A 57,671-nucleotide genomic window follows, 5' to 3' on the forward strand; every position below is an offset into this window, starting at 1 on the left:
GATCATAAAGGATGAGACAAATGAATACACAAACATTATTATATTACATAGGTGCATTTATATTTGCCGGATTAAGTGTATTAACATTCCTGCAATTGCATGAAGCCAAATATCAAATTGAAGCCGGAACTTTCATAATCATTGCTGCACTCATTTACTATGGTATGGTCACCCTATTCTTTAAGGCGAACCGCAAAATTTTTTTCATGGCCAATGCTTTATTGGCTGTTTTAGCCCTTGGAGGCATATTCTTTAATTCATTGCTATTTGGTGGACATTAAAAAACGAGCTTTCCATTGTGGAAGCTCGTTTTTTTGTATTTGAGAAAATCCTGGTCAATACATTGGGACTTTTCTTCAAAACAGCATAGATTGAAGGCACGGGGTCACTTTGCTTTTTATTATTCAGGTAAGCCATTCACCATATGTGAAACCATTTCTTCTTCTGAATATCTGATCATACCGTTGTTATTAGCAAATTCAAGAGGGTATATCCTGTAATTATTGTAATGATTCTCTGACACAAAGGTTGGCTGAAATTCAATGGAAGGGTACGTGATCTTAGAACCGCCAGGGTTCATCGTTTTTTCTACTTGGACCGTAACCATTCCTCCAATGTCTTTGAAATCATCTTTCTGTCCTGAAAGAAAATTCCCTAATGAGTAAATGACAACGGCATCACGACCATCACTCGTTTTATACGTTTGGATCGGCTGCAGGACGTGTGGATGATGACCAAAAATGATATCAACCCCATTTTCGGTTAAGACATTTGCCAGTCTTTCCTGTTCCTCGGTAGGGAAGCGCTGATATTCATTCCCCCAATGCAAACTCAATACGACTAAATCAATGTTCATACCTTTTGCTTTCTTAATTTCTTGTATCATGTTTTGTTCGTCGATCAGGTTGACTAAATAATCTTTCCCCTTTGGAACCGGTATTCCATTTGTTCCATATGTATAGGAAAGCAGGGCAAACTTGATTCCATTCACCTTGAAGGTACGAATCCGTTCCTTATCTTCCTGACTTTTGAACGCACCCACATACGGCATGGATATCTTCTCATAATAGTCGATTGCACTTAGAAGCCCTTTTTCACCTTGATCCAATGAATGGTTATTGGCAGTCGTGACCGCATCAACCCCCACGTCCTGTAAAGATTTCACAATCTCTTTAGGACTGTTAAAAAGGGGATAACTGGAGACTCCAAGCTCCACACCGGCCGGAGTTGATTCCTGATTGGCAATCAGGAAATCAGGGGCTGCCAGCATGTCCTTAATCGGAGAGAACATAGGGGTAAAATTATATCCGTTTTCATCTTTCGCATCATTATACACTGTGTCATGGAGAAGGATATCACCAATGGCGGCAATTGAAGCACTGGACTTCATCGATTTCCCTGAGGCTTGAACTTCTCTCGTCGTATGCAGCAAAGAGTAAAGGTTCTCCTCCTGCAATCCTTCTGCAGAGGTTCTCCAGTCTGAGTATTGCTTATCTACAAGATACCCAATCACTAAGAGTAAAGGTATACAAAGGAATAACCCTGCCATTAATCGCTTTTTATTCATAATCATCATCCTTTATTTAAATCTACCTCTATTTTACAAAATAATAGAGGAAAGCGGGGCATATTTAAGAAAATATTGAAGAATATTATCATATTTTGTGAATTTTTTACTATTCCGTCAATCCTTGTCATTACTTGCTTTTTATATCCATCATCTTTCTCAAACGAATCAAAGGGTATACCTATTCCATTTAACAAGCCATAAAAAAAGCCACCTATACAGCCAGGAACTCCCACATAGGATAAAGAGAGCCTGGTGCTTTGGTCGCTTTTTTTCTACAGCCATTTAATTTTTGGTTCGGTTTTATTTCTTATCCTTACTATATTCGCCCGATGTCTGTAAACAACGAAAATGGTCAGAATCCCTACGACGATAATAAGTGGAATATCTCCGGTGAAGATCGAGTACGTAAAGGCAAGTACCGCTGCCAGCATAGAAGAGAGTGACACATACTTGGTTGCATACAAGCAAATAAAAAATACGGCCAGTAGGATTAAAAATAAGATGTAATTATAGCCTAGAAGAACACCAGCAGAGGTTGCTACTGCTTTTCCTCCTCTGAAGTTTGCAAAAACAGGGTACATATGGCCGATAACAGCAAATACCCCTGCTAATAACATGTGTACATCACTTTCAAATAGCAATGGCAGGAGAGTCGCTACCGTTCCTTTTAAAATGTCCATGATTGTAACAATCATACCGGCTTTTACACCCAGGGTTCTGAATGTGTTGGTTCCGCCCAGGTTTCCGCTTCCGTGCTCACGAATGTCTTTTCCATAGAACGTCTTCCCGATCAGTAATCCTGAGGGGATGGAGCCTAATAAATATGCTAATACGAGTATAAGGGCAAAAATCATCATCACTGCTCCTTTTAAATGAACTAATCCGTTCTTATTTTAACATGTTTTCCAAAGGTTGGGGAGAAAATAAGCAAAAAAATTAGTACCTGTTCATAAAAGTAGATAATATATTTAATTCCTCATAAACCTGATTCAGAAAGGAGTGATGTATGTTAAAATAGACACACTTTACATAGTTGAAATGAAGGTGTACACGTATGCAATTACTTTTATCGGCGTTCCAATGGGTTGCCTTTATGGTCGCAGGCTCAATTGCCGCTCCTATTGCCATAGCTGACCTGTTTCAATTGTCTCCCGCAGACACGGCAGGATTTATTCAGCGGACCATCTTTGTTTTAGGTGCCGCCAGTCTTATTCAAGCATTAGTTGGTCATAAACTACCCATCAATGAAGGACCCGCTGGACTATGGTGGGGGGTATTCGCCATCTATGCAGGGTTTTCAGGAACTCTTTACAGCAGTCATGAAGAAGTGCTGACCGTTTTACAGGGCGGTATGATTGTAAGTGGTGTGATTTTCTTTATTCTTTCTGCAACAGGACTATTAAAGAAGTTGTCATCTTTATTTACACCAACAATCACATTTATTTACTTAATGCTATTGATTCTCCAATTAAGCGGATCTTTTATCAAGGGAATGTTCGGCATACAGCATGAAGGACATTCTCTTCAGCCGCTGGTCTTACTCGGAAGTGTGCTGACAATACTTGTGGCATTATACTTCTCAGGCCATAAACGAAAGTGGGTTCAACAATACTCCATTATTCTTGCCCTGTTCTCGGGCTGGTTAATCTTTATCCTTATGGGATTAGGTGAAAGCACGACTGTATCTGACAGCTGGTTTTCGTTACCTGATGTGTTCGTCTTTGGACCTCCGGTGTTCGATACGGGTGTCATTGTGACATCGATCTTTATCACATTCCTGTTAACCACCAATATGATTGCTTCCATTCGAGTGATGGAAGAGGTTATGAAGGGAAAGGGGCAGCCAACGTATGAAAGATATACAAAGAGCGGCTTTGCTTCAGGATTGAATCAATTGTTCGGTGGAGTATTCTCAGCAATTGGATCTGTTCCCATTTCCGGTTCTGCCGGGTTTGTTGCCGCTACAGGAATGTACTCCATTATCCCCTTTATTCTTGGAAGTGTGATGATCATTATCATCAGTCTGATCCCAAAAGTAATGAATCTTTTCGCAAGCCTGCCAGCTCCTGTCGGCTATGCTGTGACCACGGTCATTTTCATCAAAATGGTCGGTCTTGCTCTAGGAGAATATCGAAAAGAAAAGGACCTCGATAAAATCCATTTTGTCGCAGGTATCTCTCTCATTGTGGGTGTAGGGGCCATGTTTGTTCCCCCATCCGCTTTTAGAGACATGCCTGTAGTTGTGGCGTCCATATTAAACAATGGATTGATACTCGGAACCATCACAGGAATCATCGTAGAACAATATATCCTGTTAAATCACAAACAACATCCTGAAACCAGTAAACATTAGTTTGCTGGTTTTTATTATCTGCTGCAGACTCTACACGATTCTTAAAAATAATATCTTGTATGCAGATTCCACATTATTCATAAACTAAAAGACAAACGCAATTTCTTGGACAACATGTTTACCTCTTGTATAATGAGGGTATCCCTTCTATGTTTAGAAAAATTTCTCAGTTCATAAAGCAGGTGGAAAAATGATTGAATTTAAGGACGTCACGAAAGTCTATGAAGATGGTACAGAAGCAATAAAGGGGATCAACCTGACGATACCAAAAGGAAAACTTGTCGCCTTGATTGGTCCAAGCGGATGCGGGAAAACGACCACGATGAAAATGATCAATAAGCTTATTTCACCTAGCAGTGGAACAATCCTGATTAATGGAAAGGATACTTCTGACACCGATGAAGTTGAGCTCAGGCGTAATATTGGCTATGTGATTCAGCGTATTGGGTTGCTTCCCCATATGACTATAGAAGAAAACATCAGCCTGATTCCACGATTAAAGGGATGGAAAAAGGAACAATACGAAGGTCGAGTGGACGAGCTCCTAAATCTTGTTGGACTGGATCCTAAAGTATACCGTAAGCGATATCCACTTGAATTAAGCGGAGGACAGCAGCAACGGGTGGGCGTTATTCGTGCCCTGGCAGCGGAACCGCCGATCATTCTCATGGATGAACCATTCAGTGCCCTGGATCCGATCAGCCGGGAGCAGCTTCAGGATGAATTGAAGAGCATTCAAAATACGATACATAAAACGATTGTGTTTGTCACACATGATATTGACGAAGCGTTGAAGATCGCTGATGAAATTGCCGTCATGCGTGACGGGAAAATTGAACAGATCGCTACCCCAGCAGAGCTCATTAAAGATCCTGCGAACGAATTCGTACGTGCATTTATCGGAGAGGACAGACTAAATGTTCAACAGCACCAAAAGTGCGTTTTTGACATCATGGATGAAAACACAACCTATTTGCTTTTGGAAGAATCAGAATACTCATCGATTCCATATGACGCGTCCATCCAGGAAGCTGCAAGAATACTTCTGAAGTCAGAAAAACATTATCTTATGGTTACAAAAGACGGCAGGAATGTCGGCAGCGTAACGGCCAACGGGATTCTTCGTGCAGTAGCCTCAGAAGGGAAAAAGGAGGAGCGTTCTGTATGAATTCATTCTCGTTTTTGTTCATAAACACGATATCAAACCGTTCTGATGCAATCTTAAATGGATTATTTGAGCATCTATATTTATCATTCGTATCCATTTTCATTGCGATTGCCATTTCTTTGCCACTGGGTATATACATATCACGGAAAAAACAAACGGCTGAATTTTTCATCGGAATAACTGCCATTTTCCAAACGATCCCTAGTCTGGCACTATTTGGATTTCTCATTCCCCTATTAGGTACAGGTAGTATTACAGCGATCATTGCCCTGACTGTGTATGCACTCTTACCGATACTCAGGAACACATACACAGGGATCATCGGGGTCGATGAGGGAGTCATAGAAGCAGGCAGAGGGATGGGGATGACAAGCTCACAGCTTCTGTTTAAAGTGGAGCTACCACTCGCCCTGCCTTTCATAATGGCCGGTATCCGTACTGCTACTGTCTTGACGGTTGGAGTCGCGACACTTGCAACCTTTGTTGGAGCAGGTGGACTTGGCGACCTCATCTATCGGGGACTTTCTACTTGGAATAATTCTTTAGTACTTGCAGGAGCCATTCCAGCTGCATTACTTGCATTATCTTTCGACTTTTTACTAAAGCTTCTCGAAAGGATGACAACACCTAAAGGACTAAAAGCACGGAAATAAACCACATTTCAAAGGAGAGTAAGAATGAAAAAGAAACTAAAACCCTTTATTTTATTTATAGCCCTAACTATTGTGATCGCCGGTTGCGGAAATGGCGGGGGGAAGGACACGATTACGGTTTCAGGTAAGATGTGGACCGAGCAGTTTATATTAACTCAAATGATGGCAGAGCTTCTTAAAGAGAAAACAGATCTCGATGTTAAAGTGGAAGAAGGATTGGGAGAAGTATCGATTCTGACACCCGCTCTTGAAAAAGGCGATATAGATGTATATATCGAGTACACAGGAACTGGACTGGAAGCGGTTCTAAAAGAGCAAGCGGCAGAAGGAGCTTCAGCTGATGAAATTCTGTCACAAGTCCGTAAAGGATACGAGGAAAAGTTTAATGTGACATGGTTGAAACCACTTGGATTCGAAAACACGTATACCCTTGCTTATACTCAAGATCAGGAATTCGATGCCAAAACCTTCTCTGACCTTGTACCCCTATCGAAAGATCTAAGTTTTGGTGCGCCACATCAATTTTATGAACGTGAAGGCGATGGGTACGATGCATTTGCTGAAGCTTACGGATACGAATTCAAAGCAAAAGAAAGCTTCGATCCTAACATTATGTATGAAGCGGTGAAGAACGGGGACGTCGATATTATTCCGGCCTTTACCACCGATGGAAGAATACAACGTTACAACCTGAAAACGACTACTGATGACAAAGGGTTCTTCCCACCATATGATGCCGCTCCAATCATCCGTCAGGAAGTCCTGGAAGAGCACCCTGAAGTAGAGGAAGTCCTGAATGAATTAGCAGGACAAATCTCTGAAGAAGAGATGAGTGAGATGAATGCCAAAGTGGATATGGATAAAAAAGATCCAAAAGAAGTCGCACGGGAATTTCTTATTTCCAAAGGATTAATTGAAGAGTAAGATGTTAAAAAAGTGTCAGGCAGGATATAGGAGGAGGAACACTTCCTTTTGTCCATCTGACACTTTGTTCTTATTAGAATAAATTTATAAAATTTTGAAAAGTTAGAGGGAAATATGGTATAAAAGAAGAATAGGACTTAAGGAACAGTCAAAGTATGTATGGATAAGGATCGATGAAGGAGTTGTAAGCACCCATGGAAAACCCATCCCGACAAGAAATCGGAAATATTCTTAAACAATCAAAACGAATTGCGGTTATTGGATTAAGCGATAATCCAACACGAACATCTTATATGGTATCAAAAGCCATGCAGGATCAAGGCTATGACATTATTCCTGTGAACCCAACCATTGAATCGGCATTAGGCGTTAAAGCCGTATCCAACCTGAAAGAGATTGAAGGACCGATTGATATTGTCAATGTATTTCGCCGCTCAGAATTTTTGCCTGAGATCGCGAAAGAATTTGATGAAATCGATTCTAACGTGTTTTGGGCACAACTTGGTGTAATGAACGAAGAGGCTTATCGCTTTTTGAAAGAACGTGGGTATACAGTCATTATGGATCGCTGTATAAAGGTTGAACATGCTTTAACCAAATAATCCTCACTCGTAACAAGCGGCTCTTACCGCTTGTTTTTTTTCGGATGGAAGGTTCTCCATTATCACTGAAAATAACATGCTACATAAATGAAATCCAGGCCTCATTTAGGCCAGTCACAGGAATTACATTTGCGAAAATCAAATAAAACGCTACAATAAGCAATAGTGGTTTACCTAAAGAATGATCAAAACAGGTAAACGAACAAACGTTCTTGTGTTATAGTAAACATATACATAACCAATAATACCGTACAAGTACTAGTTTACGGTTAGAGAAGTTTTGAAAGGGGAATGTTCGTGGCCAACCAGAATAAGACCATGGATTACAATGATGATGCCATTCAAGTATTAGAAGGTCTAGAAGCCGTCCGTAAGAGACCTGGAATGTATATAGGCTCTACAGATTCAAGAGGTTTGCATCATTTAGTATACGAAATTGTCGATAACTCGGTGGATGAAGCATTAGCCGGCTTCGGAAATGAGATAATTGTTACGATACATAAGGATAATAGCATCTCTGTGCAAGATAAAGGCCGGGGGATGCCGACTGGTATGCATAAACTAGGAAAGCCGACTCCTGAAGTTATTTTGACTGTGCTTCATGCCGGAGGGAAATTCGGACAAGGCGGGTACAAGACCAGTGGTGGATTGCATGGTGTAGGTGCCTCAGTCGTAAACGCCCTCTCTGAATGGCTTGTTGTGACGATTGAAAGAGATGGAACAAAATATGAGCAGCGTTTTACAAAAGGTGGAAAACCTGAAACCACTCTTGAGAAGATCGGGAAAACGAAAAAATCAGGAACTTGTATCCATTTCAAACCTGATCCGGAGATTTTCAGCAATACTACGTATAATTACGAAACGCTATGTGAGCGTCTAAGGGAATCTGCCTTCCTGCTAAAAGGATTAAAAATCGAAATCATTGATGAGCGTCATGATCAGAAGGAAGTCTTTCACTTTGAAAGCGGCATTCAGGCTTTTGTTCAATACCTTAACGAAGAAAAAGATGTACTTCATAACGTTGCTTTCTTTGAAGGGGAACACCATACGATTGAAGTGGAATTCTCTTTTCAGTTTAACGACGGTTTCTCGGAAAACATTCTGTCTTTCGTAAACAATGTTCGTACAAAAGACGGAGGTACACACGAAGCCGGAGCAAAGACAGCGATGACCCGTGTCTTTAATGAGTACGCCCGTAAAGTCGGGATTTTAAAAGATCGGGACAAAAATCTTGAAGGGACCGACATTCGTGAAGGGCTTGCCAGCATCGTCTCTGTGCGTATACCGGAGCATCTCCTACAGTTTGAGGGGCAGACGAAAGGAAAGCTTGGTACGAGTGAAGCGCGTTCAGCTGTGGATGCGGTTGTTTCTGAGCATCTTCTTTATTTCTTAGAAGAAAATCCAGATACAAGTTCCCTTCTTATCAAGAAATCCATTAAAGCCGCTCAAGCACGTGAAGCAGCACGTAAAGCAAGAGAAGATGCACGTAACGGAAAGAAACGAAAGCGTTCTGAAACCGTTCTATCTGGTAAATTAACACCGGCTCAATCGAGAAACCCTCAGCGTAACGAGCTTTACCTGGTGGAGGGTGATTCAGCAGGAGGTTCGGCTAAGCAAGGTCGTGACCGAAAATTCCAAGCCATTCTTCCACTTCGGGGGAAAGTCATCAATACGGAAAAAGCCAAGCTTCAGGATATTTTCAAAAATGAAGAAATCAATACGATCATCCATGCGATCGGTGGCGGGGTCGGCCCTGAATTCAATGTCGACGATATCAATTATGACAAAATTGTCATCATGACCGATGCCGATACGGATGGAGCCCACATCCAGGTTCTGCTATTAACCTTCTTCTATCGCTACATGAAACCATTATTAGAAGCAGGGAAAGTGTATATTGCCCTTCCTCCTCTCTACAAAGTGAGTAAAGGAGCAGGGAAGAAACAGAAACTTGAGTATGCTTGGACGGATGAAGAGCTTCAAGGAGCCATTTCTAAAGTCGGTAAAGGCTATATGATCCAGCGCTACAAAGGTCTTGGAGAAATGAACGCCGATCAACTGTGGGAAACGACGATGGATCCTGAAACACGTGCACTGATACGTGTCCGCATTGATGATGCGGCCAGAGCCGAGCGTCGCGTCACCACTCTCATGGGTGATAAAGTAGAGCCGCGCCGTAAATGGATAGAAAGCAATGTAGCATTCGGATTGGAAGAAGATGGTAGCATTCTTGAAAATGAAAACATAACGGTCGCAGAGGAGGGGTAATATATGACAACTGTAGAAAGATATCAAGACTTGCCTCTGGAGGAGGTACTTGGCGACCGATTTGGACGTTATAGTAAATACATCATCCAGGAACGTGCATTACCAGATGCACGCGACGGATTGAAACCTGTACAAAGACGTATTCTTTACGCCATGTATGTGGATGGAAACACCCAGGAAAAAGGATTCCGTAAATCAGCGAAAACCGTCGGTAACGTTATCGGTAACTATCACCCACATGGTGACACATCGGTGTATGATGCCATGGTGCGTATGAGTCAAACGTGGAAAGTGCGGAAATATTTAGTCGAAATGCATGGAAATAACGGAAGCATTGACGGAGATCCTCCTGCTGCCATGCGTTATACAGAGGCACGGCTTTCTGCGATCTCCATGGAGCTCTTGCGTGATATAGATAAGAAAACCGTGGACTTTGTACCGAACTTTGATGATACATCCAGTGAACCCACTGTTTTGCCGTCACGTTTTCCGAACCTTTTAGTCAACGGATCAACCGGTATCTCAGCAGGATATGCAACTGACATTCCACCTCATCACCTAGATGAAGTCATTGATGCGACAATCATGCGTATAGAAAAGCCACAAAGTACGGTGGATGATTTAATGACGGTCTTAAAAGGACCTGATTTTCCAACAGGTGGCATCATTCAAGGGGTAGACGGTATTAAAAAAGCCTACGAAACCGGAAAAGGAAAAGTGGTTGTGCGTGGTAAGGCTGACATAGAAAATATCCGTGGAAGCAAACAACAGATCGTCATAACGGAAATTCCCTATGAGGTAAACAAAGCGAACCTCGTTAAGAAAATGGATGAATTCCGTGTGGATCGCAAAGTGGAAGGAATTTCAGAAGTTCGTGACGAAACAGACCGCGATGGAATGCGCATCGTTATTGAGTTAAAGAAAGATGCAGATGCCACAGGCGTCTTAAACTATCTCTATAAGAACAGTGATCTTCAAATCGCCTATAACTTTAATATGGTTGCGATACATAACCGTCGTCCTAAACTGATGGGACTTCGTGAACTATTGGATGCTTATATTCAACATCAAAAAGAAGTTGTGACAAATCGTACCATACATGATCTAAACAAAGCGAAGGATCGCCAGCATATTGTCGAAGGCTTAATGAAGGCTCTGTCAATCTTAGATCAAGTGATTTCAACGATTCGTGCCTCGAAAGATAAACGAGATGCGAAGGATAATTTAATCCAGCAATTTCAATTTACAGAAGCACAGTCAGAAGCAATCGTCAGCTTACAGCTATACCGCTTAACGAATACAGACATAACAGCACTACAGGCAGAAGCGGAAGAATTATCGAATACGATTGCTGAGTTAACGGCTATCCTGGAAAGTGAAAGTAAGCTTTACAGTGTAATCAAAAAAGAATTGAAAGGCATTAAAAAGCAGTTCTCCGATGCTCGTCGCACTAAAATTGAAGATGAGATTGAGGAAATTAAAATCAACCTTGAAGTACTCATCGCAAGTGAGGATGTCATGGTTACCGTTACCCGTGATGGGTATATGAAACGGACAAGTCTCCGTTCCTATTCTGCTTCAAACGGGCAGGATCTCGCCATGAAAGAAACAGACAGGTTGCTTGGTCAATATGAGATGAATACGACGGATGTCCTTTTAGTATTCACGAACAAAGGAAATTACATCTATTGCCCTGTACATGAGCTCCCGGATATTCGCTGGAAAGATCTTGGTCAGCACGTGGGGAACATCGTACCGATTGATCGAGATGAACAGGTTCTAAAAGCCATACCGATCAAAGAATTTGATCCGGCCCATTATTTATTGTTTGTAACGAAGAATGGAATGATCAAGAGATCCGAGCTTCCTCAGTACAAAGCACAACGATACTCCCGTCCTCTTGTAGGAATCAATTTAAAAGGAGACGATGAGCTGATCGATGTACACTTGACCGATGGATCGCACGATGTATTCATTGCCACACACTTAAGTTATGGACTTTGGTTCTCGGAAGAAGATGTGAACATCGTCGGACCGCGTGCGGCTGGAGTGAAAGGGATTAACCTTAAGGATGACGATTATGTCGTATCGGGGAAAATCATAAAAGATCCAATGAAGGATTATATTTTCTTAGCTACCCAGCGTGGGGCAGTGAAGAAAATGAAATTAGCAGAATTCGAAAAAACATCCCGTGCCAAGCGTGGAGTCATCATGCTGAGGGAATTGAAATCAAATCCACATCGCGTGGTAAGTATAGAAGTAGTAAAAGACACAGATAAAGTAGGACTGATCACAAAAAAAGGAAAAGCAGAAGAGGTGCTCCTTACAGACCTTAGACCGAATGACCGATATTCAAATGGATCATTTGTGATTGATGAAGGGGATAGCGGATCAGTTTGTGAAACGTGGACAGAATCACTGCTTGATACAAAAGAATAGCATGCAATAAAACGACCAGGACTGCTTCTGGTCGTTTTTTATATCCGTATAGAATCATTAATGAATAATAATTGTATAATCATTCGGCATTGTTGTACAATACCCGTAAAAAATTGTACAACAATTAATATTATTTCAAAAAGATGAATTTATCAGTTGAATAGGCAATTTTTTTTTGATAGATTAAGAAAGTGTCTGAATGGGTAAACATACATAGGTTTAAACATTATTTGTCATAAATACAACATCTAGGGGGAACAATTATGGAGTTATTCACAAGTTTAGTAGGTACCTTGAATGATTATATGTGGTCATACATCCTTATTGTGGCGCTGATCGGATTGGGATTATATTTCTCATTCCGAACACAATTTGCACAGTTTCGTTACTTAGGAGAAATGGGAAGGTTATTAACAGATAAGACCACGATTTCAGCAGAAGGAAAACGAGGCATCTCTTCCTTCCAGGCTTTCACAATCAGTACCGCATCCCGTGTCGGTACTGGTAACCTGGCTGGGGTAGCAACAGCGATTGCCGGCGGTGGACCAGGAGCAGTATTCTGGATGTGGCTGATTGCCCTTTTGGGAGGAGCGACCAGCTTCGTGGAGAGTACACTTGCTCAAATTTACAAAGTGAAAGACGGAAAAGACGGCTACCGTGGTGGTCCCGCTTATTATATGGAAAAGGGATTGAATGCCCGCTGGATGGGGATCCTATTTGCTGTTATCATCACATTCTGTTTCGGTCTTGTATTTAACTCAGTACAATCCAATACGATTTCACTTGCAATGGAAGAAGCGTATGCATTTGATCGTATGACTGTCGGCATCATCCTCGCCGTATTAACGGCTCTTGTCATTTTCGGTGGAGTAAAACGAATCGCCAGTGTAACTCAAATTGTGGTACCGATCATGGCTGTTCTTTATCTGATTCTAGCTTTCTTTATTCTGATCACCAACATTACCATGCTGCCAAATATGTTTGTGATCATTTTTGAAAATGCATTTGGTATCCGGGAAGTAGCAAGTGGTGGGGTCGGTGCAGCCATCATGATGGGAATCAAACGTGGTTTATTCTCAAATGAAGCCGGAATGGGTAGTGCACCGAACGCAGCAGCATCTGCTGGTGTCACTCACCCTGTTAAACAAGGACTTATTCAAACTCTAGGTGTTTTCACTGATACATTACTAATTTGTACAGCAACAGCCTTCATGATCATCCTGTCTGACCAGTACACAACAGGAATCGACGGCATTCAGCTGACGCAAGCAGCCTTAAGTTTCCATGTAGGGGAATGGGCAGATACATTTGTCGCTGTCGCTATCTTCTTATTTGCCTTCAGTTCGATCATCGGAAACTATTACTACGGAGAAACAAATATCGAGTTTATTAAATACAGCCCTGTCACTCTATTCATCTACCGAATGGCCGTTCTTGGCATGGTGATTTTCGGAGCGGTTGTCAAACTTGATATTGTGTGGAGCCTGGCAGATTTATTCATGGGTCTAATGGCGATCATCAACTTAATCGCTATTACGCTATTAGCTAAGATCGCCATATCCGCACTAAAGGATTACCGTGAACAGAAGAAACAAGGGAAAGATCCTGTTTTCTACTCCAACTCTATTAAAGGCTTAAAAGGAATTGAGAGCTGGGAAGCAAAACCTGAAACGACAACAGAACAAAAATAGCATGAAAGGACCAACCTTAATCGTGGTTGGTCCTTTTTGAGTTTTTTTTGCTAAGAAAGATGAGGAAAGTAAGGAAATTGATTACATAGATTTTCCTTCTTTGGTGAAAATAAAAGGGAATCATTTTCTATCGAGGAGAGAGAATCATGAGAAAAGAATTACTATTTGCTTTCGGTGCTTTCTTTGTTATGTCCCTCCATGCCATAGCTGGGAACTTTTCCAGTGAACCTCTTGAGAAACAGCCTGTGAATGAAATGACCGTTAATGTTTATAAAAAAGATGTAACCGGAGATGGTAAAAAGGATACGATTACACTTAAGGCGATTCCGTTTTCTCCTGATGCCCTGTTCCTGAAACAAATCTGGGCGGATATTAAAACGTCTGAAGGCAGTGAGATTCGAATTGATTACGAGGGTGGCTATGAGCCGAAAATCCAATTCGTGGATCTAAATCATGATGGAGTAAAGGACATGCTCTATTCTTCAGCTACAGGGGGAAGCGGTGGACTCTATAATGTAGCGCTCCATACATTAGTTGATAATAAATTGGTCGATATCGGGTTACCTGAGCCATTAACGATTCAGGCTCAATTTGAAGATGATTACAAAGCTTCTATTACCTTTGTAGATACGAATCAATCCTACACTGTCGATTTACGTGACCGCAAAGAAGATTACGATCGATTGGGGATATACACGGACGGAACCTTAAATGAACCTATGGAATTAATGGTTCTACCTTATGCATTTTTTGAGCCGACGAAAATCATCGGCAAAACTGGTAAGGGATTAAAAGGTTATCAGCAAATAAGCGGTGCCTATAAGGCGGATGGTATCGGAACGGCCACATCTTATTGGTATTATGAAAATGATCAATGGAACCTGATGAAGATAAAATGGAAAGCAAATAAATAGCTGAACCAATTCTAGGCTTTTATCATACTCTGTTGTAAGCCCATTTTTGTAAAGGAGGCTTACACATGAGTGAATTCAAGCCTGAAAAGCTAGCTGTTACGTATTTGCCACCAGCTTCAATCTTCAATCCCATTGATAACCGAAAATACACATTGACTCATTCTGATACTACGGGTGAACTATTTTTGAGCGTCGGTTGTCACTTTGATCTGGAGAAGATCAATCCATCCATGCGGGACGAAGTGTTAGGAGAATGGAGAAGAGACCTTGGTCAATACACCCTTGCAGGAACCGTGTATGTGAGTGGGGGGGAATTTGATCAACAGCTTTCCAAAGTACGGTTTATGATTTTCAAAAAGGAGCTCCCATTGGCCCTGGCAGCAATGGTGAACGGGGATAAAGGGTTTTACACGTATTATCCATGGCTTCTGGATGCACCCATCATCATCTGCTTTGAATCCGTATTCACGGAATTTCAGCAAACGCTTTATTTCGGGACACCAAGACAATATTTATTGAAATAGTGCTCAAGCACTCAAGCATAAAGAGGTTCAGAATGTGAACTCTTTATGCTTTTTCTTTGGGTGGTTGTACATGAAGAGGAGGGAGGTAATTAGATTTATTTAGTAATGATCGTTATTAGTTCAGGTGGTAACAACCAAAAGATTGCTTAATATGATACAAAGTCGATAGCAATGAAATAGACAATCAACGTTTATATTATGTAAACTAATTCAAAAAAAATGGATTAACAAACAGCTGGATTGGAATGTTAGTTAGCAAATTGATATCTTAATACCAAAAATGAATTATCAGACAAATCAAGATAAAAATTGAAAATGGTTTTATAGCAATCAAATTGAAAATAATCTTACAGCAATCAAGTAATTCTTAATATAAATAATGAAATCGCTGATCAGACTAAATTCATCAGAAAACACAACGAATAGATATCATTAGAATCAAATTAATGATAATTAAAGAACAGATTAAATGGTCTTGTTTTTTTCTTTCGTCTCATTATTAACAGTATACTTTTGATACGAGACAGAAATATATTTTTTTATTTAGGTACCGATAATAGATATTATGTAAACTATAAACAAACCTTAAGCAAACGAAAGATACCTTTATTCTCTACTGACGAGCGACACAAAAGTACAGACAAATGTGACACAAAAGTTTAGACACTATCCTTTTTGACACAAAAGTCAGGAACCTTCCCCTATTGCTTTAATTTTGAATTACTGTTCGAATGATTTGTTGGATTCATTATAAAATTGAGAACTTCTTATAAAATTTAATCCTTAATTGTTATGACACAAATTTATAGACAAATTGACACAAAAGCACAGATTATACCTATGGTATCTCTTCGATTACATATACTTTCTGACGCTTTGGATGAATTACTACTCCTAAGAATATATCGTCATTAATAAAAGCCCAATCACCGTAAAGAATCTTTTCAAGAGTACTACTCTTAACTTTGGGTAATTGCCTTGATATCCGATTATATTCAAAAATTAACGATCTAGAAAGTATCATTAATAGAAAGTTCTCTATATCTTCTTCAGATGCTTCTTGGAGCTTAAGGATTACATAAAGGTCATATAAAATTACATCATACAATTTCGCAGTAAATTTTGGTTGTTCATATATTATTGGGTACCTTTCCTTGCCGTTTTCAATGGAACGAAGATCTCGGCTCATATTAATATACAATTTCCATATTAAGTATGTTGTTAATCCTCTTGTATACTTTATTTCACTAAGTGAATTCCTAGAAATTAGTTTAACACTTCTTAATTCCTCAATAGTCATTTTACTTTTTAGGTGTCGGTTAATAGAACTGACTATTTTCCTTGAAGAATGAAAAATGTTATCTAATCTTGCTTTACTAATCCCTTCGACTCTTCTATATTCATAAGTGGTGATTGTAAACTTTTCACCAGATTTATCGTTTTTAATTAATTCAAACAGCTCCAATGGTATGATGCCATTCAATCTGAAAATATTTACTGATTTTTTAATTCTCAAATCAGATTCAAGCCACGATCTAATTTGTTTCATTGGTAAATCATAAGTATGTGTAGATACTTGTCCATTCATTAGCTTAGATAGATCAGATGCAAATTCATACCCGCAGGGGCACAGATATAGTGAATAATTTGGGATTACTCTTTTGTAGGGATGCTGTTTGTGACATGATGGACAACCACTAATTAATTCGACTGAATGAAACGGACACTTTGATATAAGAGTAAATTGATGTAAGTAACTATGGTAACCAACTTTAATGCAAATTGGGCATACCCTTACTTTTGGATAACAAAAATTGTTTAGTATTCTTCTCCCCAATATAGGGATTGAAAGATCCTCTTTGGCTTTTTTGTTTTCAATTGAATCCCCTAATATTTCTTCCCAAAATGGTGCCATGCTCTTCTCGGTTATATTAGAAACTTGATTACAGAATTTGAATTTTTCAGAAATACTTAATATAGATTCATACGGCTGTACCCAAACATTTTTCCATGTGAACATAAAAGGATTACCTGCCCGTCGCTTTTTTATCATTATAGACAGGTTTACATATTGTCAATCGCCTCTTTAAACGGATTCCTCTTATAATATATACCCCTTGCTTTTTTTCTTTTGCGCCTCTCCCTTTCTGTGAACTGAGGGCAATTGCAATTTTTCTTTGCATTTTCTAATAGTGAAAATAACTCAGGAGTATCTTTTCTTATTTTTTTGAATATTTTACCTTCTTTCCTGATTATAAGTAAGGGGAAGTATTTTAAACTGTAGATTGAATTAACTGAAAACTTTTCTTTTGGAGGGTCTCTCCTTTGCAAAGCATATTCTAAACATCTATAGAACTCAGCAAGGATTAATTCTGAAACTAAGTGAAGCGTTATCCAGGAGTAACTTACCTTTGATATAGAATAATTTTCGGGGAAGATTTCTCCATACTCTAATTGAGATAGATAATTCGAAAAATTATACTGATCCACAGGAAATCCATAATTGTATATATATTCCCTGAAAAATGGCTGGGTTCCCTCATTATCCACATCTTTATAACTGTTAAAACGTTGCAGTCTTGCTCTCCATAGAGTATAAGCAATAGATAAAGGACATAACTCATTATTGGGAATTTCTTCTCTATATCTTGTTAACTCGACTATACAGCCCCTATGACATTTCAGCGTAGTATTTCTTAAATTTCGAGCAATACTTGAGCATACTTTTTCTGATTTCTCATGAAGATCTTCTAAATCTTCTTTTGAGAAAGTATGTTCATAAATCTGTACGCTTTTAATCCATTTAGCTTTTCTTCTTCTCTCTCTCACTAACCTTTTCTCTAGATAATCATAATTTTCACCAATCGTTGCAGTCATGTACTTCTGATCAAGTGAATGTAATAAAAAGCTTAGGTCGTATTTAAATGATTTCTTTTCATCGTTGTTAGATACTAAATTCTCATTAAAAATAATACTATTTCTAACTTTATTAATTTCACTCTTTTTTAATGAGAACCAACTGATTAAATCTTGCGCTCTAATAATTGGTCTAAATGTTTGCGATGGTAAGGGATTAATTTTATTTGAGGAAAATTCGAATCCACATATACATCTATAATCTAAAGAAAAGCTATTATCTTCAAGTATATATGGAAAGTTTTCGTTGCATTCAGGACAATTTTCAAATAAGCTTATTTGGTGAAATGGACATCTCTTAATAAAATTGAATTGATGGAGTGTGGAGTGATATTTCTTTTCAAGGCAGAGCGGACAGAAGCGTAAGATTGTACTAAAATATTGATATAAAGAAAAATCTTCATTATAGAGAGGACTTATAATATCATCAAGTAATTCTTCGTTCTTTTCTTTCAAAGGAAAACTTATTAATTGTTTCACTATATTATCGTCCAAACCATTTAAGTTGTAAATAGACTTATGATATTGTCCAATTTTCCCTTTCAATTTACGCACATTGTCATTTCCAGCCTCTAATAGGAATTGCCTAAAAGAAATTGAGTTATAGTGACAAAACTTTTGAATTATACTCCAGGGTGATTCGAAATCTAAAATCCAGCTAGATCTCCATGTAGTCTTTGTGTTTTTCACTTCTGCATAGGAAAAAACTAACTTCTCTGAGTTCATGACTGAAGCACCTCCGCGTGAATGAAACCAGATACTTTGATTGCTTCTTTCCATAGTGTTTTTGTGGGCCAGTCAATATTTTCATCGCTATTTACTCCATATTCTAGCAGTACATGGTTAACAATTGAAATTAAGTAATGCATGGGGACTTCCACTTTTTTATTTATTCCATTTTCGGCTCTTAACTCTAACAATGAACTCCAAATATATTCTGCCTCATTTTCTAATCTATGACCTTTATTAAATCCATTTGGGAAGAAGAAGTTTGTATAGCTGCAATTACTCCCAACTGGAAACTCTGTTACTTCGTCATAAGAAGATAACATATATGATAATTCGTCCAGCTCTCTAACTCCGTAAAATCTCTCTTCATGCACCATGAATCTTCCGACGATTTGCTTTGCAGTTGTTAAATAAGTGCTTCGACGATGGGTAAGTTCATTTTGACCAACTAAGATTGTCGTTAAAGTAATACCGTAAGAATCGAGTTCATTATATACGTCCATAAGCCACTCAAATTCAATGTCAGTTAGCCTTTGGGCATCGTCAATAAATAATACGATTTGCTTTCTAATCGTCTGATCCCCTTTATCCATTAAGAAATTTGATAACCGGTTCCTTTTGGCAACAGCTTTACCTTGTGAGTACAAATCGTGTCCTACATCCTTTAAGAAAAATTCGAAAAATGCATCTTCATTTGGTGTTTTTCTTTTCCTTGTCTTAATTTTCAAATTCAACCATTGGTTTGGGTATTTGTAGTCAAATATATTTTGAATATATTTGATCGCTCTTGTCTTTCCTAATCTAGGAGCACCATAAATAATACCACCCGGAACTCTCATTTGTATCCAGTGTCTCATTGGTTCTAATATTTCGTTAATTGCAATTGTGTCAATGATGTAGTCCCCAGTCTCAACTGGGTGTCCACCTATCGGGATAGATGGTCGGTTTTGGTTACTAATTATTTTCTCTTCCATAAACAGTTCCTCTTTTCAATCAAGAATTGAAAAAATATCTTTCTGCTGGTCTTTTTTTCTTTTTTCTTTGATTTGACTGTTCATCTTTTAAATTTAATTGGGAGTTAACAACAAAGCTAGTTTGTTCTTTGGGATTTTCTCTTTGATGACTTTGCATTTGGGCAATTTGGTTTCTTGAATTTTTATTTTTTGTGCCTTTTTCCCTTAAATAATCATGGTAAAAATCAAGAGGATCATCATCAAAAGCTAACCTTATTTCCCCATTCTTAATCAACTTATTTATTACTTTTCTTAGTTTAAGGGAATGTTTCCTAATACCCCACTTTCCATTAGCGGTCAAAATTCCAAGCTCGCTGCCATCAGGTAAGAAGGCCGTTATAAAACGTAAGTCTTCTGTGTCTATTTTAAGTGATAACATTGTGTTAACAAGATGGAAAGAGTCGGCAAGAATTTCATTCCTATAATCAACACCCAAGTAATGAATATAGGGTCTTCTACCGTCTGTTATTTTCCCTCTTACTGTTCTTGTGTCGTATTGAGAGGTCAATTCTTTACCATCCCTGTATTCTTCTTCTAACGTCTTGAAAGGCATCATTCTATTTATCCTTTGCCGCATCGCTTCTAATGGTGTTAATGAATTTAAACCTTTGGATGGTCTATTATTTTCTTGAGCAATCAAGATCTCGACAAGTTGTTCAATTTCACAAGGTGTAATTTCATACTTTTTTGCCTCGTTTTCAGAGTCTTTTCTTCTAGGATCAGACGGCTTACTTCCAGTTGTATTGGTTAATCGATGAAATCCATTTTCCTCTAATAAATCAAAAAATTTCTCTATAATTGGCCTTCTAGTAGGAGTTGCTACCGGACCTGCATTCACACCACAGCCTATAATATTTTTACAAATATCCTTTACAATTTTTGCAAGATTAGCTTTGGCATTATCCATTGAAATTTCTCCCCAAACTGCAAACTTTGTTTCAGGGATGGCTTGTGAATGATATCCTTTTACGGGTGTATTTAAGCCTGTTATAGTAAAGTTCGGGGACTTATGAGGAAGAATTGATTTCTTGATGCATAGTAGTACATCTAAAGCAGAATATTCTTTAGCTAAGCAAATATGGTATCCCAAAACAACTCTGGTTGCACAATCCCTAATCGCAAGCAACCATATTCTCTCAATTGATTCAACAACTTCATCGCCTTCTAGAGTTGTATACTTAATAGCTAATGATACATCAATCTTATGTCCATCAAACTCTACCCTTTCGAATGGTCTTTCGATGTTCTTAGGAGACTCTCCTATACCTGTATTGTTATATAACATTTTTGCATTAGAACCATATGAGCTTATAATTTTAGAAGGGTTATTGCTTTTTAAATTATCTATATAGCGATATAGTGATCTTTTGGCATAATCGTCAGTATTAAAGGGGTAATCTCCATTGTCTGGTGAAATATCTAATCTTTTACACTCCTGTATGAACTTTTTATGAATTTCTTTGACTCTCAAGACTGAAGATTGGGGTCCTCTCCTCTTATTTGGAAATACTAAGTCGAAAATAAATTCTTCTAGTTGTGGATAGATTTTTAAGAATTTATTAAAAGCTCCGGTTAAAGTTTGGTGGTCCTTAAAGCCGTTAATCGTATGCTTTCGTTCATATTCAATTGTTCTTTTATAGGGAATCAACGCCGTATATCCATAGGGAACCCCCTCTTCATTTGTATCCAAACACCTTCCAATCATCCTATAAAGTTCTGATCTTGCAATTCCACTGGTTTCGCATATTTCTTTTACACTTTTTTTATTATCTATATAAGCATCTACTGCATATTTTCTATTCAAAAAAATTTTTTTATCTTCTTCACTGAGGCATTCTGTATTTACAGAGGGCCATAAGTCACGTGATATATTCTCTTTTTTAATCACTTTCTATTACCACCTCTGTTTGGGAATTTAGCAGGGAATTTTTCATGTCAATCCATATCTGTTGGTCTATATATAAAGTGAAAACAGCATCATAAAATTCAGGAAGGGTCAATGTACTTAAATCGTCATATAATTGCTTAAAGCTAGATGGTTTTCTATTAGAAAGTGCCTCTAATATCATTTGTTGATTAATTGAGGTTTGATCTGAAGGATTTCTATGAAGTTTATAATAAGGAAGAAGGGTTTTGTAGTTATCTAAAAGTGGGTATTGTCTAATATGTTTCTCAGTTGCAATGCGATGAATATAATTGTTCTCTTTACACCACTTTTCTTGTACTTTAATTTGGGTAGCAACTCGACTCGTTACATCGTTTAGGTTTTTTACATCTTTTTCATACTTAACTTCTATGAATTCCTCAGTGCCGTCGTGCCACTCAATCCACATATCAACTATTGATTTTTTCACTTCATTATCTATGTAGGCACTCATTTCACGCGGCTGTTCACAGAATGATTTTATTTCTCTGGTACACTCTATCAAAATCCAATGATGATACTCCAACTCACTATAAAACATTACATCTCGATTGACCTTGTAACTATAACAGTCCCAAATGTTATTTCCATAATGACTAATGTTTTTTTGTTTTATTGGACTATACATAATAGTAGTTGCCACCTTTACATAAACGATTTTATTAAAACTTTCTTTATTATCGGCAACATAGACAAATATTAAACCGGTAATTGTTGAAATAATTAATTATTCTGTCAATTACCCCTTTTTAATTTTTTGAAACGTATATATGAGTTATTATTGAGAAAGAAAAAAACTCTCCAGGCAAAAGAAGCTTGGAGAGTTTACAATAACTGTCCGGTGGAAGACTCATAATTTAGAGTTATATTAAACCTAATAAAGATTGATTAAAATGGATTCTTCTTAATTACACTTAAGTACGACTTTTATAAAAAATCTTGCTTTAGAATAAAGTTTGAATTAAAAAAACCAACAGATATATGAGTTTACCTAAATTAGTTGAGAAATTAAACTTTATAATAAAGCTTGAATAAGTTCTATTTTATTTTCAATTATTCAGTTTTTGAAACGGCAACTAAATCTACTGCATTTTCTCCATTGAATAATAATAGGGATAAGAAGTCATTAATCATTTCAGTAAATTCGTATCTCACTTCACCATCTTCTTCATACGCTTCTACTTCACGTATTTCTTGAGCATTCATTTTTGTCCAGAACCTTTCCAGTATCTCTGTTTTTGATATCCTTGTCTCCCTATTTATTATTACTTTAGCATCATCTAGATCTGAGAAAGCAATCTGGTTTTCAATATCATTGAAACAGTTGCTATGTAAATAATTTTCCGGTTCTCTCTTCCTTGTAGCATACGCTTTTATTCCGTCAGCCCTCAATTGATTTATAGTTTCAAAATTTTTTGGTTCCTCTGGGGTTCCTTTATCAGAATCAAGTAGTACACACCAGGGGACATTAAATTGTTCAGCCAATTTCATTGTTTTCCAAAATTTTAAATTACCACACCCACCTACCGGTATTAACGCAAACCTTTTATCAATCAATGTAGAGTCAATAAACCCTCCCTCTTTTAACTGCTCTGCCATATGATTTATAAATACTACATCTCCTTTTCCTTCAACTAATAATAAAGCAGCTGCATTTCTGGGTATTGGATCTGGTAGTATCCCTAGTGTATCTACAACCTCTTCTAAAACACTATCATTACCCTCTCCTTCTTTTACCACCCTTCTTTCATATTCCGTTGTTACATACCTAACACTTTTTAAAGGAAGATAACTAGCAAGGGCTGGCGTGTGAGTGGTTATAAGAACCTGAGTAGAATTATTACTCGACAATTCTAATAGGGACTTTATTAGCATTTCTTGATGTTTAGGATGTTGAGATGTTTCAGGTTCTTCAAAAGCATAAATAACTTGGTTACTGCTATTTTCATTTCTCCGTCTCTCTGCTTCTGCTCTAAAAAAATTAAGAAGAATTAACCTTCTAACTCCACTACCTCTTTTATTAACAGGGATATCATTATCAGACTTAATAGATAACTTAAATTGCGAATCAAATTTTGGTTCTGTTTTAAATTCGGGAATTAAAGTTGAGGCTAGCTCTGAATCCATCTCATGTAGTTTCTCTAAGGTTCTATTCGCTGTTCCTAATGCCATTATTCTAACTTGATCCTTAATTGCTTCAATCTCATTGCTCAACTCACTTAATGCTTGTTGAACTGCTACCTTCATTGGGTCAGATACTTCTCTATCATCATCTTTACTGGCTCTATCCGATTGAAATAAAGCAAAGGTTGGGAAGTTTTTTTCTAAAGAATCAAATATTTTTTTGGAATCTTCCTTATCTATACGTAAGTTTACTAATTGAACTTTTAAGTCTTCAAAAGAGTTCCAAATAGCCTTTCTCATCGTATGGTTAATATTAGAATTAAATTCTTGTGGTGGAATTTCTAAAGAATTTACTTTATTTCTTAATTCTGTTCGTTTCATTCCTAGTAGGTTGTCCACACCCTCTGCTGTAGGGTGATTACAGACAATATATATTGCTGGTTTTGGTTTTGCAGCAGTAGTACTAAAAACTTTTTTTATTTCAATGTTTCCATCAGAATTAAGTAAATATTCTTCTTCTAAGGAAGTAGGCGCAGTTGAATCCACAATAATCTCATCGTTATCAAAATTAGAAAATACACAAGAAATCTCTATATCCCTACAATCCGCATCAATACTTAAATCTTCACGCTCGCATACAACCAATGAATTATTAAAGAATATTTCTAGTGCTTCTAAAATGGTAGACTTTCCAGCATCATTTTTACCTATAAATGCAGTGAAATCAGAGATTTTTATGTATGTCTCACTACTATATCCCCTGAAATTTCTTATCTTTACACCAATTAACTTCATCAAAATCCCCCTCTTATTTTAATCACTCTCTAACAATGACTGCCCCGTATTAGTTTTCAATTTCAAACTTAATAATTTTCAGGCGAAACATTCACATACAATTATAACCATTTAGGGTAAAAAAAACAGTTACCCATTCTAATACCCGTTCGGTTGATAAAGAGAAAAAACAATTCACAACTAAATTAGAATCCTTTTTAACATATCAAATAGCATAATTACTGGAAATTAACTTGTTGCATTAAATTGAAATGCAGCTATAAAAATCAAGACACCTGGCAATCAAAGTCCTGTTTTAAAGCAAATCCCAAATAGCCCAAATATACAGTTTAGTGAATAAAAATTTGTATATCTGGGCTCTCTGATATATTTGTGTTATTGAATTAACGCCACCTTATACTTGGAATTAACTTCCTAAAACTTTTACAACTATGATAATGAAAAGCAAAATGATATTTAGCATACAATAATTTTAATCATAAAGTGAGCACATTATTTTTTCGTAAACTAAAGTGAGGAATAACCCCATAACCCAATAGTTTTAAAATTACGTAAGCTAGAGATTTTTTTGTTCCTAATCCCAAGAAGTCTACAAATGTATTTAGTATCACCGCAATAACAAACAAATCATTCCTTTTACAATTGAGGTTGTAACAAATTGTGGGATCAATGAAGATAAATAATTTCTGCTTTACTTGGAATACTAATTTAAAGCTATTGGAGGTGCAAAATATGAAAAAGTTATTTTTTGCTTTAATGATTATCTTCGCATTAACTTCTTCACCGTACTTCAGTGAAGCTAAATCTCTGAAAAAACCTGTTGTACTTGACTCTGATGAATGGATCGTTACATTAGATGAGGCAAGGATTGAAGAGGGTGAACAATTGTATAAGGGAGATTCAAGAGCTGATGTTTACTTGTTGAAGATAGCTAACAAAAAAGGCAAAAAGCATAATGTGACAGTGCACACTTTCAGAAAAGAACAAGGAAAATCGTATAAATTTGGAATGTCCTTAAACGATACTGAAGGGAGAAATATAGAAATTGAAGATAAAGAAGTAATAAGCTTTAAAAACTTCCCGGTCGGTAAAGAAACAGAGGAATTTGAAGTATTTATAATGTGGCAAGAAGAAGGTTCGGGAAGGTTTTTTAAACAAGATTTTCTTGTTCCAGTAAGATAATATTTATATGGAGAGGAAGTCGAATTTACCTCGACTTCCTTTTTTTGTCCCCATTTTTCTCTGAACATATACTTTCCTTTGGATTTAAAGAACGGCAATTGTTGAATAAACTAGCAGTTTTCAGTTATTGCCCCCCGTTTAAGGAATAAGCCAAGACCTTCAACAAACAACAAATGCCACATATGATTTAATAACAATCTTTAATCATATGTTTTCTTTCTTCTGTATATTTTACTTCATACGCCCCTGTATCTTCACTGTAATAACTACATTCTTGCTGAATTTTTCCTGTCTCTCTCCATTTAACATACACATATTTTTCTTTAGGTTCATCTTTAAAAACAACATAAGCAAATGTACCTTTAATTCTATTCGTATTAAATTTCATATTGTATTCTGCTTCAACTGATAAAAGATCTTCTTCTGTATAGCCATTGCCCACCAAGTGTTCTTTTACTTGTTTTTCCATTAAATAATCCTTTATAAAGTTTCCGTGTAACGCGTCATAAATAAACATTGGGACACCAACAACAACTAAACTAATTACCACGATAATTATTACCTTTTTACTTTTCTTCACAATACCCCCCCTAAACTAACTCGCTTAGTGTAATTTTACACTAAAAGGGTGTATTGTCAATTAATTGTTTTGAAGATTTATTCGACAAACCTCCCCGATAATGGAATAACTTCAACATATAAAGCGTTAATCCTTCTTAGATCAACGCCCCTATAATGGAAGATTTAATTGTTAAAGAAAGAATGTGTTAAGACTAATTATGTGGAAACAATTTCAAGAATGCTTTCAATTTAAAGAGGTACAAAAAAAGGGGGAATATATAGTTCGGGCCAATAATTGAACTTATTTAGATTTATCATAGTACTTGCTAATAGCAGCGTTTGCTATACCTGTTATAAAATCAGCAATGACACGTAAAACCCCTATAAAATATTCCATTTAAAAATTCCTCCTTTTATTCTTAATTATATTCAAAGTAACAATTTTTTATATACAATATTTGGATATACCCATAAAAATATGAAGGTTTTCGTAAATAAGCTTTATAAAGATAATTTAATATAAAAGCTACAATCCTCAATTATTCAAAATAGAAATCCCTAAGAAAATTCTCTATTTATTGGTCGATATATATTTAGGCCATTATTTCATTAACAGAAAACTGGAACTTTCCGTTTTGATTTCATTTTCTTCGCTGTTAGCTATTGAATTAGAACATCCAATAATGGGTAATAAAACAATTATTGCTAATCCCTTAAATATTCTTGTCATATCATATTATTCCTCCATTCATATGCCATTAAATGAGAGGTTTTGCAAAAGAAAGGATAATCTGGAATCTCTAATTATCCTGATCCGATAAAGGAAAAAGAAAATAGCCGGAGATCTGCTGCTTGATCTTCAGCTAATGCCCCCTATAATTGAAGTTCTAAACAAAAATTCGCTTTGATAAGAAAATAATCAGACCACACAGTATCGCTACAATAACCATAGATAAAAAATAAAAAGCTGGTGAAATAGTAGGAGCACTAATTGTAATTTTGTTAGGTAGGTTGTCAACGTTGTTCCAAGCAGCTTCTATATCAGGAACATACCTTTTCGTCCTTATATAGCCTATTATCATCGTGCTAATAAAATAAACTATATGAATACCAATTGAACAAAAAAATGCCTCTATTATTACTTTCAATTCCAATCCCCCTCCAAATTTGTCTAATTTCATAACCTTCATTAGTTCAGTTATACTATGTGGTCTGTTACGCTACTTCCTGTGAGTAGCCGCATTCACTTATTACGTTATCCTGCCCAATCGAATAAGGGCAATAGCCTGATCAATTAGCTGATCTTCTGTTATTGCCCTCTATAATGGAATAAATGTCTTCACAAGAACCAGGCTAGAAAACTCGGTGAAAGAGCTTCGCAAAAATTTCAGGTAGTGGTTTGCCACGGTCAATGAAGAATATCTCACTAATAATAAGAATTAAAAACCCAATCAAGGCAGATATCCAAAAAACCACTGTCCATATCTTGCTATCATCTACTCTTCTTAATTTTTTATTATTCTTCTTTCTGTATAAGCTTTGCACAAATCTTTGTCTTTGATTTCCATCTTGTTTTTTGCTGTTCACAGTCTCAGTCCTTTCATAAGACGATTAACTTAGAGACTTCCAATAATCCTGCTCTTTATTAATTGAATTGAAGGTGGCTGGTACCATCAGTAGTTGACCACTTTAAGAGATAAACATTTATTTTTACTGAATTAAATGAATCAATCATCATTTTAAGGTCTTCATCAATAATTTCGGTTTCCCTAAACATCATTTTCAATTGTTGGGCAACTTCATCATTGTCAGTCCATTCTAAGACTTTTAATTCCTCTTGCCCATTATTTTCTTTTCACTAACCCTCAATATGATATATGTGATAGATGTAACAACAATAATGATTACACTACAATTAAAAAGATAATTATAGTCCCATTCTTTTACTACGCGTTTATCGATTCCGCCTTGATCAAAAATAATATAGCTCGATGGATTGTTCTAAAAAAAATATTAGTGTACCTCCAAATAGCACCCCACTTAATAATGACACAATTATTTTCTTCATTGTTAACCCTCCTCAATTGTATTCATAAGAAGACATATATTTCTTAACCGTACAAATAATCTTATTCCCATAAAACTCCTCGTCAGCCGAAGGCGGTAACTCTTCCTGACTAACTGGAGAGTGGCGGTTGCTTGTTCAGCAAACGCCCCCGTTTATAGTAGATTAAATATAATTTATTCTTCTTTATGGAATGCATTAATTAATTCTTCTATGCTTCCGTCATAAAATCTTAGGGTATTGATTTTACCTTCTTCATAAACATTAACTCTTCCTGACAGCTTAATTTCGCCCACTTTAATTTCGTCTATTTTATATTGAACAATAAAACTGAAGTTGTAAGCATCTTCGGCTTTTTCATCCTTTTTCACTTCTATCTCCTGTGCGTCCAGTTGATAGCCCTTTGAATATGCCAATTCAGTAAGGTTTAACTTATTGTTCATTACATGGTCTTGAAATCTATTTCCTTCAAAGTAAGGTTGAAAGACATCCTCATAGTATGAGAATAACTCATTTTGATACTCTTTTACCTTGTTATCGGCGATATAGGACTCTTTTTCATTTAGTATTTGCTTAAGCTCCTTATCTGGTCCAGTGAATGCTTGCTCTAGAACAGTTTCAATGGTTTCAATGTTTTTATTATCCTCGGGAGCTGCCTGCTCTAACAAAATTTTATCAGCTATAAAATATCCTCCTCCTATGAGGAAAATCGCAACGAGAGCGGCTGTTAAAATATGATTAGACCATTTGAAAATCCTGTTTTTCCTTTTCTTTTTTTCAAAACTATTCATGAGATTTGAATACACCTCTTCTTTTTCTGATTCATCCATGACAACGGAGTTAAATGATTTTAGAGTCTGGTCAAATTCATTTTTATCATCGTATTGTTTCATGTTCATATCCCTCCTTTTGCAATTGGGTTTTCAGTGCCTGTAAAGCCCTAAGAAGGGTAGTCTTAACTTTGCTTTCTTTCCATTCAAGCACTTCAGCTGTTTCCTTGATGGACAATTCTTTAATCTTTCTTAAAATGATGACTTCGCGATAGGGTCTCTTTAGCTTGCTTAAAGAGCGATACAACTGTACTTCTGCTTCACCTAATTGCACAATCTTTTCTGGGGAATCGTTATTAAGAGGGAATCCATTGAACGAATCCATAAAGTAACGAATGGGTTTCCTTTTTCTCATGAAATCAATGGTGACGTTCCTGGCAATATGATATAACCAATTCTTGTCGCTCGTTTTTCCCTTGAAATAATTCATATGAGAATAGGCTTTTAAAAAGGTATCATGTGTTAAATCCTTGGACTGTTCATGGTCCCCTATTATTATTAAAATAAATCGATAAATCTCATCGCTATATTCTTGGTACCAATCATGTATTTTTTGCTTTTTTAATTCATCTTCCACAACTTCCACCTCACTTTTTTCTAATTTTCATGAATTCGAATCTGCATACTAAAGACGGGTGAGTTATTAAAAAGGTTCACCTTAATTCTTTGGAGTAAAATCCAATAATTATATTAAGTTGAGGCAGGAAAGCCTTATGGAATTTGGAGGTAAATAAAGAAGGTCCAATTCAAAAAGAGTTGCACCTTCTTTAATCAACTTATTCGATTAACCTGCCCTTTAATTGAGCAAAGTGTGCCACTTGTTCAGTGACACTCAAAAAAGGAACAAACAAAAAAATTTATTCTTCATTCAAATCCAGCCATCCTTCAAAATCTTTATTATTCTCTAAGTTAAAATAATGCTTAGTAAACCTTACAAACTCGTTGGTGTTAATTTCTTTGAATTTGTACTCCTTAACGTATGTTTTGAGGAAGTTCTTAGCCGTTTGTTCTCCTCCATACTTCTTAAACAGCATTCCAAGTCCCAAAGATGCTTTTCCATAAATATAAGAACTTTGATTACCGTTTAGGTATTGGTTTATAGGAAGGTTAACGGGGAGACTAAGTTCTTCTCTAAATTGATCCCCAAAATCAAAAGTAACGTCTTCCTCTTCATCATCAACGTAAAACAAAAGCGTGGCAATCTCTGCTAGACCCTCATCTAGCCAAGCATCGTTATAGGGATCATTGCTAACCATCCCATAGAACCACTGATGTGCTACCTCGTGAACAACCATACGTCTTAATGCGGCTGAGTCTAGTGGTTTAGAGTTGTAAATAGAACCCACAGTTACTACATTTGGATATTCCATCCCAAGCCCACCAAGTATTACATCGAACTCCTTAGCAGTATAAGATCCGAATTCTTTTTGAAAATAGTCCAGAGCTTTTACCGCAGTTTCTAGTACTTCATTTGCTTGATCAACTCTTTCTTTATCACTGAATACACGTACATTCACATTATTTATAATCGTTGTCTTATCAAAAACCAAGGTATCTTTTAATAAAGCAAGGAAAATCTCTTTTTCATTTTTCACTTTGATTTTTGTCCCTTGGTTATTAAGCAAGTCATCTTCTTCACTTGATGAAACTATGGTATAAGAAGGTGGGACTTCTACATCCAATTGAAAATCACTAAAGGGAGTATGATAGGTTTCACCTCTTGATTGATACTCTTGTTTATTCCATCCGTTGCGATATGTTGGTACCATAGGATACCATTGGGCCAGTTGAAGGCTTTCTCCGACTTTTGTAAATCTTAATCCCTCTGATGGCAATGTAAACTCATAGTTTATTTGAACATTGATATTGTGATTCTGGGATAGTGATGATTTTAGGGGGAGGGTTAGGGTGTCTTTTTCTAAGGAGTAATTTGAAGTTGTTCCATTTAACTTGATATCTTTGATAATTACAGATGCCGGATGATCTAACGAAGGTGAATTCTCTTTTGTGAATATATTCGGAATAAAATATAAAACAAGCCTATCCCATTTTTCTTTAGATATATTAGTAATATCAATTTTTGCTTCCACACTAATCTTTTCATCTTTATCCATCTTCAATGAAAGATTATAGGAACTCTTACTTCCTGGTGATACCTCTTCAGCAACAAAAGGTTGTTCTTTATTATTGCTCAATATGGTTAAGTTTCTTTGGGAAATCAAACAATATGCGATCACACACACTAAAATAGAAAGTATTACAAGGAAAGACCTATTCTTCAAATCATAACCCCCATATGATATGCAGTCTATTCTTTCAACAAATAAATGAATTCAACTAAAAATTATTTATACTCTTACACACTGGAAATTTTATACTCAAGATAAGCTTCCTATTGTGTAATATAACTATAAGTTTTAATATTCTTCAATTTTGAAATATTTTACATTCCTCTTATGATTTATCCTTATTCAGACAAGGTAATATTTATGAAATGTCTATTTTATTTACTTTTTTCGTTAACCTGCTCGTTAGTCCAAACTAATTTTTCGGCTGAAATATCAAGAAGGGAAGCGATACCTAGAAATAACAATTGGTGAGATCAGATGTATTATTAGCTAATTAATTGACAAAATATGAAGAGACTGGAGGTGAAGAAAGTGAAAAGGTTTATAATTTTATTAGCGGTTTCCTTAAGTTTGTATGTTTTATCAATTCCAACTTCGGCTAGACAGTTTGAATATCCTGCAAACAATGAAAAATCGTTTGCTAATGAAAATGCGTTCTATCAACAAATGAACAAAAAGGATTATATGGAGTATAAGGATGCGGCATATAGTGTTAGAAAGAAAATGTCTTATAAAGAAATACCTGATGCATTATTGACATTTGAAAAGAAAACAGGAAATTATAGCGGCCAACCCAAACAAGAGCTCGCAACTTCTATACATCCTGATCGTCAAGTTTATTTCCTCGCTTCATTTGTACAAACCAAAAATAAAGAGTATTGGAAGCATACAATCATAGATGCAGAAACTCAAAGACCTCTTGAAGGTGGAAATTCATATCACAGTTATGACAATCCTTATAGATAATCCCTTTTAGTCGTCAAATTAAATTGGCGACTTTTACATTTTGTCCTCGGGTTACTTTTTCTGTTAATCCCCCTAATAACAAAAAAGGGTAATAACCGGATCATTAGCCGATCTTTAGTTATTGCCCCCAGATTAATGATAGAAAATAAGACATCACAACCAATATTTATTGCTTTTTCAGCTCAAAACTCTCTAGTTTGTTGTTCCATTCTACTTTGGCAACAATAGTAGTGGTTTTACTTACTAAATCAATATTGCCTCCAGCGCCACGACCAATTATTTTGCCAGCTCTCGAATTGTTAGAAGTAGCATCTAATTTAGAAGCACCTCCTAAGGAACCTGCAATTGAATCAAGTCGATATGTTACTCTTCCGATGGAATCAATGTTTTCCCCTTTGTATTTTACTGTATATTTATATTCAACATTATTTCCAACAATTTTAACGTTTGAAATTATTGACCAATTCTCGCTTTCACCTTTATAAACAATTATGGTCCCTCTTTCTGATGCAAATACAGTGCATCCAAATGACATTAGTAGAAGAAGACAAATGAAAACTCTAAATTGCCTCATTGGGTAACCTCCAATATTGAACATTACAATTTAGAATATGTATTTGTGCAATCACTATACATTTTCTCTTCTTTAATTGATCAAATGGATGTATTTTTAAGGATAAAGAATATCAGTTTCTATCTACCCTCATCTTCCATTAACCTGTCCTTCAACTCAATACCAATTATTTCAAAATCCAATAGCTTACTCAAGAAAAACTTTAAACACAAAAAAAACTCATCCTGCTTAGGATAAGCCCAACATCTATAATTGCACTATATATTTGTACTATGCAGCATGACATTGTATTTATTATAAAATTTATTGTTTCTTTATTTGATTACCTATTGCTTTTTGACCAATTATTAATAATCTCTTCATTTGTTTTCTCATCTTCGGGGTCTTTAGAATAACAAAAACTAATATTTTTCTCAGCCTTTAATTTATCATATAGCTCCGGTCGCAGAATTCTAGTTTTATTATCATTAAATGGACTTCGTTCTCCTAAAGAATTATCTTTTCTTTTAGGGTTTCTTTTAACTTTGTAGCAATAGAGTTTATTTGGATTCTCTGAATCACTTTGACTAAGTGAATACACCATAGCTGTTCGTTCAGAGGGAGATTTAACCTCAATAACTTCAGTAGGGATATGTTTTGATAGAAGTTGACTGAATTGTGCGAGTATATTCCCTAGATTATTGCTATATTCAATATTAAAATATTCTCTTAAAGTTTTAACATCAACCAAGAGTTGTGCAGAATTAGCATGAACTAGCAAATTTTTGTTAAAATCCTCTTTGTCTAAAAACTCAATTTTTAATAATCCGAATTGCGGTCTTTCTTCACCATCTTCATATAATTTTACCAAAACTATATAATTCTGCTGTTTATACTTAAATGTAAATGAGTCAATACACCACCCTTTTTCCTTCATGTCTACTTTTAAACTTCTTATGTTTTCAAAAATATTGGCCAATATAACACCTCTAAACATTACATTGAAATAGTTTTTAAAATTCTATTTAACTTCCAAATAGTGATATCAATATTATACTTCAATCTTCTTGCTGCGTTGAAGTAATTAATAGTTAAAATATTAAATATATTTTTGCAAATTCATTTGCTATATGTGGATTGTTTGATCTAAGGTCTTGACCAAAGCAAAAATAAAGTACTTGCATGATAAAGAAATCAACTCAATTACTGATCTTTTCTAAATGACGGTTAACTTTTTTATAACCCCTTATTTGTAAAATGCTGTAACATTTTAGAGAATAGTTCTATAATTATATATACAAATACACACGTTTGGGGGAAACACGGATGCTAGGGACAGGAATAAGTTTGGAATCTTTACTGGAAAAATGGTCGAAACCAGCTAGTGATACAGAAGAAACAAAATGTGACAATGCATTAAGAATGATAAAAAAATCAATTGGAAGCTCACAAGAATTATCTGGCTATACAATAAAGTTCATCCTACAGGGTTCTTATTATAACAATACAAATGTAAGGTTAAATAGTGATGTAGACATTGCAGTTAAATTAACCGATACATTCTACCCAAATTATCCAGAAGGTACAACCAGAAATGATTTTGGCAACTTGGAATCAAAGTATACCTTCGCTGAATACCGTGATTCGCTAGAAAGAGCGTTAATCGCAACATTTGGAGAAAACAGTGTGACGCGAGGTGATAAATCTCTTAAAATTCGTTCCAATTCTTATCGTGTAGATGCGGATGTGGTCCCATGTTTCGAGCACAGAAGGTATAGAAGGGATGGTTCTTACATTAAAGGGACGGAGTTCAGGACAAGGTATGGAAACAATCAGGTTATCAATTTCCCTGAACAGCATTATGCTAACGGCGTGGAGAAAAACAAAGCTACAGGGCGAAAATACAAAAGAATGGTTCGTATTATAAAGCGATTGAGATATAAAATGAAAGACGATGGCTTTGATGTAGAGAACATTCCTTCATTTCTAATTGAGTGCCTAGTATGGAATGTGCCAAACCGATATCTTAACACAGGAAGCTATACGGAGGACTTGAGGGGAAGTCTTAGATATCTGATTCAAAATACAGATTCCTATGGCACCTGCGAGGAATGGGGAGAGGTTTCTGAACTCTTGTATCTGTTTAGAAGCAAATATAATTATAGAGAAATTAATCAATTTGTACGAGCAGCGTATGAATTTGTCTTTTAAAAGAACTCCCTACACATGGGAGTTCTTTTTTGTCGTTCTTCTGAACTCCATCTTTCCAGTCGTCTCTCTACCAGTAAAGTAGTGACCTTCCAGTAACAAATCTCCATCGTGTTTGATTCTGAGTTTAACAGCACCGTCATGCTTGGGGTTGTTTACCCTATCGGTATCCGCATCATTCGTATACAGATAGCACAGAAACTTTTGTTTTCCTTCATTTTCAATAATACCGCTAATATAGCTGTTGCTATAAGATTGTACAGTTTCCATTCTTAAGGAAATCCCATCAAAATCATGAATAATTTCAATTTTCGCTGGGATAGGTTCTCCTTTTTCTCCTGTTTCCGGGTAAATATAGTTAGACTGCAGGATTCCTTCCCATTGTCCTCCTATATACGGACAGTTTGTTAACCATTTATAAAATAAGTCCGGACGAAGCTTCCAAATGAACTGTTTAAAGATAATTTTATCGATGAATAGGGTGATGCCAGTTGCTGTAAATATATTTGCGATAATACTAGGGTCTATATTGCCACCTCTTATCAACCAGACGATTAAAAAAACAGCAATGGCAATGAATAGTAATATTCGATTATATAATTGCTGATTGTACACTCTAAAACCTCCTTCAACATTTGTATATACATAATTATACAATAGATACGATGAAATAAGCCCTTCTTTCATCCCTTGTTCTGAACAATTCCGTTTCTCCTGTGAAGTTACTAAAATAAAAGGGTACTAATATTTGATTAAAACCCTTGTATCCTCTAAATAATTTTCACTATAGGGTGCAGCTTCTAAATATTTCTTATTAAAACATCGGATCGTTAGTTTAGTGAAATCCTTCACGAAGTCCTCTAAGCTTACCCTTATTGCTGCGTAGTATGTGTCTTCTCTGTAATAAAGAGTTGTCCCATTAAATGGCCCTTTAACGGAAGAAGGGTTTGTAATGGCTTTTTCAATGTTGTTAATACCTTTGTGTCATTTAACAAGGTTGTAACCACTATTGTGTCAAAAAAAATGACACAATAGTCCAGATTGGTTACTATAAAATACAGTAATACCAACGACTATTTTGTCAGGACTTTTGTGTCGCTCGTCATCTACCTCCCATTCTCGATAAAACTCTGTGCAACTCACTTTTCCTTATAAGCTTGAATTATTATGGTGCCACAAGTTCGACTTTAATTCTGTCAGGGTCTTCAAAGTAAACAGCATAATAATCATCTCCACCTGCAAATGGATGCTGGTCTGTATATAGAATGTTTATTCCCTTATTTTTTAATTTCATAGTCATATCATCAATGTGTTCTCGTGACTCTGCATGAAATGCTAAATGATTTAAACCTACTCGACATCTATGATATGGAACGTCCAGAAACCGTTCTTCTGTTTGTACAAAAACAATATATGTATATCCTAATCTCCAACTTTGACCACTTTCCCATTCTTGGAAAAGACTATAGCCTAGTTCCTCAAGAAGCCAACTCCAAAAATCAATTGAACTTTTTAAATCAGATACATATATTTCAATATGATGAAGTAATCCTTTTGGCATAAAGCCTCCCCCTTTTTTCTATTTTAGAACCTTTTCTTGAATTACTGAAAGATGACCTCTAATTCAGCAATTGTATTCTTTTATAGAAAGATCAAAATTATGCTATCACTTATTTAATTCGAGACTTCCTTGCTCAAACCCTTCTTGTTTCATGTGGGTGTTGTTGTAAAGGACAAAGGCTTTGGCCAGAACAAATCCGCCTGCATTTTTTTCCACACACTATAATAAATTCTTATCATAGGATATGGATAAGATCTAATCTCTCCATTCACAAATTGGTTAAGAAAGCTGTGATTTAACAAGATGAAAAAATGTAATGGTGATTACTTCTCATTTCAAAATTTACAGGAAATTGGGATGTCATTTGACAAGGTCTTTGAACATATCGTGAAGTTCATGCGATTGGAGCCAAATGGTAACTATCGATTAATGGTGGGGACTGACTCTCAAGTTCACCAATCACATACCACCTTCATAACAGGAATTGTGATATTAAATGAAGGAAATGGCGTGTGGGCATGCATAAGAAAAGTATTAATCCCCAGGAGAATGCTGCAATTGCATGAGCGGATTTCCTACGAATTGTCTTTATCCGAGGAAATTGTTTCGTTATTTACTGAGGAAAGAAAAAATCAGTTAATTGATATAATCCTTCCATATCTTTATGAAGGAGCTACATTTTCAATGGAGGGACATATTGATATTGGGGCTGGGAAACAGAATAAAACAAGCAAGTTTGTTAAGGAAATGGTCACAAGGATGGAAGCAATGGGTGTGGAGCCGAAAATTAAACCCTATGCCTTCGTCGCTTCCAGTTATGCCAACCGTTACACAAAATAAAAGACATACTATTACATTTACAGCATCTTCGTTGATGTTGTGCATTATCAAAATAAATCATTCTGATTCCGACCATATAAAAAGGATCTGTAGTGATGTCCTTTTCCGAACACTTGAGTTTGGTGATGCCCCCCTCTCCCTCCTCGATATATTCCCGTCTATATTGATTTCAGTTTTTTCATCTAATCATCAAACAAATGAGCATCTTCTCTCACCTAATCTGATTAAAACACATAGAAATTATGACCCCTGCCCAAGCACAGTGGACAAAGTTGCATAGTATAGAGTAAGTCGAGGTCTACCTTGACAATTTTATAGAAGTTAGGGGGATTTAGTATGTGGTTCCCATTTTTTAATCAATGTGAAAGAAGCAGAAGAGATGATTTTCATCGTTGCCGTTTTTGGGACAACTTGATGTTCATCCACTGTTCATGCGATGATGACTATGATGTTTGCGATAAGCCAAGAAGAAGAGAATTCGAAGAACAAGAAGTGAAATGTTTTAAAATAATGGACAAACACGACTGTAAATGTCATAAAAAAGATCACCATCACCGTGATTGCGGATGTAAAATGCATGAACACCATTGTGGATGCCATAAGAAGAGTCATCACCATAAATGTAATTGTCCTAAATGCAACCGCAATTTCTAAGTGAAAACCCCTATTCCACTGATCGTTTTATCTGATAAAGGGGTTAATTACTCTCTATGAGCATGGGGCTTCCCATGCTCAATTTTTTTCGTGTAGTTTATGATATATTTTCAAGTTAACGCTTTTTAATATCTTTGTTTTTCTCGATTTTACGGCCATTTCCGCACCAACTTGCCTAATAATACATTAAAGAACAAGTGTTCGTTTATTGGTATCTGTTTTGAAATTCGACTGTTCTCATTAAAAATGAAAAACTTTACTATACATAGTCAACGCTTCGATCTGGTCCAAGTCCGGTTCGTATCCAATACCGGGCGCTTCAGGTACAACTATATATCCATTCTCCATTTCCACCTCAGGTTGAATGATATCCCGCTTCCAATAATGAGAAGATGGTGCCGTATCGCCAGGCAGGGTGAAATTCCCTAATGACGTGATGGCAATGTTGTGAGCCCTTCCTATTCCTGCTTCAAGCATCCCCCCGCACCACATAGATATATCGTGCTCTACGCATAGATCATGGATTTTCCTTGATTCAGTAAGTCCTCCTACACGTCCAATTTTCAAATTAATGATTTTACAGCTTCCGAGTTCAATGGCTTTTCTTGCATCCTCAAAGCTGTGAATACTCTCATCTAAACAGATAGGCGTTTTTAGTTGAGACTGCAGCTTAGCGTGATCAATGATATCATCATGATCCAACGGCTGTTCAATCATCATCAGATCGAAATCATCCAGAGCTTTGAGGATTTCAATGTCATTTAGGGAATAAGCACAGTTTGCATCTGCCATGAGTGGAATCTTCGGAAATTCCTGTCGAATCGACCGGATGATCCCGATATCCCATCCAGGTTGAATTTTCACCTTGATCCGCTTATAACCTTCTTTCAAATAATCTTCAATTTGTTTTAACATAAGGGTCTCGGTTTGCTGAATACCTACACTTACTCCTACTTCGATTCTGTCTTTCGTTCCCCCTAGTGCTTTTGCTAGCGGGAGGTTGTTTTCCTTTGCATATAGGTCCCAAACAGCACCTTCGATGGCCGCTTTCGCATTATAATTGCCTCTGATTTTTTTAAATCTGCAGGACACCTCATCAGGGTGTTGGACCGCTTCCCTCTGAAGAAGAGGAATCAAGTGTTCGCTCATCATATGCCAGTTGGTTTCCACCGTTTCTTCGTTATAGATCGGCTGGGTGATCGCGACCGACTCCCCCCATCCTGATATCCCTGATGCTGATTTCACTTCAACGAGAATAATCGTTTTATCCGTTTCTGTCCCTACACTCGTCGTAAAAGGATTCAGTAAATCCATCTTGATCTGTCTAAGAATGATTCGTTTGATTTCCATTATGATGATCACCTTTCTCCATGAGGTATAGGTATTGCCCGTGGTGTTCTTTATCTTTAACGAGGTCTGTCACGATCCAGCCATGATTTAAGTAGTGAGAAAAGACGTCTCTTGTTTTTTTTCGCCAATCCATAGCGAGTGAAAGGTCAGCCCTTTTAATCTCCTGGAAATGGCCCGGAACCGAAACGGAAATGTGATTAGGGGTGAGGGATAAATTCACCTTATCTACAAGCCAACCAAGCTCACATTCTTTTAAGTCAATAGCAGAAGCAAAATGTAGGTCATTTCCTGCCACGCTATTACTCTTCGATTGACGTACCCGCCACTCTACAAGAAACCGGTCCGTCGCTATTCCTGCATTCAATTGATCGGACATTTCTCCATATATATTGGGGATATACGTACGCACAACAGCTCCAAGTTTATGTAAGTTCAGGTTACCGTTCACAGTTTCCAACGGATCATACGTCCAGGTAATGACATTATACCCCATCTCAGCAGCCGTATTTTTTTGTGCTCTTTTCAGCATTTCTCCAATCCCGAATTTCCTGAAGTCGGAATGGATCCCTAAACTATGGGAAACAAGATACACCTTTTTTCCATCAAAACCTGGAAAACTATATTGAAAGCCGATAAGCTTCTCCTGATAATAGGCTCCAAGAATGAACCCGCCGTTCTTCACCACGGCTACACTCTGATTAACCGGTACAGAATCTTCAAAACTCCACACAAGTGACTCTAATCTTCTGACATCTTCTAGATCCTCTACAGAGTGCAGTGTCCGGATCTTCAATGATGCTTGCACTTCATGTTTCACGATCTCTACCTCCTCATTCCCAGTCTTGCCGATCAGCTACTACTAACATCTGTATCAATATCTTTGTTCCATAAACCAGAGATTCTTGATTAAATCGCATGGAAGGATGATGCAATCCAGGTGAAAGACCACATCCCAGCCCAATCATAGTAGAACATAACTCAGGATGATTGATGGAATAAAAATGAAAGTCTTCCGCTCCGGGAGAGATACATTCTGATACCACATTCTCCTCTCCAAGAACCGACCGAATGGCGTCACGGGCAAGCTCCATTGCCCGTGGATCCTTCACAGCAGCTGGTAGATATTCTTCCACTTGATAGGTGATGGCGGTATCCGCCTCCTGTTGTATACATGAAATCACCTGTTCTGCCTTTTCCAATAATGCTGTCATGGTGTCATTCGATTCAGCTCTTAAATCGAAGGTGAAATGTGCATGTTCAGGAATCGAGTTTGATGACTCGCCTCCGTGAAGCTCCGTGATCTTAATGGAATAATGATTGTTGACATTCAACCTGATCTGCTTGATCGCTTGAATCAATAAAGAAGCTGCCTCCAGGGGATTATTCCCTTGTTCAGGCCTTGCTGCATGTGCAGGTATTCCCTTAATGATTCCCTTTAGCGTTGCAGTAGAGCTGTGAACGATGACGGGAGCGGCCTTTTCATAAGGGACCTCTATTTCAGGTCGAAGATGGATACCCCCAAGAAACTTAACATTCTCCAGAACATTCTCTTCTATCATTCTCAATGCCCCCGCTGCCTTTTCTTCAGCAGGTTGAAAGATGAAGCGAACTGTATGCTTCAGGGGTTTCTTCGCTAGAGCAAGAGCTGTATACAAAACCATCGTACTATGGGCATCATGACCACAAGAATGATTCGGTTTAACCACTCCATCCACTTCTTGAAGCAATGCATCCATATCGGCACGAAGAGCAATGACCTCTGACTGCTCACCCTTTAATTCTGCAATAAATCCGTAATGCCCTTCGTACGTTTTAACAGAAAATCCCGCCTCTGAAAGTTTTGTTTTTAAATAGCTGGATGTCTTTTCTTCCATCCAGCTCGGTTCTGCCAATTGATGAAGCTCCTGATAGGTTTTTAGAATCTCATCATGATGTTCATCTACAAAGTTCATTGTGTTTCTTCCTCCTATTAAAAAATCATATGGGCGATCACTACGACAATAGGTAGAGTGATGCATGTCCGGATTAAAAAGATCAAAATCAAATCTATGATACTGACAGGAAGCTTCGACCCAAGAAGCAATCCACCCATTTCAGACATATAGATTAATTGTGTAACAGATACACATGCAATGACAAACCGGGTAAGTTCACTTTCAATTCCACTACCGATGACAGCAGGAAGGAACATATCGGCAAACCCGACTACCATGGTCTGGGCAGCTTCACTTGCTTCAGGAACCTGCATGATGGTAAGGATTGGTTCGAAAGGTTTTCCCAGATAGGTGAAGAAAGGTGTATACTCTGCTATCACTAATGCGACTGTCCCTATCGCCATAACGATCGGTAAGACCCCAAGCCACATATCCAATACGTTCTGAACCCCTTCTTTCACGACAGAAACAGGTCCATTATTCTTTTTAGCCTTCGTGACTGCTTGATGAAAGCCCCATTTAACAACGGAGAAATCGGATGGAATCCCTGTTTCGTTCTTTAACTCGGTTCTTTCATATCCTGTATTCGGTTTTCTTGATAATGGTGGTATACGTGGCATGATCAGTGCCGCTACAAGCCCGGCAAAGATAATCGTTGCGTAATAGTGAAGGAAATATTGCTCTAAGTTCAAGTAAGAAATGACCACAATCGTAAACGTAATGGAAACAACCGAAAATGTAGTGGCAATGACAGCCGCTTCACGCTTTGTGTAATACCCTTCCTCATATTGTTTGGTTGTCAGAAGGACGCCTATTGTACCGTCTCCCACCCATGATGCCAGGCAGTCGAGTGAAGAACGGCCCGGTAAAGTGAAAACTGGTCTCATCACTTTTAACAATAATGCACCAAAGAACTCTAATAATCCAAAGTTGAGAAGGAGCGGAAGCAGTAAACCAGCCAGAAAAAAAGTTGAAAATAGAATAGGAATCAGATCATAGATTAAGAGTCCACCCGTATTCTCTGAGAAAACCATCGCAGGTCCTACTTGATAAATCGTCATCACCGCAAACACCGTGCCAAGGACACGTGCAACAAGCCAAAACGGACTAATGATCAAAAGAGTGCTCAAATAACGACTTTTTGTAATAAAAGCTGGTTTGATCGTTATCGCTACGAGTGACCCTATGACAGAGAGTGCCATAATCAGTACAGTCATACCTGGGATCGCTTCATCTAAATACAGATTAATTTGTCCAGCTAAATAAGCGACGGGAATCGTTATGCCATCTTCTGTTGTAATCGGTACAATAAATAATAGGATTCCAATTAATGATGGAATCAGGAATTTCCATATGTCACTGGCAGTAAATGATTTCGCTTCTATCTTTTCATTCGTTTGTGATACCCCGTTCATATATTCTCCACCCCTCGGTTCTATTCAATAAATAACCCCTGATTTGTATATAATTGCTCCAGCTTTCTTTGACGAATGCTTATATTGTCTTGATCTCGATGTTGAAGACCGGTTAAGATGATTTCAACTAAACTAACGACGGATGCGATCGAATGATGTCCTGAATTCATCCCTTCTTCGGTTGTGAGTGTAAGGTCAGAAAGCTGCCCGAGAGGTGATAGTTGTCTGTTCGTGATTGCAATGACGTAGGAACCCTGTTTCTTTGCCTGCTCCGCAAGCTCAATGGACTCTGTGCGGAACCGGGGAAACGAAAACGTAACGACAGTAGAATTCTGATCCAAATCACATATATCTTCAGGAACAAATCCTGTTGGACTGGAGATGAATACATTTGCCCTGTATTGTTTTAACGTATAATGCATCCAATAAGCCGCAGCATAGGAACTTCCAAACCCACCGATATAAATTCGCTCTGATTGTATTAAGCGATCAATGATGTTCCATATTTCTTTCAAGTCTAATTGATTCATCAGCTGTTCCAGTACGGACTTTTCTTTCTCGATGACCCTATTGAAAACACTCTCCGCATCATCTTCTGTTGAGGATGAAGGAAATGATTCATTTTCATCAGCATGCTCCTTCTCCAACCAATCCCTCCGCACCACTTCCTGCATTTCAGAATATCCTTTAAAGCCTAACGCATAGCCTAACCTGATCACAGTTGTTTCACTTACACCAACTTTCCTCCCCATCTGAAAAGCCGTCAGTAACGCTGCCTCACCTTGATGTTGAAGAATCAACTCAGCCACTTTTTTTTGACCGGCCGATAAGGAAGAATAGTTTTCTTTAATGATTCTTACAATTGACTTTTGGACCATAACTACTCCTTTCTGTTCAATGAAGGAAATCCTTCTTTTTTAATAGTATATTGCATTTTATACTTCATATTCAATGAGAAATTTTATTATTCAGATTTTTCCGCTGTCACTTCATTAAAAAAGAAAGGTAGATTTGGATTTTCACAATCCAAATCTACCTTTTTTGCATCAACTTAAACCAGTTTTTCTTTCGACGGTAACCTTTCCCTCAACAGGAACTTTTGAATCTTACCACTTGCATTCCGGGGAAGTTCATCTACAAATATATATTCACGCGGCCGCTTATAATCGGCCAGAAGTTCCCCATTTTTCAGAAAGGAATCTAGATCTTCAGAAGTCAATGAAGGGCTTTTGGACACAACAACGGCAATCACCTGCTCTCCCCATTTTTCATGAGGCTGACCGAGGACGGCAACATCTACAATTTCTTCATGTGCGTGCAGTGCATCCTCTACCTCACGGGGATACACATTTTCTCCTCCCGATATGACCATATCATCCACCCGATCAGCAACGTATAGATACCCATCCTCATCCATATATCCGAGATCACTTGAATGATACCAGCCTTTATACAATGCTCTTTCCGTCGCTTCCTTGCGATTGTAATATTCAAGCATTGTACATGAACCGCGAACAATGATTTCCCCTACTTCACCAGGCTTGCAAAGATCATCCGGTTCAGAAGGGCCGTTTTCACTCGGTTTGACTACCCTTATTTCATGGTTATAGGCAGCCCTTCCTGCGGAGCCTGTCTTGGTTAACTGCTCATCCTGAAGAAGGAAGGTAACCGCTGGACCCATCTCGGTCTGACCATAGGCTTGTATCAAGTCAATCTTCATTTTCTCATGGAGGGCCCTCACAAGGACTGGTGCCATTGGTGCTGCCCCATAGAGACCGATACGTAAAGAAGTGGTATCATAATCATCTACCCCGTGTTGCAGAAGCATGCTCCACATCGTTGGCGCAGCAAAAAAGGAACTGACCTTTTCCCGTTCAATCACTTCTAATACGGTTTGAGGTTGAAACTGATGAACGATAATATTCTTCGCTCCCGCTTGAACACGTGGAAGGAAACAGCAATGAAGTTCGGCACAATGAAACATAGGGGCTGTAACAAGTCCTATATCATTTGGTGTCAGACCCATGACAGACGTACAAATCAAGCTTTGCTCAGCCATATCCCTATGTCTGTGCAGCACTCCCTTTGGTCTCCCTGTAGTACCGCTCGTATACATAATCGCATATGCGTCCGTTTCTTCCACCGAGATGTACATTAATTCACTCGAACATGGATTCACAACATCTTTATAGCTTTGAGCAAAGGCAGGGGCATCTTCACCAACGTACCAAAAAAAAGTCTGTGGAAAGTCCTGTGAAATCCGCTCAATCGGCAGGGTGAGATCTTCTTCAAATATGACGACCTTTGGTTCTGCATCCTCTAAAATGTAGTGTATTTCCTGAGCCTTCAAACGAAAATTAATCGGGTTGATCACAGCACCGATCTTCCCGCACGCAAAGTACACAGTTGCTAACTCCAGCGTATTAAATAGATACGTCGAAACCCGGTCTCCCTTTTTCACACCTGCCTTGAGCAACGCATTGGCTGCACGATGAACTTCATCCTGCCACTGTGCAAACGTTAACCGTGTGCCTGTTTTCTCTTCTACAATCGCCTCCTTGTTGCGAAATTTTTCTACCGTTTGATCAAATATGGATCCTGTCGTTGCGTACATATTTCTCCTCCTTTTAATAAAGGTATATCCCAATCACTGCAGCATTCCCTAATCAATAATGTTCGAGACAGTTGTACGTATACCCTTCTTTAATATCTGATAATTCAGAAATAAGTTCACAAAGAAAAACGTCACCTTCCAATAGTGAAAAGGTGACGTTCTTTCTACAAAAATGATTAAGATGCTTTCTGCTCATTTAACACAACATTTAGCTTGCGTTTAGAAAACACGTTAAAAAACATATTCAGTCCAATGGCTGTTATACTTCCAGCAACAATCCCGTTGTCCGTCAAGATCCGGATGCTGGATGGCATTTGCGCAAATAATTCCGGAACAGCGGTTACTCCGAGTCCCATCCCGACTGAACAGGCGATAATCAATAGGTTTTCCTGGGATGCAAAATTCACATGGCTAAGCATCTTAATCCCATAAGCTACGACCATTCCGAACATGGCCACCATCGCCCCGCCTAATACTGATGCAGGGATCACTGTCGTCAATGCACCGATCTTGGGTACTAACCCAAGGATCACGAGAAATGCTCCTGTTGCATAAATCACACTGTTTCGCTTCACTCCTGAAAGCTGGACTAAGCCTACGTTTTGGGAATATGCGGTATAGGGGAATGCGTTGAACAACCCACCAAGAACGATGGCTAATCCTTCGGCACGATATCCTTTCGATAAATCTTCTTCTGAAACCTTCTTATCGGTAATATCAGCCAGAGCAAAATAAACTCCTGTAGATTCTACTAAACTCACCATTGCTACCAGTATCATGGTAAGGATCGCCGTTATTTCAAACGTCGGCATTCCGAAGTAGAAAGGTTTTGCCATATGAAACCAGGATGCATCCCCAACCGCACTAAAATCTACTTTACCTAAAACAAATGCAACGGCTGTTCCTGCCATCAACCCCAGTAAAATGGAAACAGACCGGACAAAACCGGTAAAGAATTTATAAAGGATTAATATAAAGAACAACGTTCCAAAAGCTAGAGACAAATTTTCCAATGAACCGAAATCAGCACTCCCTTGTCCCCCTGCCATATTGTTCATAGCTACTGGAATCAAGGTAATCCCTATGATCGTTACTACAGAGCCAGTCACTACAGGAGGGAAGAAGCGAACCAGCTTCCCAAAGTTCTTACTGATGACAATAACGAATAAACCTGAAACCAGAATAGAACCGTAGATCGCTGAAATACCATACTGCCCACCAATCGCGATCATGGGCCCGACTGCCGTAAACGTGCACCCAAGAACGACCGGAAGTCCTATCCCAAAGAAACGGTTTTTCCATACTTGCAATAAGGTGGCGATACCGCACATGAAGATATCGATGGATACCAGATAAGTAAGTTGTTCTCCCGTTAATCCTAATGCTCCTCCTACGATCAACGGAACGATGACCGCTCCCGCATACATAGCGAGAACGTGTTGAATCCCGAGTGACGCCAGTTTAATAGGCTGATTTTTCATTATACCCGCGCCTCCTCTTGCTTAAATGTCACTTTGCCATTTTCAAGGGATTGGATTTCCGCTAATGATTCAACTCTGTATCCAGTTTCACGAACGAGCTTTCCTCCGTCTTGGAAGGACTTTTCTATGACAATCCCGATGCCGGCAACATGGGCGCCTGCTTGCTTAACTAAATCGATTAATCCCAGGGCCGCCTGTCCATTTGCTAAAAAATCGTCAACCAATAGGACACGGTCATTTTCTCCTATGTATTTACTGGAAATCGAGATTGTGTTCTCTTCCTGCTTCGTGTAGGAGTAGACCGTTGATGTAAGAACCCCTTCTGAGAGGGTTAACGATTTACGCTTACGTGCAAATACAAGTGGAACATTTAATTGAAGAGCAGCCATCACGCCAGGAGCAATCCCTGATGATTCAATGGTTAATACCTTCGTAATGCCCAGATCTTTAAATCGGAGTGCAAATTCTTTCCCTATCTCCATCATCAATTCAGGGTCCACTTGGTGATTCAGGAATGAATCTACCTTTAATACAGTATCTGAAAGGACGACACCTTCATCTTCAATTTTGTTTTTTAATAGATTCATAATCAAAACGCTCCTTTATTGTATTAAAACCTGGAAGTCTGTAAAAAAACCCAAAGGCCATTGTACTCCGTCTAGAGTGAGACAATGACCTTTGGGTTAGGCAAAGAGCGTCCGTAATGACGGACAATCCATTGCTCACTCATAGTCGAATCATTTACGGTAATCCGGTAGAAACTCGCGAGCCATATCCTCGCTATTATATGAGTGAAAACGAATATTGATTTGATATTGGATAGTATAACGGGAACCTGGCAGTTTGTAAAGGTTCAATTCTTAACAATATATACGCAATTCACAAAAATGTTCGTATAACGAGTAAACGGGCATAAAGTTTTATCCACTTTACACCCGTTCAGAAAGTTCCTGTAATAGCTTCCTTTTCTCACCATCAGTCAGGTTTGATGCCTTGATTTCTTTTCTCTTAGAAGCAAGGAAAGCAAGCCTTTCTATATAAGAATCATCAAAGGATTGGAAGAATTGATTGGTAAGCTTTTTAGCTAAGAATGGACTTGCTCCGCCTGATGAAACGGCAATCGTTAAATTTCCTTTTTGTTTAAAGGATACCATTTGCATATTTCCGCAATCACCATCATCCACCACGCATAAAAGTTGGTTTTCCTCAGAGTGAATTTTCACTTGTTCATTCACCCATCTTTCATTCGTGGCAGCAATGACGATAAAAGCATCTCGTAAATCATCTGGTTCCACTTCTCTTTTAACCCATAAAATTCTACCCTCTTCATGTAATGCTTGAATTCCATCATCAGCATCGGGACTGATGACTGTAATCCTTGCCCCTTGCTCTAAAAATACAGTAAGTTTACGAAACGCAACTTTCCCTCCGCCTACAATCGTTACTTGTTTCCCTCTCACATCAATCATGATAGGCAGCATATGATTCTCCTTTAACGCAGAGGGTTTCATTCACCCGGTCCAGGAATGCTTCTTCCACAAGGGGGTCATACCCTAAATAATTCCCCAGAATGATATGCTCATTTTCGGTTCGGGTGATCTCCCTTTCAATTCCTTTCATGAGTAACCCGGTAAACAGCAAGTAGGGAATAAAAATGACGTTTCTCTCTGTATTCGTGACAGATTCCAAGGTCTCTGAAAAGCTTGGTGTGGCCGCTGTTAAGTAACAGGTCTTTACACCTGCTAACTTTGTCTTTCGTTGTACAAGTTCAGCCAGGGCTCCTAAATCCTTTGTAACATCGGGGTCTGAACTTCCTCTTCCTATCAATACGGCAACGGTGGAAGAGTCAATTGAGGCAGCATCATGTATTTTCTTTATGACGCTTTCAGCCATCTTATCGTGAACCCCAATAGCCTTACCATACGTTACCGTAATCCAGGGATATGAGTCTTGACATTTTCGAATTTCATCTGGAATATCTTTCTTTGCATGAACCGCTGTCAAAAGGAGAAGCGGTACGACGGATACGTGTGAAGCCCCTCTTTTCACACATATTTCAAAACCTTCTTCAATGGAAGGTGATGCAAGCTCAAGAAAACTTATTTCCTGAATATCCGCCTTTACATGCTTCTGGCATCTTTCAATGAAAGCAATGGCTTCATCACGGGCTTTTGCAATACGACTTCCATGACAAACATATAAGACCGCGCGTGTCATTTACAGTGCCTCACTCATGATCGATTTCTTATCAAATGCTTCTTCAAACCATTGAATCTTCTCCCGGAAACGGACCACTTCTCCGACGATGATCATGCTCGGGTTTTCAATTTTTTCTTCTTTTACAATATCGATAATCGTATCCAGCGTGCCTGTTACGGTTCTTTGCACTTCCGTTGTTCCCCAATGGACCAGTGCCACGGGCGTATCCTTGCACTTCCCGTTTTGAATGAGTTTTTCTTTAATGTAAGGAAGATTGCCGACCCCCATGTAAATAGCTAGTGTATCGATTCCTTTGGCCAGACTTTCCCACTTTTCATCTTCTTGCTGATTATTTTGTTTATGCCCGGTAACAAAGGCGACGCTTGAACTGGCATCCCGGTGTGTAACGGGAATCCCTGCGTAGGCAGCCGCCGCTATGCCCGAAGTGATTCCAGGGACGATTTCAAAGGGAATTCCTTTTTTTGCGAGGGCTTCTGCTTCTTCTCCCCCCCTTCCAAATACGAAGGGATCTCCCCCTTTTAATCTCACCACTACCTTGCCGCCGGCAGCGTAACGCACGAGAAAATGATTGATCGTATCTTGTTTCATCGTATGATAGTTTGGCAGTTTCCCGCAGTAAATCAAATCGGCTCCTTTTTTCGCATAGGTTAGAAGCTCTTTATTCACCAGACGGTCATACAATATGACATCTGCTTTTTGTATTGATTTCAATGCTTTTAATGTGATTAATTCAGGATCCCCTGGACCCGCTCCCACCAAGTAAACCTTCCCCATCCAATTTTCCTCCTTAAGATTTGATGATTGTTTCCTGTTCATGCAGAACAAACCCTGCACCATTTCCACGGATTCTACGTTTCTCATAAAGAGAGATGTCTACCACGTCAGGCTTTTTCAAAAAATACTTCTCAAGTTCAATTTCTACTAGATCGAAGGCTTTCCCATCTGATTCTGCCGCCACTACGACAATCGTGACAAATGCCTTGGTCGTCACTTCAAATCGATACAAGTTCATTCCGTGAGCCTCCTTACGCTTCCTGAAGTAATTGATCTAACGATTCTTGAAGGGGAGCGGTACCGACCCGGTTGATATAGTCAAAGAAGGCTTCCCCCGGTTCTTTTGACTGTTTAAAATGAAGCAGCAATTGCTTTACCACACCTGTCAGATTACCGGCCTCCACTTTCCCTTTTAGCTTTTCGTTCAGTTTTCCACCGTCTTGAAGAGTTCCGCCGACGTATATTTCAAATGCTTCGATCATCTTCTTATCTTTTGTTCTCATTTTAATTCCTTGAAGCCCGATATCAGCGATTTGTCGTTGACCGCATGAGTTCGGGCACCCGACCATGTGAATCCGGACAGGGACATCCAATGAAAGTTCCTGGTCCAATTGATTGGCAATTTGTCTCATTCGTTCCTTCGTCTCCACTAAAGCCAGATTACAATACTCGATTCCTGTGCATGATACTGAATACCCGATGAAGGATAGAGGACTTGTTGAAATACGATCAAAGATTTTCTCAGAAAGCAAAGCATCGACATGTTCATCTGGTATGTTTGGAATGATGAGATTCTGAGAATTACAGTTTCTAAGTTCGCCATTCCCATATTTCTTGGAGATTCTCGCAAGCTCATATACTTCATCGGAATTTAAGCGTCCAACCGGTACATTCAGCCCCACATAATTGAGTCCTGCCTGTTTCTGAGGGTGCACTCCGTAGAAATATCCTGCATTCCAACCTTCCACGGCATCCACTCCCGCCGGTAATAGCTCAACATACTGTAATAAGGTTTCTTTGAATTTCTCAGGTCCCCAGTCGGCCATCAGGAATTTCAACCGTGCCAAGTGTCTTTTTTCCCGATAACCGAAGTCGCGAAAAATCGTAGTAACGGCTATTGCGACTTCCTTCACTTGGTGAGGAAGGATGAAAACATCCAACTCTTGGGCGAGGAATGGTCTGGCGGACAATCCTCCACCGATCTTCAGATGGAAGCCGACTTCTTCTTTACCGTCAATCAGCTTTTTCGCAGGAACAAAGGAAACACAATTAATCTCGGCATTCGACGCATTATTGATGTTTGCGGAGATGGCTACTTTGTATTTTCGCGGTAAATTTGAAAAATCTTCATTGTGCTGGAAGAAATCATACACTTCTTTCACAATACCCCTTGTATCGAAAAGTTCATCAGGATCGATCCCTGCAAGGGGGTTTCCGACTATATTACGTGTGATATCACCACATGCACCCGCAGAAGACAATCCGACCTTTTCCAGACGTTCAAAGATGTCGGGAATCTGTTCAATCTTCAACCAGTGAAATTGGATCGCCTGGCGGGTAGTGATGTCATAGACATCTCTTCCATACTCTTTACAAATGGCAGCGAGCTCCAGAGCCTGTTCATGTGTAAGGATGCCCGACGGGACGTTCACCCTCATCATGAAATAGCCATCTTCCTTTGGTCTTTGCAGATACAAACCTGCCCATTTAAACTTATCCCACTCTTCTTTCGGAATCGAAGAGAAGCCGTTTTCCGCATAGTAAGGAATGTCTCCAAAGATAGACAACCCGTCTTTCTCCAGTTTCCATTGTTCCGTTTTGTTCAATTTTTCATTTGACTCCCATGATTTTGAATATGCCATGATTCTCTCCCCTTATATAAGCTGTTTTAGATTCAATACAGTTAGTAAGTGCTCCACGCATTCTTCAATTGAATATTTCTCCGTATCCAATACCACTTCCGGTTTTTCAGGTGCTTCATAAGGAGCACTGATTCCTGTAAAATGAGTGATTTCCTCTTTTCGTGCTTTTTTGTACAAGCCTTTTGGATCGCGCTTTTCACATTCTTCTAAAGAACAATGCACATAAACTTCGATAAATTCATCCTTCTCCACTAAATTTCGTACGAGAGCACGGTCTTCCCTGTATGGTGAAATAAAGGCTGTCAGGACAATTTGACCGCTGTCGATGAAAAGTTTGGACACTTCGCCGATCCTCCTGATATTCTCCTTGCGATCTTCTTCCTTAAATCCCAAATCATGATTTAATCCGTGACGGACATTATCCCCGTCCAGAACATAGACCTGATTTCCTTGTTCGAAAAGGGAGTGGGCCAATGCATTGGCAACAGTCGATTTCCCTGAAGCGGATAAACCCGTGAACCACAAAATAAAACTTTCATGTCCATTTTTTTTACGTCTCTCCTGTTTCGTTACTGACGTTTCATGCCATACGACGTTTTCTGTTTTTTCACTCAACCCGGTACCCTCCTTAAGTCGTTTGTCCCGCTTCTTGTTTTAGACCTTTAATCAACACTTCGATCACTTCAGGGCGACTGAACGTCGAAGGGGGGACCTCCCCGTTACGGAGCATTCCTCTCACTTTTGTCCCTGATAATATAACGTGATCGCTCTTATCATGAGGACAGGTCTTCGTAGTTGCCATCCCTTCGCACCTCTCACAATAAAAACTGTGCTCGAAGCGGAGAGGGGTGATCCCTATCTCTTCTTTACTGAACTGATCAAATATTTTCTGTGCATCATAGGTACCATAATAATCACCGACACCTGCATGATCTCTCCCGACGATGAAATGCGTGCATCCATAATTTTTCCGTACCAGTGCATGGAAGATGGCTTCCCTTGGACCTGCATACCTCATGGCAGCAGGGAAGACTCCTAAAAACACACGATCTTTAGGGTAATAGTTCTGTAACAGAACTTCATAGCTCTCCATCCTGATGCCCGCTGAGATATCATCTGCCTTTGTTTCGCCAACCAGTGGATTTAAGAAGAGTGCATCCACGGTTTCCAATGCCGTTTTCTGAATATACTCATGGGCCCTGTGAACAGGATTTCTCGTTTGGAAACCGACAATCGTTTTCCATCCCCTTTCCTTGAACAATTTTCTCGTTTCACTTGGGTCGAATGTATACTCGTTGAACGTTTTGGAAGGACGTTTAATCAGGCTGATTTTCCCACCTACGTACACATCTCCCCGTTGGAATAATTTCTTGACACCTGGATGGACCGGATCGGTCGTTCCGTATACGAGAAGGGCTTCTTTCTGTTTGTCCGGTTCATAAATATCCTTAACTTCAATGAGGCCATATGTTTCTCCCTTATAAACAAGGCGGCTCTTTAAGCCTTTCTTTACGTCTCCTGCTTTTTCTTTTGCAATGGGCAGGGTAATCGGGATGCTCCACACATTGCCATTCTGCAAACGTAAACTTTCCACTACATGTTGATAATCAACTTCGGTCAAGAATCCATTTATAGGGCTGTATGCACCTATTCCAATGAGTTCCAGATCACTTAACGCGATTTCGTCTAATGGGATCTCATGTAGAATATCCTCATAGGGTTCTTCTGGTAAATACGATTGAACAAGCGTTCCTCCGTGGGGCTGTAAACTCATCATTTATCCTCCTTAACATATTGTTTTACTCGGAATTCAGATTAAATTCCGCCTCCGTCTTCGTGAACGGATCGCCTTTCTTCATTGATCACTCGCACGAGGGATAGTGCTCCCACAGTTGCGATAATGACGCTTATTGGAACAACGACCGAATACAGATCGCTATCGATCACGAGCTTTACTAGAAAATATGAAATACTAAGTGAAATCAGGGGTGAAACCACCCATATTTTAACGATTTTTTTGACGATTTTCTTTTGCAGCATATGTTTGCCGTTCTTCGCCATCCCGATGCCTATGATAGAGGATGAAGTAACCTGAGTGAGCGGGATCGGTAATCCATACAGTGAGCTCACCATCACTAGGATCGCTCCTGTAGAGGAAATGACAATTCCTTCCGCTTTTGAATAGTGTGTAATTTTTTTTCCGTTTGTTTCCACTACTTTTTTGCCAAGTAAGATCGCTCCGAGGGCAACGAATAGACCACCCAGCCATATCCCCCGGGATGGAGACAGTAAACCCGCACCCACCAATGGACCGACGGCGTTGGCTACATTGTTCATCCCTGCCGAAAAGGCTTCAAAGAACCCGGCGATGATCAAAAGGTACGCAAGCCACCTTTTTTCAAAATGGAAACCGCGCTTTTCAAGTTTTACTAAACCTATACCGAATACCCATGTAACCCCTAAGGCAATGACCGGGACAATCACCCAGAATGACATGATCGTTAAAAGTGATTTCACATAAAGAACTTGATATGCGACTCCGACTCCTACAACCGCTCCGACCGTCACTTCACTTGTAGACAGCGGAATTCCTATCACATTTGCCAGAAACAAGGATATGGTGGCGGATGACAAAATGATGACCACAATTTTGATGGAAAGTAAATGCTGCGGGATAATCCCTGAACTAATGGTTTTAACAACCTCTCCACCACCTAAAACCGCCCCGCTAAGGACACCTCCAGCGCAGATCCATAGTGCTACCCTGATATTCTTTATGGCTCCTGCACCATACGCAACCCCCATCGATGCTGCCGCTCCGCTGGCACCAATGTTCATAGCAAAGAACAAACTTATGATCAGGGCGAATATTTCAAGCAAAGAATATCACCTCTTTTAATGAAGACCGCATTCGGTTTTACCTTTTCCTTTCCATCTTCCGGAGCGGAGATCATTGATGTCTAAGGCTTGTGTTGTACAATGGAAGCATCCGATACTCGGATACCCCTGATCATGAAGTGGATTATAGGATAGGTTATGCTTATGGACATACCTCCAAATTTCCTTCCACGTCCAGTGAATTAAAGGACAAATCTTAATGGATTGAAACTTTTCATCCTTATTGATGAATTCAACCTGACTTCTTGTAGATGATTGTTCTCTTCTTAACCCTGAAATCCAAGCATTTCCTTTGGATAAGGAATCTTTTAGAGGGTCAAGCTTTCGAATTTGACAGCATTGATTGGGGTTTTTCTCCCACAACTTATCTCCATAAGTTTCTGCTTGTTCTTGGAGCGTTAATTCAGGCTTTTTCATATGAATGGTGAGACCAGGATACTTCTGCTTCACCTTTTCAATCGTTTCGTAGGTTTCCTTGAAATGAACTCCTGTATCAAGAAATACAATGGTTGCTTTCGGCTGTACTTTGGTAAGGAGATCGATTAATACGATCCCTTCAATGCCAAAACTGCATGCATAGACGACACTTTCACCATAATGGTCATACGTCCACTCGAGAACATTTAACGCTCCTTTATAGACCTGATCAATTTCAAATTCGATGGATGGTTTTTTCCAAGTTTGATAAGTTAACATGATACACCCCTTTCCCGCTCATCCAAACAAAAAGAGGCGATAACAAGATATAGGGATTTCCTTTATCTCTGTTATGCGCCTCTAGTTTGTCTAGTCAGCTTATTTAATTCGCACTTTCTCGTTTTTCTCCAATTGAATGACTTTACCGTCCTGGACCACAATGGTAATCGACCCGAAACTCATCGTCTTCAACATCGAAGTGATCTTTTCGACTACTACATCATACTCTGCTTCTTGATTTTTTTCTTTAGTCACATGATTCCCCCAATTTTTATCTTATCCAGAAAAATCATGAATGAAAAAAACAACCCTCCATTTTGGAAAGTTGTTCAGGTAAGGATACCTTATCTTCCAAAATGACTTCACATTTTGCTGGAATTAGCACCTTACATAACGTAGGTTGCTGGGTTTCGCGGGGCCAGATCCCTCCACCACTCTGGATAAGAGTTATTAATTTTAATATTCTAAATAATATCATATTCTACGGGGAAGTCAACCCGAGTTTTTCCATCGGATTTGTGTCTTTTTACTTATTTTTCTTGCAAAGCCTTCATTCTCTTTATTTCTATTCGCTTTATGAACGCTATAGGACACTATTTTACCCCGGTGATCAAAATAATTGAATCATTAATTTACCTTCGAGCACTTTCTTCTGGTCCTGGTTGACCGCAAAGACTTTAAAATGTAAAAGATCATCCTGTTTCTCTGATACTTCTGCCTTCAATGTAATGACATCGTTCAATACAACCATTCCTTTAAACCGGACGGTGTACTCTTTGATATATCCTTCTTCAAAATAATCACTAAAAAGCTTGGAGACATTACCCATCGTCCACATGCCATGGGCAATAACCCCTGGAAGACCCAATTTATGTGCCTCATCATCGATTGTATGAATGGGGTTATAATCCCCAGATGCTCCTGCGTATTTGATTAAGTCGATTCTCGAGACTGGAGCTAATTCAACAATGGGAAGCGTTTCACCTATATTTAAGGATGATAGTGTAGTCATATTCCCAACCTCTCTCTAACCGCTTCTGTGATGATGACAATCGCCTCGGATGTGAAAATCCTTTTCCCTCCTGATTCTTCACCGATGTCTTCTATTACAAGAAAACCAAGTGTTCCACCCGAACCTTTCCGTTCATAGTAATCTTTTATTTTCGTGTAACACCGAATGCATTCCCCGACCTTCAGTGGTCTTTCATAGTGAAATGATTGTTCACCATGAATTAACCCGACGTTTGGTAAATGAAAACCTTCAATCGTTCCATAGTCGAGCACTCTGGGAAAAGTGGGGGGAGCGATATTCCCCCTGTATCTGGATCGTCTTCCTGCTTCTTCATCAACATAAATGGGGTTGAGATCACCGATGGCTTCGGCAAATTTACGTACTGCTCCTTTTTCCACATAGTTTTCTACGGAAGTTGAGCGCTTACCAATATAAGATTGAAACATATCCTTCACCTCTTTCTCCCTTTAGGCTTTCGGCCCGCCAGCTACGTAGAGGACTTGACCGTTAACGAATGACGAGCTTTCATCCGCGAAAAACGCCACTGCATTCGCTATATCTTCCGGCTGCCCGCTTCTTCCTACGGGAATTCCTTGAAGACTCGCTTCCACCAGTTGTTCAAAGGGTATTCCGATCCGCTTCGCCGTTTCCCTGGTCATTTCCGTTTCGATGAATCCGGGGGCGACTGCATTGGTCGTAATCCCACGTGGACCAAGCTCAATAGCCAGAGTTTTCGTCAAACCTTGAAGGCCGGCTTTAGCCGTGGCATAATTTGCCTGTCCGCGGTTACCCAGTGCAGAAGTAGACGAGATATTAATAATACGACCATACTTGTTCTTTACCATATAACCTTGCGCTGCCTTCGCTACGTTAAATGATCCTTTCAAATGCACATCCATGACCGTTTGCCAGTCGTTATCGGTCATTTTAAATAGCAAATTGTCTCTGATGACTCCTGCATTGTTGACGGCAATATCAACGGAGCCGAAAGTTTCATAGACTTCTTTAATGGCCTCTTCTACTTCTTGGGATTCTACTACATTCGCAACTTTTGTATATATTTCATACTCTCTTAATTCCTCACTGACTTCCATCAACGCCACTTCATCCACGTCAATGATGGCAACCTTTGCCCCCTCTTCTGCAAAGAGATTTGCAATCGCTTTACCGATCCCCCGGCTCCCGCCTGTTACTAAAGCTACTTTTCCTCTGAATCTATTACCCATTCACATTACCTCCCCATCGCTTTAAACAAATTG

At 38.5% G+C, this 57,671-nt stretch carries 55 protein-coding genes and 2 riboswitches (1 of these 57 only partly in view); of the genes, 15 read left to right on the forward strand and 40 right to left on the reverse strand.

All coding sequences use genetic code 11. The annotated features are described in order from the left end of the window. Positions 1-20: 20 nt before the first annotated feature. Positions 21-281, forward strand: coding sequence for a hypothetical protein (locus ACCB35_RS11545; protein WP_374053852.1), 261 nt, complete (start codon positions 21-23; stop codon positions 279-281). Between the two features lie 119 nt (positions 282-400). Here the strand turns inward: ACCB35_RS11545 and ACCB35_RS11550 are convergent, their stop codons facing one another. After that, on the reverse strand, positions 401-1,567 hold the full coding sequence (locus ACCB35_RS11550) for a CapA family protein (RefSeq protein WP_374053853.1): 1,167 nt from the start codon (positions 1,565-1,567) through the stop codon (positions 401-403). Positions 1,568-1,842: 275 nt separating this feature from the next. Next, a complete protein-coding gene (gene plsY, locus ACCB35_RS11555; protein ID WP_374057001.1) occupies positions 1,843-2,424 on the reverse strand; it encodes a glycerol-3-phosphate 1-O-acyltransferase PlsY in 582 nt (193 codons plus the stop codon). A gap of 200 nt (positions 2,425-2,624) precedes the next feature. On the opposite strand from plsY, the gene ACCB35_RS11560 reads away from it, so the two are divergent. The 10 genes from ACCB35_RS11560 to ACCB35_RS11605 all read left to right on the forward strand — a co-directional run bounded on the left by ACCB35_RS11560 (position 2,625) and on the right by ACCB35_RS11605 (position 15,106). Continuing rightward, positions 2,625-3,923 carry a purine/pyrimidine permease gene (locus tag ACCB35_RS11560; RefSeq protein ID WP_374053854.1) on the forward strand — a complete coding sequence of 433 codons (1,299 nt, stop codon included), beginning with the start codon at positions 2,625-2,627 and terminating at the stop codon, positions 3,921-3,923. 190 nt (positions 3,924-4,113) lie between these two features. Then, on the forward strand, positions 4,114-5,091 hold the full coding sequence (locus ACCB35_RS11565) for an ABC transporter ATP-binding protein (protein ID WP_374053855.1): 978 nt from the start codon (positions 4,114-4,116) through the stop codon (positions 5,089-5,091). After that, on the forward strand, positions 5,088-5,744 hold the full coding sequence (locus ACCB35_RS11570) for an ABC transporter permease (RefSeq protein ID WP_044336988.1): 657 nt from the start codon (positions 5,088-5,090) through the stop codon (positions 5,742-5,744). Before ACCB35_RS11565 ends, ACCB35_RS11570 begins: the two co-directional genes overlap by 4 nt. A 24-nt stretch (positions 5,745-5,768) precedes the next feature. Beyond that, positions 5,769-6,668, forward strand: coding sequence for a glycine betaine ABC transporter substrate-binding protein (locus ACCB35_RS11575; protein WP_374053856.1), 900 nt, complete (start codon positions 5,769-5,771; stop codon positions 6,666-6,668). A 194-nt stretch (positions 6,669-6,862) separates the two neighbouring features. Next, complete coding sequence (locus ACCB35_RS11580) at positions 6,863-7,270, forward strand: CoA-binding protein (RefSeq protein ID WP_044336986.1); 408 nt, start codon at positions 6,863-6,865, stop codon at positions 7,268-7,270. Between the two features lie 297 nt (positions 7,271-7,567). Beyond that, positions 7,568-9,538, forward strand: a complete 1,971-nt coding sequence (gene parE, locus ACCB35_RS11585) for a DNA topoisomerase IV subunit B (protein ID WP_301280407.1) — start codon at positions 7,568-7,570, stop codon at positions 9,536-9,538. Between the two features lie 3 nt (positions 9,539-9,541). Further along, a complete protein-coding gene (parC, locus tag ACCB35_RS11590; RefSeq protein ID WP_374053857.1) occupies positions 9,542-11,977 on the forward strand; it encodes a DNA topoisomerase IV subunit A in 2,436 nt (811 codons plus the stop codon). A gap of 263 nt (positions 11,978-12,240) precedes the next feature. Further along, complete coding sequence (locus tag ACCB35_RS11595; protein ID WP_044336983.1) at positions 12,241-13,668, forward strand: sodium:alanine symporter family protein; 1,428 nt, start codon at positions 12,241-12,243, stop codon at positions 13,666-13,668. Positions 13,669-13,814: 146 nt separating this feature from the next. Next, on the forward strand, positions 13,815-14,582 hold the full coding sequence (locus tag ACCB35_RS11600; protein ID WP_374053858.1) for a hypothetical protein: 768 nt from the start codon (positions 13,815-13,817) through the stop codon (positions 14,580-14,582). A 65-nt stretch (positions 14,583-14,647) separates the two neighbouring features. Further along, complete coding sequence (locus tag ACCB35_RS11605; RefSeq protein ID WP_374053859.1) at positions 14,648-15,106, forward strand: staygreen family protein; 459 nt, start codon at positions 14,648-14,650, stop codon at positions 15,104-15,106. Between the two features lie 838 nt (positions 15,107-15,944). On the opposite strand, the gene ACCB35_RS11610 is transcribed toward ACCB35_RS11605, so the two are convergent. From ACCB35_RS11610 to ACCB35_RS11635, 6 genes are all read right to left on the reverse strand, one after another. Then, a complete protein-coding gene (locus tag ACCB35_RS11610; protein WP_374053860.1) occupies positions 15,945-17,159 on the reverse strand; it encodes a hypothetical protein in 1,215 nt (404 codons plus the stop codon). Positions 17,160-17,170: 11 nt separating this feature from the next. Then, positions 17,171-18,748 (reverse strand): TniQ family protein, encoded by a 1,578-nt coding sequence (locus ACCB35_RS11615; protein WP_374053861.1) that lies wholly within the window; start codon positions 18,746-18,748, stop codon positions 17,171-17,173. Next, positions 18,745-19,725, reverse strand: a complete 981-nt coding sequence (locus ACCB35_RS11620) for an ATP-binding protein (RefSeq protein ID WP_374053862.1) — start codon at positions 19,723-19,725, stop codon at positions 18,745-18,747. Before ACCB35_RS11620 ends, ACCB35_RS11615 begins: the two co-directional genes overlap by 4 nt. A gap of 19 nt (positions 19,726-19,744) precedes the next feature. Next, complete coding sequence (locus ACCB35_RS11625; RefSeq protein WP_374053863.1) at positions 19,745-21,652, reverse strand: hypothetical protein; 1,908 nt, start codon at positions 21,650-21,652, stop codon at positions 19,745-19,747. After that, positions 21,645-22,331: a TnsA endonuclease N-terminal domain-containing protein gene (locus ACCB35_RS11630; protein ID WP_374053864.1), complete on the reverse strand. Its 687-nt coding sequence runs from the start codon at positions 22,329-22,331 to the stop codon at positions 21,645-21,647. Before ACCB35_RS11630 ends, ACCB35_RS11625 begins: the two co-directional genes overlap by 8 nt. A gap of 410 nt (positions 22,332-22,741) precedes the next feature. Then, entirely contained in the window at positions 22,742-24,607 is a 1,866-nt protein-coding gene (locus tag ACCB35_RS11635; protein WP_374053865.1) for an AAA family ATPase, read from the reverse strand. Between the two features lie 732 nt (positions 24,608-25,339). On the opposite strand from ACCB35_RS11635, the gene ACCB35_RS11640 reads away from it, so the two are divergent. Continuing rightward, positions 25,340-25,789: a hypothetical protein gene (locus ACCB35_RS11640; protein ID WP_214874337.1), complete on the forward strand. Its 450-nt coding sequence runs from the start codon at positions 25,340-25,342 to the stop codon at positions 25,787-25,789. Between the two features lie 187 nt (positions 25,790-25,976). Here ACCB35_RS11640 and ACCB35_RS11645 read toward each other — a convergent pair whose 3' ends face one another. The 5 genes from ACCB35_RS11645 to ACCB35_RS11665 all read right to left on the reverse strand — a co-directional run bounded on the left by ACCB35_RS11645 (position 25,977) and on the right by ACCB35_RS11665 (position 31,527). Continuing rightward, a complete protein-coding gene (locus ACCB35_RS11645; RefSeq protein WP_374053866.1) occupies positions 25,977-26,369 on the reverse strand; it encodes a DUF3139 domain-containing protein in 393 nt (130 codons plus the stop codon). Positions 26,370-27,237: 868 nt separating this feature from the next. Further along, positions 27,238-27,498: a hypothetical protein gene (locus ACCB35_RS11650; RefSeq protein ID WP_374053867.1), complete on the reverse strand. Its 261-nt coding sequence runs from the start codon at positions 27,496-27,498 to the stop codon at positions 27,238-27,240. A gap of 1,093 nt (positions 27,499-28,591) precedes the next feature. Next, positions 28,592-29,308: a hypothetical protein gene (locus ACCB35_RS11655; protein ID WP_374053868.1), complete on the reverse strand. Its 717-nt coding sequence runs from the start codon at positions 29,306-29,308 to the stop codon at positions 28,592-28,594. After that, complete coding sequence (locus ACCB35_RS11660) at positions 29,292-29,822, reverse strand: RNA polymerase sigma factor (protein WP_374053869.1); 531 nt, start codon at positions 29,820-29,822, stop codon at positions 29,292-29,294. The genes ACCB35_RS11655 and ACCB35_RS11660 overlap by 17 nt, the downstream gene beginning before the upstream one ends. Positions 29,823-30,102: 280 nt before the next feature. Continuing rightward, a complete protein-coding gene (locus tag ACCB35_RS11665; RefSeq protein WP_374053870.1) occupies positions 30,103-31,527 on the reverse strand; it encodes a M1 family metallopeptidase in 1,425 nt (474 codons plus the stop codon). Between the two features lie 369 nt (positions 31,528-31,896). On the opposite strand from ACCB35_RS11665, the gene ACCB35_RS11670 reads away from it, so the two are divergent. Beyond that, a complete protein-coding gene (locus ACCB35_RS11670; protein ID WP_374053871.1) occupies positions 31,897-32,340 on the forward strand; it encodes a hypothetical protein in 444 nt (147 codons plus the stop codon). A 166-nt stretch (positions 32,341-32,506) separates the two neighbouring features. Here the strand turns inward: ACCB35_RS11670 and ACCB35_RS11675 are convergent, their stop codons facing one another. Both ACCB35_RS11675 and ACCB35_RS11680 read right to left on the reverse strand, forming a co-directional pair. Next, positions 32,507-32,914, reverse strand: a complete 408-nt coding sequence (locus tag ACCB35_RS11675; RefSeq protein ID WP_034756487.1) for a hypothetical protein — start codon at positions 32,912-32,914, stop codon at positions 32,507-32,509. A 322-nt stretch (positions 32,915-33,236) separates the two neighbouring features. Next, entirely contained in the window at positions 33,237-33,872 is a 636-nt protein-coding gene (locus ACCB35_RS11680) for a DUF6037 family protein (RefSeq protein WP_034756485.1), read from the reverse strand. Positions 33,873-34,219: 347 nt separating this feature from the next. Here ACCB35_RS11680 and ACCB35_RS11685 point away from each other — a divergent pair, with 347 nt between their 5' ends. Next, positions 34,220-35,104 (forward strand): nucleotidyltransferase, encoded by an 885-nt coding sequence (locus ACCB35_RS11685; RefSeq protein ID WP_374053872.1) that lies wholly within the window; start codon positions 34,220-34,222, stop codon positions 35,102-35,104. Between the two features lie 9 nt (positions 35,105-35,113). On the opposite strand, the gene ACCB35_RS11690 is transcribed toward ACCB35_RS11685, so the two are convergent. Further along, positions 35,114-35,716: a hypothetical protein gene (locus ACCB35_RS11690; RefSeq protein ID WP_034756480.1), complete on the reverse strand. Its 603-nt coding sequence runs from the start codon at positions 35,714-35,716 to the stop codon at positions 35,114-35,116. Between the two features lie 550 nt (positions 35,717-36,266). After that, positions 36,267-36,662, reverse strand: coding sequence for a VOC family protein (locus ACCB35_RS11695; RefSeq protein WP_374053873.1), 396 nt, complete (start codon positions 36,660-36,662; stop codon positions 36,267-36,269). A 303-nt stretch (positions 36,663-36,965) separates the two neighbouring features. Here ACCB35_RS11695 and ACCB35_RS11700 point away from each other — a divergent pair, with 303 nt between their 5' ends. Further along, positions 36,966-37,502 carry a ribonuclease H-like YkuK family protein gene (locus ACCB35_RS11700; protein WP_374053874.1) on the forward strand — a complete coding sequence of 179 codons (537 nt, stop codon included), beginning with the start codon at positions 36,966-36,968 and terminating at the stop codon, positions 37,500-37,502. Positions 37,503-37,931: 429 nt separating this feature from the next. On the opposite strand, the gene ACCB35_RS11705 is transcribed toward ACCB35_RS11700, so the two are convergent. The 23 genes from ACCB35_RS11705 to ACCB35_RS11815 all read right to left on the reverse strand — a co-directional run. Next, positions 37,932-38,102, reverse strand: a complete 171-nt coding sequence (locus tag ACCB35_RS11705) for a hypothetical protein (protein WP_374053875.1) — start codon at positions 38,100-38,102, stop codon at positions 37,932-37,934. A 294-nt stretch (positions 38,103-38,396) separates the two neighbouring features. Further along, positions 38,397-39,506 carry an o-succinylbenzoate synthase gene (menC, locus tag ACCB35_RS11710; RefSeq protein WP_374053876.1) on the reverse strand — a complete coding sequence of 370 codons (1,110 nt, stop codon included), beginning with the start codon at positions 39,504-39,506 and terminating at the stop codon, positions 38,397-38,399. Further along, positions 39,481-40,323 (reverse strand): GNAT family N-acetyltransferase, encoded by an 843-nt coding sequence (locus ACCB35_RS11715; protein ID WP_374053877.1) that lies wholly within the window; start codon positions 40,321-40,323, stop codon positions 39,481-39,483. The genes menC and ACCB35_RS11715 overlap by 26 nt, the downstream gene beginning before the upstream one ends. Before the next feature lie 13 nt (positions 40,324-40,336). Next, positions 40,337-41,458: an amidohydrolase gene (locus ACCB35_RS11720; protein ID WP_374053878.1), complete on the reverse strand. Its 1,122-nt coding sequence runs from the start codon at positions 41,456-41,458 to the stop codon at positions 40,337-40,339. 17 nt (positions 41,459-41,475) lie between these two features. Next, positions 41,476-42,855 carry a YjiH family protein gene (locus ACCB35_RS11725; RefSeq protein WP_374053879.1) on the reverse strand — a complete coding sequence of 460 codons (1,380 nt, stop codon included), beginning with the start codon at positions 42,853-42,855 and terminating at the stop codon, positions 41,476-41,478. Between the two features lie 20 nt (positions 42,856-42,875). After that, on the reverse strand, positions 42,876-43,733 hold the full coding sequence (locus ACCB35_RS11730; protein WP_374053880.1) for a MurR/RpiR family transcriptional regulator: 858 nt from the start codon (positions 43,731-43,733) through the stop codon (positions 42,876-42,878). A gap of 173 nt (positions 43,734-43,906) precedes the next feature. Beyond that, positions 43,907-45,469, reverse strand: a complete 1,563-nt coding sequence (locus tag ACCB35_RS11735) for a fatty acid--CoA ligase (RefSeq protein ID WP_374053881.1) — start codon at positions 45,467-45,469, stop codon at positions 43,907-43,909. Positions 45,470-45,645: 176 nt separating this feature from the next. Beyond that, positions 45,646-46,950, reverse strand: a complete 1,305-nt coding sequence (locus ACCB35_RS11740; protein ID WP_374053882.1) for a nucleobase:cation symporter-2 family protein — start codon at positions 46,948-46,950, stop codon at positions 45,646-45,648. Beyond that, positions 46,950-47,537: a xanthine phosphoribosyltransferase gene (locus ACCB35_RS11745; RefSeq protein WP_374053883.1), complete on the reverse strand. Its 588-nt coding sequence runs from the start codon at positions 47,535-47,537 to the stop codon at positions 46,950-46,952. The genes ACCB35_RS11740 and ACCB35_RS11745 overlap by 1 nt, the downstream gene beginning before the upstream one ends. Positions 47,538-47,659: 122 nt before the next feature. Next, a riboswitch (purine riboswitch) is annotated at positions 47,660-47,761 on the reverse strand. A 118-nt stretch (positions 47,762-47,879) separates the two neighbouring features. Beyond that, on the reverse strand, positions 47,880-48,431 hold the full coding sequence (locus ACCB35_RS11750) for a bifunctional precorrin-2 dehydrogenase/sirohydrochlorin ferrochelatase (RefSeq protein ID WP_374053884.1): 552 nt from the start codon (positions 48,429-48,431) through the stop codon (positions 47,880-47,882). Further along, positions 48,412-49,167, reverse strand: coding sequence for a sirohydrochlorin chelatase (locus tag ACCB35_RS11755; RefSeq protein WP_374053885.1), 756 nt, complete (start codon positions 49,165-49,167; stop codon positions 48,412-48,414). Before ACCB35_RS11755 ends, ACCB35_RS11750 begins: the two co-directional genes overlap by 20 nt. After that, positions 49,168-49,944: a uroporphyrinogen-III C-methyltransferase gene (gene cobA, locus ACCB35_RS11760; protein WP_374053886.1), complete on the reverse strand. Its 777-nt coding sequence runs from the start codon at positions 49,942-49,944 to the stop codon at positions 49,168-49,170. It lies immediately after the preceding gene. Positions 49,945-49,957: 13 nt separating this feature from the next. Continuing rightward, the gene (locus ACCB35_RS11765) at positions 49,958-50,182 is read right to left on the reverse strand and encodes a DUF3906 family protein (RefSeq protein WP_374053887.1); all 225 of its coding nucleotides are present in this window, start codon (positions 50,180-50,182) and stop codon (positions 49,958-49,960) included. Positions 50,183-50,195: 13 nt separating this feature from the next. Continuing rightward, positions 50,196-51,806: a nitrite/sulfite reductase gene (locus ACCB35_RS11770; protein WP_374053888.1), complete on the reverse strand. Its 1,611-nt coding sequence runs from the start codon at positions 51,804-51,806 to the stop codon at positions 50,196-50,198. Between the two features lie 12 nt (positions 51,807-51,818). Then, positions 51,819-52,421 (reverse strand): adenylyl-sulfate kinase, encoded by a 603-nt coding sequence (cysC, locus tag ACCB35_RS11775; RefSeq protein WP_374053889.1) that lies wholly within the window; start codon positions 52,419-52,421, stop codon positions 51,819-51,821. 13 nt (positions 52,422-52,434) lie between these two features. Beyond that, a complete protein-coding gene (gene sat / locus ACCB35_RS11780; protein ID WP_374057002.1) occupies positions 52,435-53,580 on the reverse strand; it encodes a sulfate adenylyltransferase in 1,146 nt (381 codons plus the stop codon). A 41-nt stretch (positions 53,581-53,621) separates the two neighbouring features. Continuing rightward, the gene (locus ACCB35_RS11785; RefSeq protein WP_374057003.1) at positions 53,622-54,644 is read right to left on the reverse strand and encodes an anion permease; all 1,023 of its coding nucleotides are present in this window, start codon (positions 54,642-54,644) and stop codon (positions 53,622-53,624) included. Positions 54,645-54,701: 57 nt separating this feature from the next. After that, positions 54,702-55,400, reverse strand: a complete 699-nt coding sequence (locus ACCB35_RS11790; RefSeq protein ID WP_374053890.1) for a phosphoadenylyl-sulfate reductase — start codon at positions 55,398-55,400, stop codon at positions 54,702-54,704. A 99-nt stretch (positions 55,401-55,499) separates the two neighbouring features. Then, positions 55,500-55,655: a YezD family protein gene (locus ACCB35_RS11795; RefSeq protein WP_113967891.1), complete on the reverse strand. Its 156-nt coding sequence runs from the start codon at positions 55,653-55,655 to the stop codon at positions 55,500-55,502. Positions 55,656-55,741: 86 nt separating this feature from the next. Then, a riboswitch (SAM riboswitch) is annotated at positions 55,742-55,847 on the reverse strand. Between the two features lie 163 nt (positions 55,848-56,010). After that, on the reverse strand, positions 56,011-56,412 hold the full coding sequence (locus ACCB35_RS11800; RefSeq protein WP_374053891.1) for a MaoC/PaaZ C-terminal domain-containing protein: 402 nt from the start codon (positions 56,410-56,412) through the stop codon (positions 56,011-56,013). After that, positions 56,409-56,858: a MaoC family dehydratase N-terminal domain-containing protein gene (locus tag ACCB35_RS11805; protein WP_374053892.1), complete on the reverse strand. Its 450-nt coding sequence runs from the start codon at positions 56,856-56,858 to the stop codon at positions 56,409-56,411. Before ACCB35_RS11805 ends, ACCB35_RS11800 begins: the two co-directional genes overlap by 4 nt. A gap of 21 nt (positions 56,859-56,879) precedes the next feature. Further along, positions 56,880-57,638, reverse strand: a complete 759-nt coding sequence (gene fabG / locus ACCB35_RS11810; RefSeq protein ID WP_374053893.1) for a 3-oxoacyl-ACP reductase FabG — start codon at positions 57,636-57,638, stop codon at positions 56,880-56,882. A 21-nt stretch (positions 57,639-57,659) separates the two neighbouring features. Next, on the reverse strand, positions 57,660-57,671 hold the 3' portion of the coding sequence (locus tag ACCB35_RS11815) for an acyl-CoA dehydrogenase family protein (RefSeq protein WP_374053894.1). The gene runs 1,164 nt beyond the window's last position; the window shows 12 of its 1,176 coding nt (coding positions 1,165-1,176); its start codon lies off the right edge, out of view — the gene reads right to left on this strand; it ends in the stop codon at positions 57,660-57,662.

Source organism: Rossellomorea sp. FM04394, assembly GCF_041889765.1.
Lineage (GTDB): Bacteria > Bacillota > Bacilli > Bacillales > Bacillaceae_B > Rossellomorea > Rossellomorea aquimaris_B.

Coding starts and splice junctions, on each gene's coding strand:
- ACCB35_RS11545 (WP_374053852.1), top strand. CDS start 21: ATGAATACACAAACATTATTATATTACATAGGTGCATTTATATTTGCC.
- ACCB35_RS11550 (WP_374053853.1), bottom strand. CDS start 1,567: ATGAATAAAAAGCGATTAATGGCAGGGTTATTCCTTTGTATACCTTTA.
- plsY (WP_374057001.1), bottom strand. CDS start 2,424: ATGATTTTTGCCCTTATACTCGTATTAGCATATTTATTAGGCTCCATC.
- ACCB35_RS11560 (WP_374053854.1), top strand. CDS start 2,625: ATGCAATTACTTTTATCGGCGTTCCAATGGGTTGCCTTTATGGTCGCA.
- ACCB35_RS11565 (WP_374053855.1), top strand. CDS start 4,114: ATGATTGAATTTAAGGACGTCACGAAAGTCTATGAAGATGGTACAGAA.
- ACCB35_RS11570 (WP_044336988.1), top strand. CDS start 5,088: ATGAATTCATTCTCGTTTTTGTTCATAAACACGATATCAAACCGTTCT.
- ACCB35_RS11575 (WP_374053856.1), top strand. CDS start 5,769: ATGAAAAAGAAACTAAAACCCTTTATTTTATTTATAGCCCTAACTATT.
- ACCB35_RS11580 (WP_044336986.1), top strand. CDS start 6,863: ATGGAAAACCCATCCCGACAAGAAATCGGAAATATTCTTAAACAATCA.
- parC (WP_374053857.1), top strand. CDS start 9,542: ATGACAACTGTAGAAAGATATCAAGACTTGCCTCTGGAGGAGGTACTT.
- ACCB35_RS11595 (WP_044336983.1), top strand. CDS start 12,241: ATGGAGTTATTCACAAGTTTAGTAGGTACCTTGAATGATTATATGTGG.
- ACCB35_RS11600 (WP_374053858.1), top strand. CDS start 13,815: ATGAGAAAAGAATTACTATTTGCTTTCGGTGCTTTCTTTGTTATGTCC.
- ACCB35_RS11605 (WP_374053859.1), top strand. CDS start 14,648: ATGAGTGAATTCAAGCCTGAAAAGCTAGCTGTTACGTATTTGCCACCA.
- ACCB35_RS11610 (WP_374053860.1), bottom strand. CDS start 17,159: ATGATAAAAAAGCGACGGGCAGGTAATCCTTTTATGTTCACATGGAAA.
- ACCB35_RS11615 (WP_374053861.1), bottom strand. CDS start 18,748: ATGAACTCAGAGAAGTTAGTTTTTTCCTATGCAGAAGTGAAAAACACA.
- ACCB35_RS11620 (WP_374053862.1), bottom strand. CDS start 19,725: ATGGAAGAGAAAATAATTAGTAACCAAAACCGACCATCTATCCCGATA.
- ACCB35_RS11635 (WP_374053865.1), bottom strand. CDS start 24,607: ATGAAGTTAATTGGTGTAAAGATAAGAAATTTCAGGGGATATAGTAGT.
- ACCB35_RS11640 (WP_214874337.1), top strand. CDS start 25,340: ATGAAAAAGTTATTTTTTGCTTTAATGATTATCTTCGCATTAACTTCT.
- ACCB35_RS11655 (WP_374053868.1), bottom strand. CDS start 29,308: ATGAAACAATACGATGATAAAAATGAATTTGACCAGACTCTAAAATCA.
- ACCB35_RS11675 (WP_034756487.1), bottom strand. CDS start 32,914: ATGAGGCAATTTAGAGTTTTCATTTGTCTTCTTCTACTAATGTCATTT.
- ACCB35_RS11685 (WP_374053872.1), top strand. CDS start 34,220: ATGCTAGGGACAGGAATAAGTTTGGAATCTTTACTGGAAAAATGGTCG.
- ACCB35_RS11695 (WP_374053873.1), bottom strand. CDS start 36,662: ATGCCAAAAGGATTACTTCATCATATTGAAATATATGTATCTGATTTA.
- ACCB35_RS11700 (WP_374053874.1), top strand. CDS start 36,966: ATGAAAAAATGTAATGGTGATTACTTCTCATTTCAAAATTTACAGGAA.
- ACCB35_RS11705 (WP_374053875.1), bottom strand. CDS start 38,102: ATGGCATCCACAATGGTGTTCATGCATTTTACATCCGCAATCACGGTG.
- menC (WP_374053876.1), bottom strand. CDS start 39,506: ATGGAAATCAAACGAATCATTCTTAGACAGATCAAGATGGATTTACTG.
- ACCB35_RS11720 (WP_374053878.1), bottom strand. CDS start 41,458: ATGAACTTTGTAGATGAACATCATGATGAGATTCTAAAAACCTATCAG.
- ACCB35_RS11725 (WP_374053879.1), bottom strand. CDS start 42,855: ATGAACGGGGTATCACAAACGAATGAAAAGATAGAAGCGAAATCATTT.
- ACCB35_RS11730 (WP_374053880.1), bottom strand. CDS start 43,733: ATGGTCCAAAAGTCAATTGTAAGAATCATTAAAGAAAACTATTCTTCC.
- ACCB35_RS11735 (WP_374053881.1), bottom strand. CDS start 45,469: ATGTACGCAACGACAGGATCCATATTTGATCAAACGGTAGAAAAATTT.
- ACCB35_RS11740 (WP_374053882.1), bottom strand. CDS start 46,950: ATGAAAAATCAGCCTATTAAACTGGCGTCACTCGGGATTCAACACGTT.
- ACCB35_RS11745 (WP_374053883.1), bottom strand. CDS start 47,537: ATGAATCTATTAAAAAACAAAATTGAAGATGAAGGTGTCGTCCTTTCA.
- ACCB35_RS11750 (WP_374053884.1), bottom strand. CDS start 48,431: ATGCTGCCTATCATGATTGATGTGAGAGGGAAACAAGTAACGATTGTA.
- ACCB35_RS11755 (WP_374053885.1), bottom strand. CDS start 49,167: ATGACACGCGCGGTCTTATATGTTTGTCATGGAAGTCGTATTGCAAAA.
- cobA (WP_374053886.1), bottom strand. CDS start 49,944: ATGGGGAAGGTTTACTTGGTGGGAGCGGGTCCAGGGGATCCTGAATTA.
- ACCB35_RS11765 (WP_374053887.1), bottom strand. CDS start 50,182: ATGAACTTGTATCGATTTGAAGTGACGACCAAGGCATTTGTCACGATT.
- ACCB35_RS11770 (WP_374053888.1), bottom strand. CDS start 51,806: ATGGCATATTCAAAATCATGGGAGTCAAATGAAAAATTGAACAAAACG.
- sat (WP_374057002.1), bottom strand. CDS start 53,580: ATGAGTTTACAGCCCCACGGAGGAACGCTTGTTCAATCGTATTTACCA.
- ACCB35_RS11785 (WP_374057003.1), bottom strand. CDS start 54,644: ATGAACATTGGTGCCAGCGGAGCGGCAGCATCGATGGGGGTTGCGTAT.
- ACCB35_RS11790 (WP_374053890.1), bottom strand. CDS start 55,400: ATGTTAACTTATCAAACTTGGAAAAAACCATCCATCGAATTTGAAATT.
- ACCB35_RS11800 (WP_374053891.1), bottom strand. CDS start 56,412: ATGACTACACTATCATCCTTAAATATAGGTGAAACGCTTCCCATTGTT.
- ACCB35_RS11805 (WP_374053892.1), bottom strand. CDS start 56,858: ATGTTTCAATCTTATATTGGTAAGCGCTCAACTTCCGTAGAAAACTAT.
- fabG (WP_374053893.1), bottom strand. CDS start 57,638: ATGGGTAATAGATTCAGAGGAAAAGTAGCTTTAGTAACAGGCGGGAGC.